The organism is Clostridium boliviensis (assembly GCF_033342255.1).
GTDB classification, from domain to species: Bacteria; Bacillota; Clostridia; order Lachnospirales; family Lachnospiraceae; genus Lacrimispora; species Lacrimispora boliviensis.
The window spans coordinates 1-57,671 of sequence record NZ_JAWONS010000221.1 but is presented as its reverse complement, the minus strand read 5'-3'; the positions used below and the strand labels follow the sequence as shown (position 1 = coordinate 57,671).

The 57,671-nt window shown below is 42.3% G+C and carries 55 protein-coding genes and 2 tRNA genes (1 of these 57 running past the window's edge); 49 read left to right on the top strand and 8 right to left on the bottom strand.

Annotation, left to right across the window (positions count from 1 at the left end; genetic code table 11):
- The 7 genes from RZO55_RS14420 to RZO55_RS14390 all read left to right on the top strand — a co-directional run.
- Window positions 1-2,101: the 3' portion of an EAL domain-containing protein gene (locus tag RZO55_RS14420; protein ID WP_318064966.1), read on the top strand. Its footprint begins 50 nt before the window's first position; the window shows 2,101 of its 2,151 coding nt (coding positions 51-2,151); its start codon lies off the left edge, out of view; the stop codon is at window positions 2,099-2,101.
- Entirely contained in the window at window positions 2,098-2,373 is a 276-nt protein-coding gene (locus RZO55_RS14415; RefSeq protein ID WP_318064965.1) for an acylphosphatase, read from the top strand. Before RZO55_RS14420 ends, RZO55_RS14415 begins: the two co-directional genes overlap by 4 nt.
- 203 nt (window positions 2,374-2,576) lie before the next feature.
- Window positions 2,577-2,828: a hypothetical protein gene (locus tag RZO55_RS14410; RefSeq protein WP_318064964.1), complete on the top strand. Its 252-nt coding sequence runs from the start codon at window positions 2,577-2,579 to the stop codon at window positions 2,826-2,828.
- Entirely contained in the window at window positions 2,825-3,310 is a 486-nt protein-coding gene (locus RZO55_RS14405; RefSeq protein WP_318064963.1) for an FAD-dependent oxidoreductase, read from the top strand. The genes RZO55_RS14410 and RZO55_RS14405 overlap by 4 nt, the downstream gene beginning before the upstream one ends.
- The gene (locus RZO55_RS14400) at window positions 3,220-3,561 is read left to right on the top strand and encodes an FAD-dependent oxidoreductase (RefSeq protein ID WP_318064962.1); all 342 of its coding nucleotides are present in this window, start codon (window positions 3,220-3,222) and stop codon (window positions 3,559-3,561) included. Before RZO55_RS14405 ends, RZO55_RS14400 begins: the two co-directional genes overlap by 91 nt.
- 271 nt (window positions 3,562-3,832) lie before the next feature.
- Window positions 3,833-4,591, top strand: a complete 759-nt coding sequence (locus RZO55_RS14395) for an RNA polymerase sigma factor (RefSeq protein WP_318064961.1) — start codon at window positions 3,833-3,835, stop codon at window positions 4,589-4,591.
- A 24-nt stretch (window positions 4,592-4,615) separates the two neighbouring features.
- The gene (locus RZO55_RS14390) at window positions 4,616-5,089 is read left to right on the top strand and encodes a hypothetical protein (RefSeq protein ID WP_318064960.1); all 474 of its coding nucleotides are present in this window, start codon (window positions 4,616-4,618) and stop codon (window positions 5,087-5,089) included.
- 172 nt (window positions 5,090-5,261) lie between these two features.
- Here RZO55_RS14390 and RZO55_RS14385 read toward each other — a convergent pair.
- Window positions 5,262-5,332, bottom strand: a tRNA-Gly gene (locus RZO55_RS14385).
- 159 nt (window positions 5,333-5,491) lie between these two features.
- Between RZO55_RS14385 and RZO55_RS14380 the strand changes: the two genes are divergently transcribed.
- The 5 genes from RZO55_RS14380 to RZO55_RS14360 all read left to right on the top strand — a co-directional run bounded on the left by RZO55_RS14380 (window position 5,492) and on the right by RZO55_RS14360 (window position 12,999).
- Window positions 5,492-7,411: a DNA gyrase/topoisomerase IV subunit B gene (locus tag RZO55_RS14380; protein WP_318064959.1), complete on the top strand. Its 1,920-nt coding sequence runs from the start codon at window positions 5,492-5,494 to the stop codon at window positions 7,409-7,411.
- A gap of 11 nt (window positions 7,412-7,422) precedes the next feature.
- Window positions 7,423-9,657, top strand: a complete 2,235-nt coding sequence (locus RZO55_RS14375; protein ID WP_318064958.1) for a DNA gyrase/topoisomerase IV subunit A — start codon at window positions 7,423-7,425, stop codon at window positions 9,655-9,657.
- 160 nt (window positions 9,658-9,817) lie between these two features.
- Window positions 9,818-10,906 (top strand): aspartate-semialdehyde dehydrogenase, encoded by a 1,089-nt coding sequence (gene asd, locus RZO55_RS14370; RefSeq protein ID WP_318064957.1) that lies wholly within the window; start codon window positions 9,818-9,820, stop codon window positions 10,904-10,906.
- A 66-nt stretch (window positions 10,907-10,972) separates the two neighbouring features.
- Window positions 10,973-12,034 (top strand): aldose epimerase family protein, encoded by a 1,062-nt coding sequence (locus RZO55_RS14365; RefSeq protein ID WP_318064956.1) that lies wholly within the window; start codon window positions 10,973-10,975, stop codon window positions 12,032-12,034.
- A gap of 74 nt (window positions 12,035-12,108) precedes the next feature.
- The gene (locus RZO55_RS14360; RefSeq protein ID WP_318064955.1) at window positions 12,109-12,999 is read left to right on the top strand and encodes a DMT family transporter; all 891 of its coding nucleotides are present in this window, start codon (window positions 12,109-12,111) and stop codon (window positions 12,997-12,999) included.
- A 2-nt stretch (window positions 13,000-13,001) separates the two neighbouring features.
- On the opposite strand, the gene RZO55_RS14355 is transcribed toward RZO55_RS14360, so the two are convergent.
- On the bottom strand, window positions 13,002-13,481 hold the full coding sequence (locus tag RZO55_RS14355) for a YbaK/EbsC family protein (protein WP_318064954.1): 480 nt from the start codon (window positions 13,479-13,481) through the stop codon (window positions 13,002-13,004).
- Window positions 13,482-13,677: 196 nt separating this feature from the next.
- On the opposite strand from RZO55_RS14355, the gene RZO55_RS14350 reads away from it, so the two are divergent.
- From RZO55_RS14350 to RZO55_RS14340, 3 genes are read left to right on the top strand one after another with little or no spacing between them, the layout of a single operon-like run.
- Window positions 13,678-15,732: a DNA topoisomerase gene (locus RZO55_RS14350; protein ID WP_318064953.1), complete on the top strand. Its 2,055-nt coding sequence runs from the start codon at window positions 13,678-13,680 to the stop codon at window positions 15,730-15,732.
- Window positions 15,733-15,743: 11 nt separating this feature from the next.
- Window positions 15,744-16,427: an acyltransferase gene (locus tag RZO55_RS14345; RefSeq protein WP_318064952.1), complete on the top strand. Its 684-nt coding sequence runs from the start codon at window positions 15,744-15,746 to the stop codon at window positions 16,425-16,427.
- Window positions 16,428-16,434: 7 nt separating this feature from the next.
- The gene (locus RZO55_RS14340) at window positions 16,435-17,766 is read left to right on the top strand and encodes a sodium-dependent transporter (RefSeq protein WP_318064951.1); all 1,332 of its coding nucleotides are present in this window, start codon (window positions 16,435-16,437) and stop codon (window positions 17,764-17,766) included.
- A gap of 74 nt (window positions 17,767-17,840) precedes the next feature.
- On the opposite strand, the gene upp is transcribed toward RZO55_RS14340, so the two are convergent.
- The 4 genes from upp to RZO55_RS14320 all read right to left on the bottom strand — a co-directional run bounded on the left by upp (window position 17,841) and on the right by RZO55_RS14320 (window position 20,976).
- On the bottom strand, window positions 17,841-18,470 hold the full coding sequence (gene upp / locus RZO55_RS14335; RefSeq protein WP_318064999.1) for a uracil phosphoribosyltransferase: 630 nt from the start codon (window positions 18,468-18,470) through the stop codon (window positions 17,841-17,843).
- 31 nt (window positions 18,471-18,501) lie between these two features.
- Window positions 18,502-19,827: a uracil-xanthine permease family protein gene (locus RZO55_RS14330; protein WP_318064950.1), complete on the bottom strand. Its 1,326-nt coding sequence runs from the start codon at window positions 19,825-19,827 to the stop codon at window positions 18,502-18,504.
- 72 nt (window positions 19,828-19,899) lie between these two features.
- Window positions 19,900-20,715 carry a polysaccharide deacetylase family protein gene (locus RZO55_RS14325; protein WP_318064949.1) on the bottom strand — a complete coding sequence of 272 codons (816 nt, stop codon included), beginning with the start codon at window positions 20,713-20,715 and terminating at the stop codon, window positions 19,900-19,902.
- A 178-nt stretch (window positions 20,716-20,893) separates the two neighbouring features.
- Window positions 20,894-20,976: transfer RNA gene (locus tag RZO55_RS14320), tRNA-Leu, on the bottom strand.
- A gap of 121 nt (window positions 20,977-21,097) precedes the next feature.
- Here RZO55_RS14320 and RZO55_RS14315 point away from each other — a divergent pair.
- The 9 genes from RZO55_RS14315 to RZO55_RS14275 are packed head-to-tail and all read left to right on the top strand — an operon-like array spanning window position 21,098 to window position 29,214.
- Window positions 21,098-21,448, top strand: coding sequence for an anti-sigma factor family protein (locus RZO55_RS14315; protein WP_318064948.1), 351 nt, complete (start codon window positions 21,098-21,100; stop codon window positions 21,446-21,448).
- Between the two features lie 8 nt (window positions 21,449-21,456).
- Window positions 21,457-23,988 (top strand): DNA polymerase I, encoded by a 2,532-nt coding sequence (gene polA / locus RZO55_RS14310; protein ID WP_318064947.1) that lies wholly within the window; start codon window positions 21,457-21,459, stop codon window positions 23,986-23,988.
- 16 nt (window positions 23,989-24,004) lie between these two features.
- Window positions 24,005-24,598, top strand: coding sequence for a dephospho-CoA kinase (coaE, locus tag RZO55_RS14305; protein WP_318064946.1), 594 nt, complete (start codon window positions 24,005-24,007; stop codon window positions 24,596-24,598).
- A complete protein-coding gene (locus tag RZO55_RS14300) occupies window positions 24,595-25,392 on the top strand; it encodes an MBL fold metallo-hydrolase (protein WP_318064945.1) in 798 nt (265 codons plus the stop codon). Before coaE ends, RZO55_RS14300 begins: the two co-directional genes overlap by 4 nt.
- A gap of 14 nt (window positions 25,393-25,406) precedes the next feature.
- Window positions 25,407-25,679 carry an ACT domain-containing protein gene (locus RZO55_RS14295; protein ID WP_318064998.1) on the top strand — a complete coding sequence of 91 codons (273 nt, stop codon included), beginning with the start codon at window positions 25,407-25,409 and terminating at the stop codon, window positions 25,677-25,679.
- A 38-nt stretch (window positions 25,680-25,717) separates the two neighbouring features.
- Window positions 25,718-27,082: a PFL family protein gene (locus tag RZO55_RS14290; RefSeq protein ID WP_318064944.1), complete on the top strand. Its 1,365-nt coding sequence runs from the start codon at window positions 25,718-25,720 to the stop codon at window positions 27,080-27,082.
- A gap of 2 nt (window positions 27,083-27,084) precedes the next feature.
- Complete coding sequence (locus tag RZO55_RS14285) at window positions 27,085-28,266, top strand: class I SAM-dependent methyltransferase (RefSeq protein ID WP_318064943.1); 1,182 nt, start codon at window positions 27,085-27,087, stop codon at window positions 28,264-28,266.
- A 60-nt stretch (window positions 28,267-28,326) separates the two neighbouring features.
- Window positions 28,327-28,671: a phenylpyruvate tautomerase MIF-related protein gene (locus tag RZO55_RS14280; protein WP_318064942.1), complete on the top strand. Its 345-nt coding sequence runs from the start codon at window positions 28,327-28,329 to the stop codon at window positions 28,669-28,671.
- Window positions 28,672-28,707: 36 nt separating this feature from the next.
- Complete coding sequence (locus RZO55_RS14275; protein WP_318064941.1) at window positions 28,708-29,214, top strand: NUDIX hydrolase; 507 nt, start codon at window positions 28,708-28,710, stop codon at window positions 29,212-29,214.
- Here the strand turns inward: RZO55_RS14275 and RZO55_RS14270 are convergent.
- Window positions 29,209-30,471, bottom strand: a complete 1,263-nt coding sequence (locus tag RZO55_RS14270; protein ID WP_318064940.1) for a nucleotidyltransferase — start codon at window positions 30,469-30,471, stop codon at window positions 29,209-29,211. The two genes, RZO55_RS14275 and RZO55_RS14270, sit on opposite strands and share 6 nt — an antisense overlap.
- A 162-nt stretch (window positions 30,472-30,633) precedes the next feature.
- Between RZO55_RS14270 and pduL the strand changes: the two genes are divergently transcribed.
- From pduL to RZO55_RS14240, 6 genes are all read left to right on the top strand, one after another.
- Window positions 30,634-31,203, top strand: a complete 570-nt coding sequence (gene pduL / locus RZO55_RS14265) for a phosphate propanoyltransferase (protein WP_318064939.1) — start codon at window positions 30,634-30,636, stop codon at window positions 31,201-31,203.
- A gap of 20 nt (window positions 31,204-31,223) precedes the next feature.
- Window positions 31,224-32,417 (top strand): acetate/propionate family kinase, encoded by a 1,194-nt coding sequence (locus RZO55_RS14260; RefSeq protein WP_318064938.1) that lies wholly within the window; start codon window positions 31,224-31,226, stop codon window positions 32,415-32,417.
- Window positions 32,418-32,531: 114 nt separating this feature from the next.
- Window positions 32,532-33,059, top strand: coding sequence for a YceD family protein (locus RZO55_RS14255; protein ID WP_318064937.1), 528 nt, complete (start codon window positions 32,532-32,534; stop codon window positions 33,057-33,059).
- A gap of 2 nt (window positions 33,060-33,061) precedes the next feature.
- A complete protein-coding gene (gene rpmF / locus RZO55_RS14250; RefSeq protein ID WP_097006282.1) occupies window positions 33,062-33,244 on the top strand; it encodes a 50S ribosomal protein L32 in 183 nt (60 codons plus the stop codon).
- Window positions 33,245-33,421: 177 nt separating this feature from the next.
- Window positions 33,422-34,945 (top strand): sialate O-acetylesterase, encoded by a 1,524-nt coding sequence (locus tag RZO55_RS14245; RefSeq protein ID WP_318064936.1) that lies wholly within the window; start codon window positions 33,422-33,424, stop codon window positions 34,943-34,945.
- On the top strand, window positions 34,942-36,465 hold the full coding sequence (locus RZO55_RS14240; RefSeq protein ID WP_318064935.1) for a glycoside hydrolase family 43 protein: 1,524 nt from the start codon (window positions 34,942-34,944) through the stop codon (window positions 36,463-36,465). Before RZO55_RS14245 ends, RZO55_RS14240 begins: the two co-directional genes overlap by 4 nt.
- Here RZO55_RS14240 and RZO55_RS14235 read toward each other — a convergent pair.
- On the bottom strand, window positions 36,462-37,322 hold the full coding sequence (locus tag RZO55_RS14235; protein ID WP_318064934.1) for an AraC family transcriptional regulator: 861 nt from the start codon (window positions 37,320-37,322) through the stop codon (window positions 36,462-36,464). The genes RZO55_RS14240 and RZO55_RS14235 overlap by 4 nt on opposite strands.
- 326 nt (window positions 37,323-37,648) lie before the next feature.
- Between RZO55_RS14235 and RZO55_RS14230 the strand changes: the two genes are divergently transcribed.
- The 19 genes from RZO55_RS14230 to acpP all read left to right on the top strand — a co-directional run bounded on the left by RZO55_RS14230 (window position 37,649) and on the right by acpP (window position 57,614).
- Complete coding sequence (locus RZO55_RS14230) at window positions 37,649-39,010, top strand: ABC transporter substrate-binding protein (RefSeq protein ID WP_318064933.1); 1,362 nt, start codon at window positions 37,649-37,651, stop codon at window positions 39,008-39,010.
- 73 nt (window positions 39,011-39,083) lie between these two features.
- Window positions 39,084-39,971, top strand: a complete 888-nt coding sequence (locus RZO55_RS14225) for a carbohydrate ABC transporter permease (RefSeq protein WP_318064932.1) — start codon at window positions 39,084-39,086, stop codon at window positions 39,969-39,971.
- Between the two features lie 13 nt (window positions 39,972-39,984).
- Window positions 39,985-40,839 carry a carbohydrate ABC transporter permease gene (locus tag RZO55_RS14220; protein ID WP_318064931.1) on the top strand — a complete coding sequence of 285 codons (855 nt, stop codon included), beginning with the start codon at window positions 39,985-39,987 and terminating at the stop codon, window positions 40,837-40,839.
- 74 nt (window positions 40,840-40,913) lie between these two features.
- On the top strand, window positions 40,914-42,956 hold the full coding sequence (locus RZO55_RS14215) for a glycoside hydrolase family 3 C-terminal domain-containing protein (RefSeq protein WP_336624306.1): 2,043 nt from the start codon (window positions 40,914-40,916) through the stop codon (window positions 42,954-42,956).
- Window positions 42,957-43,121: 165 nt separating this feature from the next.
- A complete protein-coding gene (locus RZO55_RS14210) occupies window positions 43,122-43,433 on the top strand; it encodes a PTS fructose transporter subunit IIB (protein WP_336624304.1) in 312 nt (103 codons plus the stop codon).
- Window positions 43,434-43,469: 36 nt separating this feature from the next.
- Window positions 43,470-44,576 (top strand): PTS fructose transporter subunit IIC, encoded by a 1,107-nt coding sequence (locus RZO55_RS14205; protein WP_318064929.1) that lies wholly within the window; start codon window positions 43,470-43,472, stop codon window positions 44,574-44,576.
- Window positions 44,577-44,618: 42 nt separating this feature from the next.
- Window positions 44,619-45,491, top strand: coding sequence for a class II fructose-bisphosphate aldolase (locus RZO55_RS14200; RefSeq protein WP_336624303.1), 873 nt, complete (start codon window positions 44,619-44,621; stop codon window positions 45,489-45,491).
- Between the two features lie 70 nt (window positions 45,492-45,561).
- Complete coding sequence (locus tag RZO55_RS14195) at window positions 45,562-47,529, top strand: BglG family transcription antiterminator (protein ID WP_318064927.1); 1,968 nt, start codon at window positions 45,562-45,564, stop codon at window positions 47,527-47,529.
- A gap of 11 nt (window positions 47,530-47,540) precedes the next feature.
- Window positions 47,541-47,990: a PTS sugar transporter subunit IIA gene (locus tag RZO55_RS14190; RefSeq protein ID WP_318064926.1), complete on the top strand. Its 450-nt coding sequence runs from the start codon at window positions 47,541-47,543 to the stop codon at window positions 47,988-47,990.
- Between the two features lie 83 nt (window positions 47,991-48,073).
- Window positions 48,074-49,087 (top strand): LacI family DNA-binding transcriptional regulator, encoded by a 1,014-nt coding sequence (locus tag RZO55_RS14185; RefSeq protein WP_318064925.1) that lies wholly within the window; start codon window positions 48,074-48,076, stop codon window positions 49,085-49,087.
- A 76-nt stretch (window positions 49,088-49,163) separates the two neighbouring features.
- On the top strand, window positions 49,164-49,799 hold the full coding sequence (gene deoC, locus RZO55_RS14180) for a deoxyribose-phosphate aldolase (protein ID WP_318064924.1): 636 nt from the start codon (window positions 49,164-49,166) through the stop codon (window positions 49,797-49,799).
- Window positions 49,800-49,817: 18 nt separating this feature from the next.
- Complete coding sequence (rbsK, locus tag RZO55_RS14175) at window positions 49,818-50,762, top strand: ribokinase (protein ID WP_318064923.1); 945 nt, start codon at window positions 49,818-49,820, stop codon at window positions 50,760-50,762.
- Complete coding sequence (gene rbsD / locus RZO55_RS14170; protein WP_318064922.1) at window positions 50,756-51,154, top strand: D-ribose pyranase; 399 nt, start codon at window positions 50,756-50,758, stop codon at window positions 51,152-51,154. Before rbsK ends, rbsD begins: the two co-directional genes overlap by 7 nt.
- 27 nt (window positions 51,155-51,181) lie before the next feature.
- Window positions 51,182-52,693, top strand: a complete 1,512-nt coding sequence (locus RZO55_RS14165; RefSeq protein WP_318064921.1) for a sugar ABC transporter ATP-binding protein — start codon at window positions 51,182-51,184, stop codon at window positions 52,691-52,693.
- The gene (locus RZO55_RS14160; RefSeq protein WP_318064920.1) at window positions 52,677-53,639 is read left to right on the top strand and encodes an ABC transporter permease; all 963 of its coding nucleotides are present in this window, start codon (window positions 52,677-52,679) and stop codon (window positions 53,637-53,639) included. Before RZO55_RS14165 ends, RZO55_RS14160 begins: the two co-directional genes overlap by 17 nt.
- A gap of 42 nt (window positions 53,640-53,681) precedes the next feature.
- Complete coding sequence (locus RZO55_RS14155) at window positions 53,682-54,701, top strand: substrate-binding domain-containing protein (protein WP_336624302.1); 1,020 nt, start codon at window positions 53,682-53,684, stop codon at window positions 54,699-54,701.
- A 193-nt stretch (window positions 54,702-54,894) separates the two neighbouring features.
- Window positions 54,895-56,241: an MATE family efflux transporter gene (locus RZO55_RS14150; RefSeq protein WP_318064919.1), complete on the top strand. Its 1,347-nt coding sequence runs from the start codon at window positions 54,895-54,897 to the stop codon at window positions 56,239-56,241.
- A gap of 109 nt (window positions 56,242-56,350) precedes the next feature.
- On the top strand, window positions 56,351-57,364 hold the full coding sequence (plsX, locus tag RZO55_RS14145) for a phosphate acyltransferase PlsX (RefSeq protein ID WP_318064995.1): 1,014 nt from the start codon (window positions 56,351-56,353) through the stop codon (window positions 57,362-57,364).
- A 19-nt stretch (window positions 57,365-57,383) separates the two neighbouring features.
- Window positions 57,384-57,614 carry an acyl carrier protein gene (gene acpP, locus RZO55_RS14140; protein WP_318064918.1) on the top strand — a complete coding sequence of 77 codons (231 nt, stop codon included), beginning with the start codon at window positions 57,384-57,386 and terminating at the stop codon, window positions 57,612-57,614.
- Window positions 57,615-57,671: the final 57 nt, after the last annotated feature.

Genomic DNA, 57,671 nt, shown 5'->3' with positions numbered 1-57,671 from the left:
TGTACTCCTATGGCTGTTTCTGATTATCTGCTGTTTGAGTTTTCTATTCTATATGATACGGAAAAATGAAATAGAAAATAATTATGATTATTATAGTGCAGCAAAGCAAAATCAGTTTACGGTAAAAAGCCAAATTGAAGGAGACATACACCTTCTGAATACCATAGCAGCAGGTTTTAGAGGCATGGATTCTGAACATGCCAGACAGCTTCCGGAAATCATTGACCGTATGAATCTTTCGAAGGAAGGCATGAAAATTGAGTATACTAGAAAGCTTGACTGGTCAAGATTAGACAGAGAAGATACCTATTTGACAGTAATGATAAGGGGGGAAAAGAATCAGCCCCTGGGATATCTTTACGCAGGGAATGCCCGTGATATGCTGAACCAGATGTTAAATACCCAGACCCTGGCAGGAGTTGGGATCTGCGCTGTTTTAGATAACAAAGGGTATTTCATAGCAGCCAATGGTAATCGTGATGCAATATACTGGAATAGTATAAGAAATAAGACTTATGATATGATAACCAATCACCAGCAGACATCATCGGAGTTGGATTTTACAAAGAATAAGCATGATTATACTGTTTTAATTCCGTTGGAATACAATGACTGGTATTTGCTGAATGTTTTCCCGAAATCAGGTTTGCAAGGCATACATATGGAGATGGCTGTTGGAATAGGAATTATGATTTTGATATCCTCAGGTTTGTTTTTTGTCTTTTTCTACAAACAATACAGGACAATTACAGCAAATCAGAAGACATTGGTGAACATCGCCTATACGGATTCCCTGACCCGCAGCCGGAATTTTCATTCATTTAAAAAAGAAGCGGTGCGAATCCTGCGGACCGCTGACTTGAAGCGTTATGCGGTATGGTATTGTGATATCAAAAAATTTAAATTTATTAATGATGTTCTTGGATATGAGGAAGGAGACAGGATTCTTATAGAGATTGCTGGTCTGCTGCAAAAATGTTCGGGGCAGAATTCCCTGTTCTGCAGAGTGTCTGCAGATAATTTTGCAGGACTTTACCAATATGAATCCAGGACAGAGCTGCAAAACTGCTTTCAAAAATTGATTGAAGATTTTCGTCAAAAGGAGCTGTCTTATAATAAAAGAATCGCTACGGAGCTTTGTATGGGAGTTTATTTCCTGGAAGAAGAGGACAGGAATGTATCCATAGACAACATTGTAAACCGTGCCAACATAGCACAAAAATATACAAAAAACCTGCCTGGAAACCAGTTCGGTATTTACAATAAGGAAATGCGGGACAAGGTTGTGGATGAATCTGAGCTGGAATCCGAAATGGAAGGTGCTATTAAAAGACAGGAATTTCGGATTTTTATACAGCCTAAGGTCTCTATACAGAAGAATAATGAGATCGTAGGAGGAGAAGTACTGGTAAGATGGGAGAACCCCAGGAGAGGAACCATACTGCCTGGACAGTTTATTTCAATTATGGAACGGGACGAAAAAATCATTCTGCTGGATCGCTATATGTTTGAAAAGTCCTGCCAATGGCTGCACCAGTATTTAAAATCAGGAAGAAAACCTATTAACCTGGCTGTGAACGTTTCAAAAGTAGGGATCCTGAGAGATGATTTTGTGGATTATTATGGAAGTATTAAGGAGAAATACGAGATTCCGGACGGTGTGATGGAATTGGAATTTACAGAAACGGTTATGCTTACGGATGATACTGTTTTTAATGGTCTGGTGGCAAGACTTCATGAAAAGGGATTCATCTGCTCCCTGGATGATTTCGGAGCAGGATACTCTTCTTTGAACCTTTTAAAGAATCTAACCATAGATATTGTCAAACTGGATATCATGTTCTTCAGAAAAAGCAATGATATCAGAAGGGAACGCATTGTTATATCCAACATCATTCGTATGGCGAAGGAACTTCAGATTAAAACGATTGCAGAAGGGGTGGAATATACGGAAACTGTTGATTTCTTAAGAACTGCAGGATGCGATATTGTGCAGGGATATGTATTTGCAAGACCGATGCCAGTGGAATCCTTTGAAAAACTTCTTAAAGAAACAGTAACTTTGGTTCCGCAAGATGAATATAAGGCGGTGAATACATGAACAGAGAAATAATCAGACAGCATATCTATGTCAGTGGAAGAGTGCAAGGTGTTGGCTTTCGCTTCCGAGCCATGCAGTTTGCCAATCAGCTAAAACTGGCAGGCTGGGTGAGGAATCTGGATGATGGACGTGTGGAGATGGAAGTTGAGGGGGAACGAGAGAAAATTGATCACTTATTTGAGATACTAAAAGGGGATCGCTTTATCAGGGTCGATAGTTATGAGGCAGATTTAATACCTGTCAGATATGAATCTGTATTTCAGATAAGATAAAATTAAAATTTAGAAAATCCCAGCATTTACGAGGAAACTTGTATTTGCTGGGATTTTTTATAAATGTGTACAGACTATGAACTGGATCTTCGGATTTTGAACATTAGATAGTCGGCATCTTCGCTCCATCAAAAAGATCACAGCAGACAGCTCAGTCGTTACTGCTTATCAGGATGGGGAAGTGACGACTCATATATATGGCTATGGATTTGGTCAGACTGTATTTGACGGAAAAGGGCCAGACAACCCTTCCGTATCAGATATTAACTATAAACCAGGCGGCATCAGCAGTGGGAGATCAGAGATTTCATCTGATTAAAGGAGAAGAGGTATTAAAGGATTTCACCTATTTGAGTACGGATCTGCTACATCCTTCTGATAACGGTCATATTCGTATGGGCGCGAATCTGGCAGTCCGATTGATTGAAGAGAGAAAAAGGAGTTTTGGAGTATGAAAGAAAAATATGATGTAATCGTGGCAGGCGGAGGTCCAGCCGGAGTAGCAGCGGCTGTAGCAGCCTCAAGAAGTGGCTGTAATACGCTGTTAATTGAGCAGGAGGCCTATTTCGGTGGAATGGCAACGTTAGCCAGTGTACCTGCATTTGGTCCTTTTACAAACGGGGAACAGGATTTAATTGGAGGAATTGGACGGGAGATTTTAGAGGAGCTGAAAAAAGACGGATATAAAAGCCCTTTTTATGACCGGAAGCCGGACCGAATAGAAGGGATTGACTGGTATCCTATCGATCCGGAGCATTTAAAACGTGTTATGGATGATCTGGTAACGGACAGCGGTTGTGATGTACTGTTTCACACTATTCCTATCCCATCGATATTCATGCGTCAATGCCTGATGAGGGCGCAGAAAATGAGAAACTATATCAAAATTCCAAGTACAGGAACGGTGAATGCTATGGGATTCCATATCGCTGTCTGATTCCGAAAGGGTTTAAGAATTTAGCAGTTGCAGGCCGGACCATCAGTGCAGACCGGGCCATGATGTCCTCTGTAAGGATTATGAGTCCCTGTTTTGCTACCGGGCAGGCAGCAGGTACTGCGGTGGCACTTGGTTTAAAAGCTGGAGGAATTGTCCTTGATAAGATAGATACTGATATATTAAGGAAGTGGTTGAGGGGGCTGCTGAATAAGGGGATAGGATTGACTTCAATGGTGAAGGTGATAAATTAGAAATAAGGAGATTCAAGGGGGAATCTAAACATGGTATTTATTTTTTCATATTTAGACGTTCAGCTATGAGCGTCTTTTTCCTTGCTGAAAATTCAGAATAGAAGTAAAATTATGTCACCGTTAAAACAGAGGGAGGGTTACCGCCCTAAATATTATTTCGAAATCAGCCAGAAAATGCTGCCCATATATATTTAAGCGAGTTAAATATAAAAAAACCAACAAAATAACAATGCTTACGCATCTAAATAACATAATTATAAAGGAGGCAGTAATGAATAGAGTTAAAATTGATACCATATTTGATTTGATAAAAAACAAAGAACCGCGTGGGTTTGAACTTTTGTACCAACAGTATTTTCGTATTATGTACGGCGTGGCATATTCGATTACCGGCAACGATGAGCTGAGCAAGGACGCTGTCCAAAATACGCTAATCAAGTTATTTGGCCTGGAACCTTACAAATTTCCCAAAGCGCATGCGCTGACATGGCTCTATTCTGTGGTTAAAAACGAAACGCTTATGCTGCTCCGCAAGGAAAAGCATACTATTGACATTAGCACTATCGCCGAAGTACTGCCAGTTGTTGACAAAAGTATCGAGGATTTTGCCGATATGGAAAACTACTACAGTATGATTTCATCTCTGAACGAAAAACAACAGCAGATTGTTACGTTGAAGGTGTTAGGTGGTATGAGCCATAAAGAAATATCCCACATGCTGCAGAAGCCGATCGGTACAATTCAATGGACCTATAATATGTCCATTAAAAAACTGCGTGCCGTGCTTTCTACGATGGCTGCGCTTGTCATCATGCTGGGCACAGGCTTTGTTTATAAGCTGATTCGTGCATTTGATATAGAAAACATTGAAATCCCAGAAATGGAGAATCCTGTCAATATTCCAACACCACCAGTAATTGATGCGTGGGTTATTGTGCTCGGTATATGTTTTTTGTTGTCGGTAACAGCTTTAATTGTATTTTTTAGAAATTCAGATAAATTGCCAACAAAACGCAAAACAAAATGCTAAAATAAAATGAAGAGGAGAATAACAATGAAAAAAAATAAAACAATCATGTTGATGACACTTGGGTGCGTTATGTGTCTCAGTATAACTGCTTACGCCTATATTAACACCGACTCGAAAGAATCCATTCTAAACAAAACGCCTATAACAGCGCCAACACAGGAAAGTGAAATCCCCGATGGTACTGAAGCGCCTGGTGTTGTGAAGTTCAAAGGCAAAATTGCCAGCATTGATGGGGACGAAGCAATCGTGATGCCCGATGAAGGTGAAGATATCCGCAGCTCGGGAGATGCTATTTGTATTAATATCGCTGATTACAGCAAACCACTCAATGCAGGCGATACCGTGACCATTTATTATGACGGCATAATTATGGAAAGCTATCCGTTGCAGATCAATCTCCTTGGCATTAACGATGAAATGTTCCATATTAAAGAACCTGGCAACGGTGAGGATCTAGATGAAGGGGTTACATTTGATAATGCAGAAGTATTGGAATAAATAAAAATGGGCTATAGTAAATCCCCCTTGTATACTTGGCTGGCATGGGGGAATTCGTAATCACCGATCTGACGTTTAATAACTTGCAAACCGAGTGGTGTCAAACCAAAAAAAAGAGGACAGTCCAGATCATTCCGGATGTCCTCTTTTTCCTTGTAAATCAAAGGTTTGAAGCAGATAACGGGAATCGGACCCGCCTCCTCAGCTTGGGAAGCTGATGTTCTACCAATGAACTATATCTGCATATTCTTGCTATTTGACACATTCTGTATTATAGCATAACAGTCAGGAATATATCAATAGGTTTTTTTGAAAATTGGTAAAAAATTCCCCATCAACTTGCCAAAAATGGAAAAACCATTGTATAATGGGTTTTGATAATACAAGATGTGGAGGAGTATCATGGCGAAAACGCAGTATAATGCGGATAGTATTACCGTGCTGGAAGGCCTTGAGGCGGTGCGGAAACGTCCGGGAATGTATATAGGTAGTGTTGGGACAAAGGGACTGAATCATCTGATTTACGAAATTGTTGATAATGCAGTGGACGAGCATCTGGCTGGTTTCTGCAGTCATATCTGGGTGACACTGGAGGCAGACGGGTCCTGTACAGTCAAAGACTCCGGACGTGGAATCCCGGTTGAGATGCACAAAAAAGGTGTTTCTGCAGAACGGGTTGTTTTATCCACTCTTCATGCAGGCGGCAAGTTTGACAATGATGCTTACAAAACCAGCGGAGGGCTTCATGGTGTTGGTTCTTCCGTGGTAAATGCTTTATCAGCTTACATGAGTGTCAAAGTATATAAGAATGGTCTGATTCATTATGACAAATATGAGCAGGGCATACCAACGGTGGATCTGGTGGATGGCCTGCTTCCCACGTTAGGGAAAACCAAAGAGACAGGAACGGAAATCAATTTCCTCCCTGATGAGACAATATTTGAAAAGATACGATTTAAAGCAGAATGGTTAAAAAGCCGCCTTCATGAAACGGCGTACTTAAATCCCAATCTTCATATCACCTATTCCAACAAGAGACAGGGAGAAGAGGAGAAAGTAGAATTTTATGAGCCGGAAGGAATTGTCGCTTATGTAAAAGAGTTAAATGATGGTAAAGAGGCTGTTCATGACCCGGTCTATTTTAAGGGAATCGTTGATAAGGTCGAAGTGGAAGCTGCGATACAGTTTGTAGACACCTTTGAAGAGAACATACTTGGATTCTGCAACAATATTTTCACCCAGGAGGGCGGAACCCATCTGGCTGGTTTTAAGACCCGATTTACTCAGCTGATTAACAGCTATGCAAGAGAACTTGGTATTTTAAAAGAAAAGGATTCTAATTTTACAGGAGCAGATACCAGAAATGGTTTAACGGCTGTTATTGCAGTCAAGCATCCTGATCCGATTTTTGAAGGACAGACAAAGACAAAGCTAGCCAGTGCAGACGCCACAAAAGCGGTTTTTACGGTAGCTGGTGAAGAATTGCAGCGATATTTTGACCGGAATTTAGAAGTTCTTAAGTCCGTTATCAGCTGCGCAGAAAAATCAGCTAAAATTCGAAAAGCGGAAGAGAAAGCTAAGACAAACATGCTCAGCAGGTCAAGATTTTCCTTTGACAGCAACGGGAAACTGGCCAATTGTGAGAGCAGGGATGCATCCAGATGTGAGATATTTATCGTTGAGGGAGATTCGGCCGGCGGCTCTGCTAAAACGGCCAGAAACAGACTGTATCAGGCAATTCTGCCCATCCGTGGTAAAATCCTGAATGTAGAAAAAGCCTCCATTGATAAGGTTTTGGCCAATGCGGAAATCAAGACTATGATTAATACCTTTGGCTGTGGCTTTTCTGAAGGCTACGGCAATGACTTTGATATAACAAAACTTCGTTACGACAAGATTATTCTCATGACGGATGCCGATGTGGATGGCAGCCATATTGATACGTTGCTGTTAACCTTTTTGTATCGTTTTATGCCGGAGTTAATTTACGATGGACATGTTTATATCGCTATGCCTCCTCTGTTCAAGGTGATTCCAAAACGGGGTGAAGAACAGTATCTGTATGATGAGAAAGAGCTGGAACGTTACCGGAAAAAACATACTGGTGATTTCACCCTGCAGCGCTACAAAGGTCTTGGTGAGATGGATGCAGAGCAGCTTTGGGAGACAACTCTCGACCCCGAACGGCGTGTTCTCAAACAGGTGGAGATTGAAGACGCACGAATGGCCTCAGAAATAACGGAAATGCTTATGGGAAGTGATGTACTCCCACGACGGCAGTTTATTTATGAACATGCGGACGAAGCGGAGATTGATGCGTAAGGAGAAGGAATATGGCAGAAAAAATTATAAAAACAGAATATTCCGAGGAAATGCAGAAAAGCTACATGAACTACTCCATGAGTGTCATTACAGCAAGAGCAATCCCGGATGCGAGAGATGGATTAAAACCGGTACAGCGCCGCGTGCTTTATGATATGAGTGAGCTGCATTTAAATCATGATAAACCCCACAGGAAATCAGCACGTATTGTGGGTGATACCATGGGTAAATATCACCCCCATGGTGACAGCTCCATCTATGAAACCCTGGTGGTGATGTCTCAGGTATTTAAAAAAGGAGTTCCACTGGTAAACGGTCATGGAAACTTCGGTTCCATAGAAGGAGACGGGGCCGCCGCCATGCGGTATACAGAGGCCAGACTGGAAAAATTTGCTGAAGAGGTCTATTTAAAAGATCTGGATAAAACCGTAGATTTTATACCCAACTATGATGAGACGGAAAAAGAACCGGAGGTTCTGCCCGTAAGAGTTCCCAATCTGCTGATTAACGGTGCAGAAGGGATCGCTGTCGGTATGAGCACAAGCATTCCCCCTCATAATTTAGGGGAAGTGGTTGATGCAGTTCAGGCATATATTGACAATCCGGATATATCCATAGGAGAACTGATGGAATATCTTCCTGGGCCTGATTTTCCCACAGGCGGGATTATTGCAAATAAAAGCGATCTTCCGGCTATCTATGAAACAGGAATGGGAAAGATCAAGCTGCGGGGAAAAATCGAGGTAGAGCTTGGAAAACGAAAGGCAGATAAGGACAAGCTGATTATTACTGAGATTCCATATACTATGGTTGGAGCAGGAATTAACAAATTTTTGATGGATGTAGCAGATCTGGTTGAGAATAAAAAGCTTACCGATGTAGTGGATATCTCCAATCAGTCGAATAAAGATGGAATTCGGATCGTTCTGGAGCTTCGTAAGGACGCTGATGTAGAAAAGATCCGTAATATTCTCTATAAAAAGACAAAACTGGAAGACACCTATGGCGTAAACATGCTTGCAATCGCAGGCGGAAGACCGGAAACTCTTAATCTAAAAGGAATTCTTAAAAATTATCTGGAATTTCAATATACAAATGCGACCAGAAAATATCAGGTTCTCCTGGACAAAGAACTGGAAAAGAAAGAGATCAAAGAAGGACTGATAAAGGCCTGCGATATCATTGATTTGATTATTGCTGTATTAAGAGGATCAAAAAATCTAAAGGACGCCAAAAACTGTCTGATGACTGGTGATACTTCCAATATCTCATTCCGGGTAAAGGGGTTTGAAGCAGACGCGAAAAAGTTATCCTTTACGGAGAAGCAGGCAAGTGCAATCCTTGAGATGCGTTTATATAAGCTGATCGGACTGGAGATTCTCCAGCTGGAAAAGGAATTCAAGGAGACTCTTGCTAAGATAAAGGAATATGAAAAAATCCTCTCCAGCAGAAAGAACATGGCTGAGGTCATTAAGAAGGATTTAAATTATATCAAATCCGAATATGGTACTCCAAGAAAAACATTAATTGAGGATGGCAAGGAAGCTGTCTATGACGAGGCAGCAGTCACTGTATCAGAAATCACCTTTGTAATGGACCGGTTTGGATACTGCAAGGTACTGGATAAAAATACTTACGACAGAAATAAAGAAACCATTGAAACAGAGAATCCTTTTGTGGTAAACTGTTTGAATACGGATAAGATCTGTATATTTACCAATACTGGAAATTTACACCAGATAAAAGTACTGGACATACCAGGCGGTAAACTAAGGGATAAAGGTACTCCCATTGATAATCTAAGTAAATTTGACGGAACCAGGGAAGAAATTATCTATTTATCCCATGCAGCCGGATTAAAAGGGAAGAAATTCCTGTTTGCTACCAGACAGGCGCTGGTTAAGATGGTTCCTGGAGAAGAATTTGAGACCAATAACCGGACCGTCGCTGCTACCAGGCTGTTAGATGATGATACGCTGATCATGGTGCTCCCATATGAGGGACAGACGGATACCGTGCTTCAGACCTCTTCAGGTATATTTCTGCGTTTTACAACAGAAGAAATTCCTGAGATGAAAAAGAATGCCAGAGGAGTAAGAGGTATTAAACTTTCACCAGGTGAAACTCTGGAAACAGTTTACTTGCTGGGAGACGAACCAGTGATACAATATAAAGAAAAAGAAGTTCATTTAAACCGCTTAAAGATTAGCAAGAGAGATGGAAAAGGCAGCAAAGTGCGCCTTTAATGCTTTACTGCAACACACATTTGAAGAAAATGTCCTTGCGCCACGCACAAATGTATTTTTCTCACGAATAAATATTGATTTTTTTTTCACTTTGTTATAGGATAGTTAAGAATTTAGCGTATTATAGTATTACAAAATGAAAAGAAATGAGGAGAAAGCGATGGAAAAGAAGTTGCGAGTTGGTATATTGGGAGCTACCGGTATGGTTGGACAGAGATTCATATCTCTGCTTGAGAACCATCCATGGTATGAGGTGGTGACTGTGGCAGCCAGCCCCCGTTCAGCCGGTAAGTCATACGAAGATGCAGTTGGAGACCGTTGGAAAATGACTTCTCCTATGCCGGAAGCAGTGAAACATCTGACAGTTATGAATGTGAATGAGGTCGAAAAAGTTGCAGCAGAAGTGGATTTCGTATTCAGCGCAGTTGATATGACAAAAGAAGAGATCAAAGCGATTGAAGAAGCTTATGCAAAAACTGAGACGCCGGTTGTGTCCAACAACAGCGCCCATCGCTGGACTCCGGATGTACCGATGGTAGTTCCTGAGATTAATCCGGAGCATTTTGAAATAATAAAAGACCAGAGAAAACGCCTGGGCACACAGCGGGGATTTATTGCAGTAAAACCCAATTGTTCCATTCAAAGCTATGCGCCGGTTCTGACTGCATGGAAAGAGTTCGAACCATACGAAGTAGTAGCTACCACTTATCAGGCAATTTCAGGAGCTGGAAAGACTTTCGCAGACTGGCCGGAGATGGAAGGCAATATTATTCCATATATTGGCGGTGAGGAAGAAAAAAGCGAGCAGGAGCCGCTTAGGCTCTGGGGAACCATAGAGAATGGCCAGATTGTCAAGGCAGTCGAGCCTGTGATTACGTGCCAGTGTATCAGAGTACCTGTTCTCAATGGCCATACAGCAGCAGTTTTCGTAAAATTCCGCAAGCAGCCTGAAAAACAGGAATTAATAGACCGTTTGATGAACTTTAAAGGACTTCCGCAGGAACTGAACCTTCCAAGTGCTCCAAAGCAGTTTATTCAGTATTTAGAAGAAGATAATCGTCCTCAGGTAACATTTGACGTTGATTTTGAAAACGGAATGGGTATTTCTGTGGGCCGGTTAAGAACAGATTCTGTTTATGATTACAAATTTATTGGTCTGTCCCACAATACCGTTCGCGGGGCAGCCGGAGGTGCAGTACTCTGTGCAGAGCTTTTAACAGCTCAGGGATATATTAACGCCAGAGATTAACTGGATTATGAGGCTCTCTCTGTCCAGGAGAGAGCTTTTATAAAATAGGTATATGGAGGAAGTAATATGGCATATAAAAAAGAGCTTTGGGGAAACATGCCGGATGGCAGAGAAGTGTATCTGTATACACTGGTGAATGAAAACAGAGTTTCTGCTTCATTTACAAATCTGGGTGCAGTTTGGGTAACTATGATTGTGCCTGACAAGAGCGGAAAGGAGACAGATGTGGTATTAGGGTTTGATTCCGTATCTGATTATCTGCTCAACCCGCCTCATTTTGGAGCTCCCATTGGAAGAAATGCCAACCGTATTGCCGGTGCAAAGTTTACGATTAATGGGAAGGAATACAAACTTACGGCTAATAACAGCACTAATAACTTACATAGTGGTCCGGATCTTTACCGAACGCGTCTGTGGGACAGCGAAGTAGAAGTAAATGAGATTGGAACCAGTGTGAGCTTTTCTCTGTTTTCGCCAGATGGAGATCAGGGATATCCCGGCAATGCCAATATTACCATAACGTATACCCTGACAAACGATAACAGCCTGGAGATCTCTTATCATATGATCTGCGATGAGGATACGGTAGCAAACTTTACCAACCACAGCTATTTTAATCTGGATGGACATGATGCCGGAAATGCATTAAAGCAGCGTGTCTGGATAGATGCCGATACATATACAAGAGCCGATGAGATTTCAATTCCCACCGGAGAACTTACTCCGGTAAAGGGAACGCCCATGGATTTCACCACCATGAAACCAATTGAACAGGATTTTCGTTCAGATTATGAAGCTCTTGTTTTTGGGAATGGATATGACCATAACTGGGTGCTCAATCATCCGTTAAAGGAGCTGGCGTTAAGTGCAGCCGCAGAGTCGGATCAGACGGGTATCCGGATGGAAGTATACACAGATCTTCCAGGTATGCAGTTTTATACCGCTAATTTCTTAAATGACCAGATGACTGGAAAAGGCGGTGCTGTTTATAACAAACGCTGCTGTTACTGCTTTGAAACCCAGTATTATCCGAATGCAGTGAATACACCTGAATTTCCGTCCCCAATCTTAAAAGCAGGGCAGGAATATCAGACAACGACTATATACAAATTTTCCACAATTCAGTAAAGAACTGATAAAAACTCAGGGACGCAGATGACTGCGCCCCTGTACCTTTGTGAAAGGATGCTTTTCGTATACATATGAATAAAGTGAATGAAAATGGAATAAAGGCACTATCAGTCATGGGACTGATTATCACGACGATTATCTGGGGAAGTGCGTTTGCCGTGATGAAAAATTCGGTAGATGTTATATCCCCGACCTATTTACTGGCATTGCGGTTTACCATCGCGTTTGCGGCACTTGCTGCAGTATTTTGGAAGCGGTTAAGGAGAGTGGGGAAAAAAGAACTTCTCTGCGGAGTGATTCTTGGCTTTTTTTTATTTACCAGTTATTTTTTTCAGACCTATGGGCTTAAGTACACCACTGCCAGTAAAAATGCATTTATAACCACTCTATACGTGATTCTGGTTCCATTTTTACATTGGTTTTTTAATAAGAAAAAACCACTAAAGAACAATGTGGGAGCCGCTGTTATTGCTGTCATCGGACTGGCTTTTATATCGCTTGAGGGAGATTTAAGCGTGAATGTGGGAGATTTACTGACTCTTATTTGCGGGCTGTTTTTCGCTTTCCACATCGTTTTTGTCGGGCGGTATGCAGAAACTTATGATCCTATTCTAATGACCGTGCTGCAGATGGGCGTGGCGGCCGGGTTAAGCTGGGTTATTGCTCCTTGTCTGGAGGGAAGTCTGAAACTGACTGTAATCGACCAATCGATGGCCATCAGTCTTTTATATCTTGGTATTTTCAGTACCATGATCTGTTTCCTTCTTCAGAATATGGGACAGAAGCATTTAAGCCCTAATACATCTTCAATTATTCTGTCCTTTGAGTCGGTTTTTGGATTGCTGTTCTCCGTATTTCTTCTGGGAGAGCCGGTAACTTTAAAGCTGCTTACAGGCTGCAGCCTGTTGTTCCTGGCTGTTATCCTGTCTGAATACAGAAAACCAGCAAAGCCATCTGCCTGATTTTAGATCTCCATACTCTTGCAGACATCTACCCATTCTTTTGCATGAGAAAACAGAAACAGTTCTTCATTTGTAAGTTCTATGGCAGAATTAGAACTGCCGGCAGCTGGAAAAACAGAAGAAAATCTCTGAAGTGACACATCTAAGTAGGTGGCTGCACAGTCCGGATTAGCAAAGGGACATACGCCCCCGATCTCATGACCGGTCAAGGCCGCCACTTCGTTTGCTGCCAGCATTTTTGATTTAATTCCAAATGTTTTTTTGAATTTTGCATTATCAATTTTCATGTCTCCAGCTGTTACCACCAGAATGCAGCGGTTTTCTTCGTGGGCGTGAAAGGACATGGTTTTGGCAATTCTTGCAGGAATTACGTCAAGTGCCTTTGCCGCTAATTCTACAGTTGCACTGGAAACTGGAAACTCCATAACATCACTGTCTCTTCCGGATTCTTTAAAATATTCTTTTACCTTCTGTATTGACATAAGACGAACACTCCTTTGCTTTAATGTAATAGAATTTTAAGTAAATTGTTAATCATTGTACCATTGATATTCAATTTTATCAATGTTATAATAAATTTTGATGTGCCTTTTGGTGAGAGTTGTCAGAAATATTTGCTATTCATGAAGTTTAATGGTATAATAGAACGGTTACTATCACAAAGCAGTAGGGAGTTTTATGTCAAAATCGTTATATATCGCAGAAAAACCAAGTGTGGCCCAGGAGTTCGCAAATGCGCTTAAGATCAACGGAAGACGCAGCAACGGATACTTGGAAGCTGACCAGGTAATTATCACCTGGTGCGTGGGACATCTGGTCACGATGAGCTATCCGGAACGTTATGATCCTAAATATAAGCGATGGAGCCTGTCCACCCTGCCGTTTCTTCCAAAAGAATTTAAATATGAAGTGATTCCAAACGCAGCCAGGCAATTTGAAATTGTGAGCGGTCTGCTGAACCGGACTGATGTGGATACAATCTATGTCTGTACTGACTCCGGAAGAGAAGGAGAATACATATACAGACTGGTTGCCCAGATGGCAGGTGTGAATCAGAAAAAGCAGAAGAGAGTCTGGATTGATTCTCAGACAGAAGAAGAAATTTTAAGAGGTATACGTGAGGCAAAGGACGAGGCGGAATATGATAATCTTTCGGCTTCCGCATATCTGCGTGCAAAAGAAGATTATCTTATGGGAATTAATTTTTCACGATTGCTTACACTAAGATATGGGCAGCATATATCAAATTATTTAAAGAGCGGGAAGAATACCGTTATTTCTGTCGGGCGGGTTATGACCTGCGTAATGGGAATGGTGGTACGGAGAGAACGGGAGGTCCGGGATTTTGTAAAGACACCGTTTTACCGTGTGATCGGTACGTTTACCAGAGAAGATCTGGATTTTGACGGGGAATGGAAGAGTGCGCCAGGTTCTAAGTTTTATGAATCACCTTATCTTTACAAAGAGAATGGCTTTAAAGAACGAAAGCATGCGGAAGAGTTAATTGAGAGACTTTCTCAGGCAGATCCCATGGAGGCATCTGTCGTTTCAGTGGAAAAGAAAAAGGAGACTAAGAATCCGCCGCTCCTTTATAATCTGGCTGAGCTTCAGAATGACTGTTCTAAGATGTTTAAGATCAGTCCTGATGAGACACTGAAAGTAGTTCAGGAACTTTATGAGAAGAAGATGGTCACTTACCCCAGAACGGATGCCAGGGTTCTTTCTACCGCAGTGGCCAAAGAGATTCACAAGAATATCAGCGGCTTAAATGGATTCGAGCCTTTAGCGGAGGCTGCAAAAGAGGCATTAAACCGGGGAGCTTATAAGACGATCGATAAAACCCGATACGTCAACGACAAGCAGATTACAGACCATTATGCTATTATTCCCACTGGTCAGGGTCTTTCGGCCCTAAGAGGCTTAACCCCTCTGGGAGCAAAAGTTTATGAAGTTATTGCCAGAAGGTTTTTGAGTATTTTCTACCCGCCCGCCATTTATCAGAAGTATGCGCTGGAACTGGAATCAGACAAAGAACACTTTTATACAAATTTCCGGGTAATGCTGGAAGCAGGATTTTTAAAAGTGGCGGATGTGTCCGGCAGCAGAAAAAAAGTAGATGAGAAGGCTTCAGATGCCTCTACTGAAAGTGAAAATCAGGATGAGAATAATTCAGAGACATCACAAAAACAAATGGACAATCCTGCATTTATTGCCATGCTTGGCTCGTTGAAAAAGGGAATGAAGCTTCCAATTAAAAATCTGGTTATCAAAGAAGGAGAAACCTCTCCGCCAAAACGCTACACATCAGGATCTATGATTCTCGCTATGGAGAATGCGGGACAATTGATTGAAGACGAAGAACTGCGTGCCCAGATTAAGGGCAGCGGGATCGGTACCAGTGCGACCAGAGCAGAGATTTTAAAAAAGCTGTTTCATATTGGCTATCTGTCACTGAATACCAAAACCCAGGTAATTCTTCCTACTTTGTTAGGAGAGATGATTTTTGATGTGGTGAACGCCTCCATCAGACAGCTTCTTAATCCCGAGCTGACCGCCAGTTGGGAAAAGGGATTAACCTATGTATCAGAGGGCAGCATAACCTCAGAAGAATATATGCAGAAACTGGAGAATTTTGTTGCCGGACGTACCGCTTGGGTATTAAAGCTTAATAATCATTACGATCTGCGTAATGTATTTGATGCTGCGGCAGCTAATTATAAAAAACAGAAATAGGAGATTATAATATGAAAAAAGAAGATATGACAAACCAGGACCTATTTGATACCGACCATACATTGGCCAAATTATTATTTGAACAGACCACTTATCCATGGGAAATCATCCCTAAGATCAGCGAATTTATCGTTTCTCTGGGACAGCGTCTTCCAAAAGATGAATATGTGCATGTAGGAAAAGCAGTCTGGATTCATAAGTCTGTTAATCTTCCGCCAACAGCTTGTATGGGTGAGAACGTGATTATCGGAAAGAATGCTCAGATCCGTCATTGTGCATTTATCAGAGGTAATGCAATCATCGGTGACCGCGTAGTCGTTGGAAACTCATCTGAAATAAAGAATTCCATTCTTTTTGATGAAGTGCAGGTTCCTCATTTCAACTATGTTGGAGATTCTATTTTAGGATATAAGTCTCATATGGGCGCATCCTCCATTGCTTCTAATGTAAAAACAGATAAATCTCTTGTGACTGTACATGCAGAAGATGGAGACATCGAAACTGGTCTTAAGAAGTTTGGCGCAATTCTTGGTGATTATGCAGAAATCGGCTGTGGTGCTGTTTTAAATCCTGGTACAGTGATCGGACCAAAGGCAGCTGTTTATCCGCTTTCTTGTGTCAGAACCTGTGTAGATGGCAATAAGATCTACAAAAACCAGGGAGAAATTGTAGAAAAAAATATAACTGAGGAATAAATTTGAGATGAACGAAAGAAAACACACCCAGGAGGGGAAAGAAAAATTCGGTTCCAGAATTGGATTTATTCTTGCTTCTGTCGGGTCGGCGGTTGGCATGGGAAACATCTGGATGTTTCCCTACCGCCTGGGACAGTATGGAGGTGCTGCCTTTTTACTGGTATATTTTGGCTTTATATTTTTGTTCGGTCTTGTTGGCTTATCCGGTGAGTTTGCATTTGGCAGACTCACCGGCACTGGTCCCATCGGTTCTTATGACTACGCGTTAAAGACAAGGGGTAAACGGGGTGGATCTTTTCTGGGAGCGGTTCCTTTGATCGGTTCATTCGGTATTGCCATTGGCTATGCGATTATCGTGGGCTGGATTTTAAGATATTTATGGGGTTCCTTATCCGGTGTTATATTAAAAGAAGAAACAGCAGATTATTTTTCCAGGGCAACAGGGCATTTTGGAAGTGTACCCTGGCATCTTATCGTTGTGATCATAACCGTAACCGTACTGGCAGGCGGGGTATTAAAAGGGATTGAGAAAGTGAACGCAATTATGATGCCTGCTTTTTTTGTCCTTTTTTTACTGATTGCAGTCCGTGTTTTCTTCCTTCCGGGTGCATTGGAAGGATATAAATATCTTCTGATACCAAGGTGGGAGCTTTTAAAAAAGCCGGAAACCTGGGTTATGGCTATGGGGCAGGCATTTTTTTCTCTGTCGATTACAGGATCAGGAATGGTGATTTACGGAAGCTATCTGGACAAAAAAGAGAATATACCCAAAGCGGCTGTTACCACTGCTTTTTTAGATACCATTGCCGCTCTATTGGCAGGTTTTGCTATTATTCCGGCAGTGTTTGCATTTCAGATGGATCCGGCCAGCGGACCGCCGTTAATGTTTATTACCTTACCGAAGGTGTTTGCAAAGATACCAGCGGGCAGAGTGATAGCAGTATTATTTTTCCTTTCCGTACTATTTGCAGGAGTCACATCTCTGGTGAATATGTTTGAAGTCTGCTCCGAAGCGATTCAGACACACTTACATGTTCCGAGGAAAGCAGCCATTGCATTTGTAGGCTCCATCGTATTCATCATCGGTCTTTTTATTGAATATGAACCGTATATGGGTGCCTGGATGGATTACATCACCGTTTATGTGGTACCATTTGGTGCGGTGTTGTGTGCTGTAATGATTTACTGGGTGTTAAAGAAGGAGACAATCCTGGAAGAGTTAAATAAGGGACGGGATAAACCTCTTGGGTCTTATTTTATTTTTACAGCGAAGTACATTTACGTATTACTGGCACTGCTTGTATTCATATTAAGTATTGTATATAAGGGAATCGGCTGATTTCTTTTTCACATAATAACAGCCCGGTATGTTCTGCCTGAGAAGGCAATCATACCGGGCTGTTTATTTTAATCCTATTTTGTTCCGAATATACGGTCGCCAGCGTCTCCGAGACCTGGGCAGATATAAGCGTTTTCATTTAACTGACGGTCCAGATGTCCTACATAGATCTGGATATCCGGATGTGCCTCATGAAGCCGTTTTAAGCCTTCCGGAGCAGCGATAATGGCCATGAATTTGATGTGTTTTCCGCCGTACTGCTTGATAAAGTCAACAGCCGCAATAGCAGATCCGCCGGTTGCAAGCATAGGATCAGTAACAACAATGGTTCTCTGTTCGATGGGGCTTGGGAGCTTGCAGTAATACTCATGGGGCTCATGAGTTTTTTCATCCCTGTATAATCCGATATGTCCTACCTTGGCAGACGGTACAAGTGCCAGAATTCCGTTAACCATCCCAAGACCAGCTCTGAGGATTGGAACAATAGCCATCTTTTTACCGGCAATCATGGGAGTCATACAGGTCTCAATGGGAGTTTCCACCTCCACATCCTGTAAGGGAAGGTCCCTTAATGCTTCAAATCCCATCAGCATGGCGATTTCCTCAATCAAAGCACGGAATTCGTTGGTACCTGTTTTCTTGTCTCGTAAAATTGAAATTTTATGCTGAATAAGCGGGTGGGTAAAAACTGTTACGTTGTCCATAATTGAATCCATAATAAGTTAATTCCTTTCTTTAATCTCTTGCTGTATCAGGAGTTTCAGGCAATATCAGGTTCATAAAGACACCTATGATAACAGCGATGAAAAGACCTGAGATGTTTAATGTTACAGAGCCTATTACAATGTTAAGCCCTCCAAGCTGGGCAAGTCCCAATCCAAATACCAGGATAAGTCCAACGATGGTTAAATTTCTGCTGTGTGTAAAATCTAAATCGGATTCTGCCAGAGAACGGATTCCCACAGCAGCAATCATTCCAAACAGCATGATCTCCACACCGCCTTTTACCGGACCCGGAATTGTCTGAAGGATAGCGCCAACTTTTCCGAAAAGTCCCAGAATAATGGCAAATACGGCAGTGACACGAAGAAGTCTGGGGTTGTAGTTTTTGGTAGTTGCCAGAACGCCGGTATTCTCAGAATAAGTCGTGTTGGCAGGTCCGCCTAAAAATCCTGCAAACAGGGTAGCAACACCGTCACCCATTAATGTGCGGTGAAGTCCTGGATCCTTTAGGAAATCTTTGCCTACAACCGTGCCGTTGGTGGTGATGTCTCCAATATGTTCCATAAATGTAACGCAGGCAATGGGTGCGATGGAAAGTATGGCACCTAAACTGAATTTTGGAACTGACATAAATGGTACACCGTTTAAATCCTTTGTTACAAATGGGATATTAATCCATGATGCAGCTGTAATAGCAGAATAATCCATGTGGTAAATACCCAATGCTCCTAAAATGATGCAAAGGATATAACCTGCCGCTATTCCGATGAGAATCGGAACCAGCTTGAAAAAACCATGAGCGAAGATGGAACAGAGAATTACTACGAATAATGTAAATATCGCAATTCCCAGATTCAGCGCAATAGCAGGTGTTACTCCGTCAGCCAGGCTTAAATTACCAGTTGCATCACTGACTGCCGTACCTGCCAGATTGATTCCTATGACTACAATTACAGGACCAGTTACAACAGGAGGAAAAATCTTCTTGATTTTTTCTGCACCAATAATGTATGCGATCAGGGAGAAGAGAAGATAAACCAGACCGGCAAAAATAATTCCACCCTGTACTAAAGGTACGTTCTCAGGGATCACGGTTCCTTCTGGTCGGATAATTGCAGAAACTGCGGCCAGAAATGCGAATGAAGAACCAAGAAACACAGGAACCTTAAATTTAGTACAGCAGTGGAATATTAAGGTGCCAACGCCTGCAGAGAATAATGCCAGCGATGGATTGAGACCTGTCAGTAAGGGTACCAGCACGGTTGCGCCGAACATGGCGAAAAGATGCTGAATGCTGAGCAGATAGTCTCGGGTTGTCAATTTTGCGTTGTTACTCATGATAATACCCCGTTTCTTTTTATTTTTCCGTCCTATTTTATCAGAGAAAGGGATAATTAGCAACTATTTTTGTTATTTTGTCTCAGGAGTATATTCAATAAGCGCAAAATCCCCCAAAGCATGAGGTACTGGTATAGAAACAATAATGGTTCCCTTATCCTCATAACTAAAGGATTCTGGAAAAACAGAGCTTTCTGTCTGCGGCTGTCCGGAAGAGAAATCAGCTTTCTGGAAAATACTGGTATACGTTTTTTCGTCCATACTGGTCCGCGCTTCCATCAGGGCATTGGTAAGTTCGCCAGACGTTTGATAAAACTTACACTGGTCAGAGAGCACATATTGTGCAAGGAGCTTTGGATCTACATAATCAGACAGTCTGATGTTTTGGAGTGTTTTTAAATCCACTACGCTGGTATAATACACATTCGTGGGATGAGCGGCCCCGTCGGCAGACAGCATTCCGGTATAGACAATACTGATCCTGTTTCTGTCGGCAGAAATAATATCTGCGCTGACGTTGAGACTGTCTTTTGTGGGATCAATGGAATATGCTTTGATGATTTCCAGCGCATTGTTTTTTAAAAGAGCGTTGACTGCCTCTAATTTGGATTCATCTGCTGATTGGGTAAGGACTGGATACTCAATCGTCACCTTGTCATTCTTAAAAATGTAAACAGCGGTATCAATTACTGATTTTGCGTCTGTGCTTAAGCTGGTGCTTTCTGACTCATTCTGGACCTCTATGGCAGTGGTGGTAAGATTCTCTGCAGAAGAACTTACGGTTGTCTGAATGCCTGACAAATCTGGTGTTACATAGTTTCGGTGGCTGCACCCGGAAAGTGTCAGCGCGGACAGAAGGGAAGTTATTAAAAGAATATGATGTTTCATAATTATCACCTCAGATCAATTTGTTTTTTCTTATAGCAGTATATCATAATACTGGAATCTTTTCTGGAATATAAGATAAAATTAAGGAAAATGCAGGATAAATATGAAAAAAAGAGAAAAGACCCCGCAAACCTACTGAATTCAGTTTGCGAAGTCCTGATCCCTGCCAAGGGTGTAGTGCCGGCAGTGGGACTTGAACCCACACGATGTTGCCATCAACGGATTTTGAGTCCGCCTCGTCTGCCATTCCGACATGCCGGCCTGCTCTTACAACGTTCATTATTCTATCACAGGATTTTCCATTTGGCAAGTATTTAAATTGAAAATCGGCAAAATATATTGTATGATAGATAAAAGCTATTGGTAAGGAGGTGTCTGGGCGATGACATGTAAAGAAGCAGAACGTTTGGTTATACCATATATAAACGGGCAATTGACAGATGAAGAACTAGAGGAGTTCCTGGAACATACGAAAACCTGTGCAGATTGTATGGAAGAACTGGAAATATATTTTACCATAGAGGCAGGAATCATGCAGTTGGATTCAGAAACCGGGAACTATAATATCAAGGGAGCTCTTGAGGCTGCATTAGAACAGTCCAGACAAAGGCTTCAATTAATACGGTTGATTAAAATAGCAAAATATGCAGTATCTACCGTGAGTGTCATGGCACTTATCATTACAGTCCTTCTTCAGTGCAGAATCTGGCTGCAGTCGGGCTTGCTTGGATAGGAGAACAGATGAACAGAAAAAAAACAGTACTGATTGATGCAACCAGTATGCTGGAGAATGCTTATTATGCACTTCCAGCCGATTGCGTAAAAGGAATACGCAATGTTGTGGTTCGTATAATAGAAGAAAAACAAACTGAGTATATGGCAGCGGCATTTGGCAGTGCTCGCAGCAAAAAGACGACATCACAGGATTTTAAGGAAAAAGAAGAACTGTTAAAAGAAACATTTCATTCTCTGAACATTCCTGTATATACCGTTGAGGGAGCGCGGGGGAAAGACCTTATTTCTTCCCTGGCGAAGAATTGTGAGGCGGATGGAAAAGAGGTTGTTGTGCTGACTGGCAGCGAGGAACTTCTGATAACTGTAAAAGAGCATGTAACTGTCTGGATTCCGGACCTGGGAGAACAGGGGCTGGAATTAAAAGCCTGGTCTGCCGATGAAGTTAAGGAACGATTCGGTCTGGACCCTGAACAGTTAAACGATGTATTTGCTCTGGAACGAGGGGCAGATTTTGGACGTAAAACGGCTTGCAGGTTAATTTCGCAATATGGTTCTCTGCAACCCCTTTATCAGCAAAAAGAGAATGTACAGTCAAAACAAATACAGGATGCCCTGGTTCAATACGAGAAGCAGATAATAAAAGAGGCGGAAGAACTTGTTATCAGTAGTGATTACGACCTCCACTTAGATGAGACGAAATCCATTGCTGAGACAGAGATTTCTGAAATTATGGAGATGGATTTTGAACCGGCCCAATTTCCGGAAGAAGGACAGGAACCCACTTCCTCTGGATGGCTGATAAAAGAAGCTGCATCTCTTTCTGAAGCAGAAGCTGTTTTTGCAGGATGCAGCGCAGGCAGCAGTGTGGGTATGCAGCTGGCAGGAAAGGATAAAGAAATTACTGCTCTGGCTCTATGTCTGTCAAGTGAGGAATGCTGGTGTATTACTGCCCAGGAGGAGATCACGTCCCATTATCTGAAGGAAAAGGCACAGGAGGTGTGTAAACGGGCAGAAAAAGTTACATTTCTTGATTTAAAAAGCCAGCTTCCGTTTTTGAATCTGAATGAGGAAAAAACAGTGTTTGATGCATCAGTTGCAGCATATTTGATGGACCCTCAGAAAAGTTCCTACGAATATCATGAACTTGCAGAGAGCTACCTTCAGTTATCCCTCCCTTCTCAAACAGAACTGTTGGGGAAACGTTCAATAAGCCAGTCGATGATTGAAAATCACCAGCAGGCAGTTACCTGTATCTGTTCGATGGCAGCCGTTTCTTTTCTGTGCGGAACGATTTTGAGTGAAGAACTGAAAAAGACGGAAATGGAACAGCTGTTTTATGAGATTGAGATGCCGCTGATATTCAGCCTGTTTTCTATGGAAGAAACAGGTATCCGTGTAGAGCGGGACAGATTGAAAGAATACGGAGACAGGCTGAAGATCAAAATCAAAGAAACAGAACTGAAAATATATGAGCAGACAGGTGAGACCTTTAATATCAACTCACCCAAACAGCTGGGAGAAGTCCTTTTTGAAAAGATGAAGCTTCCAGGTGGGAAAAAAACAAAAACAGGTTATTCCACTGCTGCGGATGTGCTTGAAAAACTGGCTCCTGACTATCCGGTCATAAGCCTGATTCTGGATTACAGGCAGCTGACAAAGTTAAATTCTACCTATGCCGATGGCCTGGCTGCCTATATCGGTTCGGATGAACGGATCCACGGCACCTTTAATCAGACGATTACTGCTACCGGCAGAATCAGCAGTACAGAACCTAATTTGCAGAATATTCCTATCCGCATGGAACTGGGAAGAGAGATCAGAAAGGTTTTTGTTCCCGAAGAAGGCTGTGTTTTTGTTGATGCCGATTATTCTCAGATCGAACTGAGAGTGCTGGCTCATATGTCGGGGGATAAAAGACTGATCGGTGCCTATCAGCAGGCAGAGGATATTCACGCCATCACTGCCTCAGAAGTCTTTCATGTACCGCTTAACGAAGTGACCTCTCTTCAGCGGCGGAATGCAAAGGCTGTAAACTTTGGAATAGTATATGGAATCAGTTCATTTGGATTAAGCGAAGGCTTAAGTATAAGCAGAAAAGAAGCGTCGGAATATATTGAAAAATATTTTGAAACGTATCCCGGAGTAAAGGTTTTTCTTGATAAACTGGTGGCGGATGCCAAAGAAACCGGGTATGCAGTCAGTATGTTTGGAAGACGCCGTCCGGTGCCGGAACTGAAATCCTCTAACTTTATGCAGCGGTCATTTGGAGAACGTGCAGCCATGAATTCCCCTATTCAGGGAACCGCAGCGGATATTATCAAAATTGCCATGATCCGCGTGGATGGCGCATTAAAAAAACAGGGACTAAAATCCAGAATCGTTTTGCAGGTCCACGATGAACTTCTGATAGAAACCCACATGGAAGAACTGGACCAGGTAAAGAATCTGCTGGTGGAAGAGATGAAGCAGGCTGCAAAACTGGCAGTGCCTCTAGAGGTTGATGCCAATGTTGGAGAATCCTGGTTTGATGCAAAATAAAGGAAAGGTGGACTGTATGAAAGTAATTGGACTGACAGGCGGAGTGGGAGCCGGAAAAAGTCTGGTCCTGTCGATATTAAAAACAAAATTTAATGCGATAGTAATTGAATCGGACAAGGTAGCACATGAACTGATGATGCAGGGAGAAGAGGGATATTTTCGGTTAATCGAAGTGATGGGCGAAGTAATTCTTGATTCCGACGACATGATTGACCGTGCTGCATTGGGGAAAATGATTTTTAAAGAGAAATCTGCAAGAGAGCTGGTTAATTCCCTGATCCATCCTCTTGTATGGAAACGGATCGGAGAAAAAATTTCTGCTTCCCAAGCCGGGCTTATTGTGGTAGAATTTGCAATTATGGGTGAAGAAGCAAAAGACCTCTTCGATGAGATATGGTATGTACGTGCAAAAGAGGAGGTCCGAATCAGGCGCCTTTCACAGTACCGTGGTTATACGAAAGAGCGTTCGGAAGAAATCATCAAAAGTCAGGCCTCGGAGCAGGAGTATGCAGGGCTTTGTGACCAGATCATTGAAAACAATGGTTCTGTTATGGATTTAGAGAACCAATTAGGGGAAATATTAAAAAGCAGGGGATTGAAAACAATATGAGACTGGTAAGCATTGCTAGCGGAAGCAGTGGAAACTGCATTTATGTAGGTTCTGATACAACTCATATTCTGGTGGATGCCGGAATAAGCAACAAGAGAATTGAACAGGGCTTAAATGAAATCGGATTAAAAGGAAGCGAGCTCACTGGAATTGTGATCACTCATGAACACTCTGATCATACAAAAGGGCTGGGAGTTCTGGCCAGAAAATATGGTGTTCCTATCTACGGCACGAAGGAGACTCTGGAAGAGATTTCCAAACAGAAATATCTGGGAGAATACCCCCGGGAATTATTTTATGCGATTTGTCCGGATGTGGATTTTTTTGTGGGTGATTTAGAGGTCAAACCGTTTTCCATTGACCATGATGCGGCCAATCCGGTTGCTTACCGGATTCAGCATGAACATAAGTCCGTTGCAGTGGCAACGGATATGGGGCATTACAATCAGTACATTATCGAGCATCTGCAGGGACTGGATGCGGTTTTATTAGAATCCAATCATGATGTGAATATGCTTCAGGCAGGACCTTATCCATATTATTTAAAACGAAGAATATTAGGAGACCATGGTCATTTATCCAATGAAAATGCAGGACGGCTGCTGTGCTGCATTCTTCACGAGAACTTACAGAAGATTCTGCTGGGTCATTTAAGCAAGGAGAATAATTATGAAGAGCTTGCTTATGAAACCGTTAAGCTTGAAATCTCAGAAGGAGATAATCCATTTAAGGCATCTGATTTTTCCATAGCCGTTGCAAAACGGGATCAGATGTCGGAAATTATCACTATATAAAGAGGAGATGCATGATGAATAAGACGATTATTACAGTAGTTGGCAAAGACACAGTGGGGATTATTGCTAAGATTTGTACGTATCTTGCAAACAACCAGGTGAACATATTGGATATTTCCCAGACCATTGTACAGGGATATTTTAATATGATGATGATTGTTGACATGGATGAAGCAGCGAAGCCTTTTGGAGAGCTTGCAGATGAACTGGAGCAGATAGGCGATGTGATCGGTGTAAAGGTAAAATGTCAGAGGGAAGATATTTTTACAAAAATGCATCGGATCTGATTACGCAGTAAGGCTTAAGAAAAGGATGGGTTTTCAATATGTTGAATATGTTTGAAGTTAATGAGACCAATAAGATGATCGAACAGGAACTGCTGGATGTGCGTACCATCACCATGGGCATCAGCCTCCTTGACTGCTGCGACAGCGATTTACAGGCAGTAAATGAGAAAATTTACAAAAAGATTACCACTGTTGCTAAAAATCTGGTATCGGTTGGAAAAGAGATCGAGAAAGATTTTGCAATACCTATTGTAAATAAACGGATTTCAGTAACCCCCATTGCCATGGTTGGGGCCTCTGCATGTAAAACTCCGGAGGATTTTGTTACCATTGCACAGACGCTTGACCGCGCTGCAAAAGAAGTAGGCGTTAATTTTATCGGCGGATATTCTGCATTGGTCAGCAAGGGAATGACAACAGCAGACAAAAATCTGATCTGTTCCATTCCAAAAGCACTCGCTTGTACAGACCGCGTCTGCAGTTCTGTAAATGTAGGCTCTACAAAAACAGGAATCAATATGGATGCCGTTGCACTTATGGGCAGGATCGTCCTGGAAACAGCAGAAGAGACGAAAGAGAATGACTCTCTTGGCTGTGCAAAACTGGTTATATTCTGCAATGCGCCGGATGATAACCCATTTATGGCGGGTGCTTTCCATGGAGTAACAGAAGCAGATGCCATCATTAATGTAGGCGTCAGCGGACCGGGCGTGGTAAAGCGGGCGATTGAAACTGCCAGAGGAAAGGACTTTGAAGTTCTTTGCGAAACCATTAAACGGACTGCATTTAAGATTACCCGTGTAGGACAGCTGGTTGCACAGGAGGCTTCCAAAAGGCTGAATGTCCCATTTGGTATTATTGATCTTTCTCTGGCTCCCACGCCTGCGGTTGGTGACAGTGTGGCTGAGATTCTGGAAGAAATTGGTCTGGAACGTGTTGGTGCACCAGGAACCACAGCAGCTCTTGCTCTTCTCAATGACCAGGTAAAAAAAGGCGGTGTTATGGCTTCATCCTATGTAGGCGGTTTGAGCGGAGCCTTTATTCCAGTCAGTGAAGATCAGGGAATGATCGATGCGGTTGCCATGGGTGCTTTAAACCTGGAAAAGCTGGAAGCCATGACTTGTGTCTGTTCCGTAGGATTGGACATGATTGCCATTCCAGGAGATACTCCTGCTTCCACCTTATCAGGAATTATTGCAGATGAATCCGCAATCGGCATGGTGAATCAGAAGACAACGGCAGTTCGAATCATTCCGGTAATCGGCAAGACAGTTGGTGATACGGTTGAATTTGGCGGACTTTTAGGATATGCCCCTGTTATGCCTGTAAATCAGTACTCCTGTGAGGCATTTGTCAGCCGTGGAGGAAGAATTCCTGCGCCGATTCACAGTTTTAAGAATTAATTATGGAACAGATAGATAAGAGAAAACTGGCGAAAGCAATCGGAGAATTTCTTGATGAATTTCTGGTTCGCATCATTATCAGCAACCCGACTGAGAAACAGGGGATGTCGAAAGTGAAGATTCGTCCTCTGAAACAGAAGGAGCTGGTGCTGTTTCAAGCAGAAGAGTTGATAGGGAACCAGGCATTTCATAAGAATCTGCGGGAAGCGGAATGTGCAGACTATGTAACAGATTTACTGGATGGAACATTTCGGCAGATGGAACTGGAATCAGCCAAAGGACAGGTCAGAGTTTTGGTAAGTAAAAAAGGGGTGCCAGGAATTAAGGTAAAACGCACTCCGCAAAAAATAGTTGCAGCTCCCATTGTAACTGATCATAACAGGCAAAAAAACTATATATTAAAAGAAGGAACCCCTGTTCCGTTTTTGGTTGATCTGGGAGTAATGACAGAAGAAGGCAGGATCGTTAAGTCCAGATACGATAAATTCCGCCAGATTAACAGGTTTCTGGAATTTATTGAAGATATACTCCCAAGGCTCCATAAAGACAGAGAGAATGTGATTATTGACTTTGGCTGCGGAAAATCCTATCTGACCTTTGCCATGTATTATTATCTCCATGAGCAAAAAGGGTATTCGATCCGCATTATTGGTCTGGATTTAAAGCAGACGGTAATAGACAACTGCAACGGGTTAAGTGAAAGCTATGGTTATGAAAAACTGAGATTCTATCACGGTGACATCGCTTCTTATGAGGGTGTGAATCAGGTTGATATGGTTGTCACACTTCATGCCTGCGATACTGCCACTGACTTTGCACTTGCAAAAGCAGTACGGTGGGGAGCGTCTGTTATTTTATCCGTTCCCTGCTGTCAGCATGAACTCAATAAACAGATAGAAAACAGTCTGATGGCCCCTGTGCTGCAATATGGACTGATTAAGGAACGCCTGTCTGCCCTGTATACGGATGCACTTAGAGCAGAAATTCTGGAAAATCAGGGATACAGAACCCAGATACTGGAATTCATTGATATGGAACACACGCCAAAGAATATTTTGATTCGTGCTGTTAAGCAGGAAGAAAAGAAAGATAATCGGAAGCAGATTGATGAAATTATGGAATTTCTTCATGGTAATCTGACCCTTTATGATCTGTTTTTTAAAGAACAGACCAATGTAAAATAATGGGTGAAATTTACTGTTATATATGATATGATGGGTTTAATAATTGAAGGAGGAATGTTCATGCCTTTTATTAATTCAAAAGTAAATGTTACATTATCGGAGGAAGAAAAGGAACTGTTAAAAGAGAAGCTCGGGCAGGCGATCAGTCTGATTCCCGGCAAGTCAGAAAGCTGGCTGATGGTTGGCTTTGAAGATAATTATTCTCTTTATTTCAAGGGAAAGAACAATACGAAAATTGCTTTTATAGAAGTTAAAATTTTCGGGCATGCTGCTGATCGGGACCTTGACCACCTGACTGCTGAAATTTCCAGGATATATAAAGATGTATTGGGAATTGCACAGGATAAGATCTATATAAAATACGAGGAAGCAAATCACTGGGGCTGGAACGGATCAAACTTTTAAATTTAACTGTTGACACGTCAGACAGGGGAATGGCTTATGGAACTTTGGGATATCTACGATGAGAACAGAGCGGCAACCGGAAGGACACATGTTCGCGGGATTGCGCTAGGTAAAGGAGATTATCATCTGGTGGCTGATATCTGGACTGTAAATCAGAAGAATCAGATTCTACTGACCAAACGGCATCCGGATAAGCCATATGGTTTAATGTGGGAGTGTTCCGGAGGTTCTGTGCTTGCAGGAGAATCAAGCGCAGAAGGAGCATTAAGAGAACTTTTTGAAGAAGCTGGTATTCATGCTGATAAAGAAGATTTAAAACTGATTCATAGCATTCGCCAGAAGGAGAGGTTTGTAGATACCTATATTACCAGACAGAACATTACCATAGAAGATGTTAAGCTGCAGAAGGAAGAAGTTGTTGATGCCAGGCTGGTAACCTTTAATGAACTGCTTGATTTATGGAAGCAGGGGGTTGTGGTACCGAAATCCCGCTTTCTTCTATATAAAGACAGTATCAAAGAATTCATCAATCCGCCGTCATAGTATGACGACGGATTGTGTGAATTCATTTTTGATTTTTATATCATATTTTGCCTGATATACAGTTTGATAGATATGTGAAGAATAAAAATCATGCCGGAGCATCGAGGAGGCTGCTCCCGTCAGGCTGGTTTTGGCGCCTGCAGTCTTGGCTATGAGAGGGATGCTCCCTCTTTTTTTTATTTCCCCCATCAGAGATGCGGAGTCTTTTCTAAATCCCAGTATTCTCGCATAAGGTGCATAACCGGCCTGTCTGCCGTCTGCAGTCAGCTGATTTGTTGTGCCTGTAAGAATATGGAGCAATGCACGGCTGATTCTGGTATATGTGTATTGTCTTGTCTTTAGCTGATTAATCTTCTCTTCGAAGGAATGATAATCTGGAAGCTGTTTTATTATCCGGGCTGCCAGTTCCTCCGACACATCGGCAAAAATCTGAAACGGAATTCCTTCCATTGAAAGCCGGATCAGGGTTGTATTTAAAAGAAGGCTGAAATCGTCATAGAAAAGAGGCCTGCTCTCCATGATTTTACTTTTCACTGCATCAGGTACATACTGAAAGACTTCGGGATTTTCACTGGAAGAATTGCCTGATTCCTTCAACGCTTTTCTCAGTCCGGTAGCGGAGCAGAATCGGTCAGGTGTGAGCTGATGATCATGGTATCCGCTGCCGTTTCTTGCAATGGTTACCGGAGTGAGAAAAGCGTGCTGTCTGCAGATTGCTTTTAAATATTCAATTCCTAAAATATTATTGGGTGATGCAAGGACTTTAGCATCTTCGTTACTGACTGCACCACTTGTGATCAGAGCGGTATTTCTTGCTTCGGGGAATGTGGCACCTTTTTTCAGCTGTCTGCGCAGTTCCTCTGAATAAACGGGCGGCTCCTTGGCGAGAATAGAAGCAATGGAGGAAAGTTTTTCCATATCCCCGCACTCACTGCCAAAGCATATGCTGTCAACGGCTCCAAGACCGTTTAACAGCGCAACAGCGCAGGAGGCAAAATCCTCCGCACTGCTGGTCGCAAATATGGAGGGAAGTTCCAGCACTAAGTCGGCCCCGCAGGAAAGCGCCATGGCAGTTCTGGTATATTTGTCGTAAATTGCCGGAGAACCGCGTTGTACAAAGTCACCGCTCATGACTACAACCACATACTCTGCATTGGTCAGTTCTCTGGCTTTTTTAATGTGATAGGCGTGTCCATTATGAAATGGATTATACTCGGCAATTATTCCGACAGCGTACGATTTTTTCTCTTTTATCATAAAAAACGTCCTTTTTCTTATTTTCAACCTATATTATGCTATTGTTTCGCAAAAAATGCAAATTATTTCGATACAACACTTGAAAATTTTCGGGAATGCTCATAGAATAGAGTGAGAATCAAGAAGAAACATTGATTAATGAGAACAGGAGAATAGATAAGTATGAATTTTATCGTTGAAACATCAGCTCGTCATGTACATTTATCTCAGGAACATCTTGAGATTTTATTTGGACAGGGATATGAATTAACCAAAAAGAAAGAATTATCCCAGCCAGGTCAGTTCGCTTGTGAGGAGAGAGTTGCTGTTGTTGGATCAAAAGGTGAATTCAAGGGAGTTTCCATTTTAGGACCAGTCAGAAAGTCCACCCAGGTGGAACTTTCTCTGACAGACGCCCGTTCAGCAGGAATTGCAGCACCAGTAAGAGAATCCGGAGATATTGCCGGCAGCGGACCTTGCAAGATAATCGGACCGGCAGGTGAAATTGATATTACAGAGGGCGTAATCGCTGCAAAGCGTCATATACATGCGACGCCTGCAGATGCAGAAAAGCTGGGTGTTAAAAACGGCGAAATTGTTTCTGTAAAAATTGACACAAATGGCAGAAGCCTTGTTTTTGGGGAGGTAGTAGTACGTGTAAGCGATTCTTATGCACTGGCTATGCACATCGATACAGATGAATCCAACGCAGCAGGCTGCGGCAGAGAACAGTACGGCGAAATTGTAAAATAATCAAAGGAGAATTTGGTTTTATGAAAATTTTAGTTATCAACTGCGGAAGCTCTTCCTTAAAATATCAGCTGATTGATATGACAAATGAGGGAGTATTAGCAAAAGGATTATGCGAAAGAATTGGTATTAACGGATCTAAACTGACTCACAAAGCAGAGGGAAAAGACGAATTTGAATTAGAGAAAGAGATGCCAAACCACACTGTAGCTATTCAGCTGGTTATGGATGCCCTGGTTGATCCTCAGCATGGAGTTATCAAAGATACCAGTGAAATTTCTGCAGTAGGACATCGTGTTCTCCATGCCGGTACCATTTACAGTGATTCCATCGTTGTGAATGAAGATGTTAAGAAAGTAATTCATGACTGCTTTGATTTAGGACCTCTGCACAACCCTGCAAACTTAATGGGTATCGAGGCATGTGAAGCAGCTATGCCTGGAACACCTAATGTAGCAGTGTTTGATACTGCGTTTGGTATGGGTATGCCGGAGAAAGCTTCTCTTTATGCTATTCCTCAGGAATATTATGAAAAATACAGCATCCGCCGTTACGGCTTTCATGGTACAAGCCACAGCTTTGTATCCAAAGAAACACTGGATTTCTGCGGACTGGATCATGAAAAAGGAAAAGTTATCGTTTGCCATTTAGGTAATGGAGCAAGTATCTCTGCTTCAATCGGAGGCAAATGTGTGGATACAAGTATGGGTCTGACTCCGTTAGAAGGTCTCATTATGGGAACCAGAAGCGGTGACATTGATCCTGCTGTTGTTCAGTTCATCTGCAATAAGGAAGGCAAAACCGTTAATGAAGTACTGGATATCTTAAATAAAAAATCTGGTATTCTTGGTATGTCCGGCGGAATCTCCAGCGACTTCCGTGATGTTCAGAAAGCACAGGCAGAGGGAAATCACCTGGCAGATACTGCAATAAATGCATATATCTACCGTGTAGCAAAATACATCGGCGCTTATACTGCAGCAATGAATGGTGTGGATGCCATCGCATTTACAGCAGGCGTAGGCGAGAATGATAAGCCGATCCGTGCAGGAATCTGTTCCTATTTAAGCTATCTTGGAGTAGAAATTGATGCAGAAGCAAACAGCCACAGAGGCAAACGCATGATGATTTCCGCACCGGATTCCAAGGTGAAAGTATGTGTGATCCCAACAAATGAAGAGCTTGCAATTGCAAGAGAGACAAAAGCTTTGGTATAATTCCTTAAATATTGGCACATTATAGTTTTTATAGTGTGAAATATGGAAATATTTTGTTGACAAATAGTGCGCCCCTATGTATAATAACATAGGTGCGTATTAGGAGATTATCATATGCAAATTAATTTAACCGAGTTGTTTACCCTGGAAGGGAAAGAGAAAACCTATACACCTGATATAGAGATGAAGACATATCATGGACCGAACGGAGATTATGAGATCGCAGATGCCAGACCGGTTGAGCTGCGGATTTACAATCTGGGCGGAAAGAAACTGGAACTGGAAGGGAAAGCAGAACTAACTTTGCTTATTCCTTGTGACCGTTGTCTGGAGCCTGTCCCTAATAAGCTGAGTTTCGATATCATTCGTACGGTTGATTTAAGCGAAACCGACAAAAAGGATGAAGAGGATCTCGATGAACAACCTTTTGTCAGTGGTTATTGTCTGGATGTAGACCAGTTGGTTTGTGATGAACTCATACTGAATCTGCCTATGAAGGTTCTCTGCAGCGAAGACTGCAAGGGAATTTGTAATAGATGTGGAACAAATCTCAATCATGAGACTTGTGACTGCGATGTTAGGTCTGTTGACCCGAGGATGGCAGTCATCCAGGATATTTTTAAACAGTTTAAGGAGGTGTAACCATGTCTATCTGTCCAAAGAATAAATCTTCTAAAGCTAGAAGAGACAAACGTAGAGCAAACTGGAAGATGAGCGCTCCAAACTTAGTGAAGTGCAGCAAGTGCGGTGAGCTTATGATGCCACACAGAGTATGCAAAGCTTGCGGTTCTTATAACAAGAAAGAAATCATTTCTGTTGCTGAATAATTTCAGTATAGGAATAGCTCAAAACATAAAAGGACAAGGATTCTGATTTTTCAGAGCCTTGTCTTTTCTTGTTTTATAAAGCTAATTTTGACAATAAGGCCGCAAGTATTTTGTTTTTTCTCATGATGTTCTGTGCTATACTGAAGGAAATATTTAATCAGCTTATGGGGGTGTAATATGGCACGAATTAAACTGCCGGAGATTTTTCAAAATGGAATGATTGTTCAACGCAATAAAAAGATAAAAATATGGGGAGAAGCTCTGGAAACAGAGAGGGTGACCATCAGTTTTTGCGGTGACAGCATTTCTGCAGAAGTCTGTGATGGGAAGTTTTATTGTGAGATTCCGGCAAAAGAAGCGGCATGCGGACAAAAGATTGAGATTTTTACAGATGGAAAAAAGGAGCCGGAGCTTACCCTGGAAGATGTCTTAATCGGTGATATTTACATAGCTGCCGGTCAGTCCAATATGGAATATTTTCTAAGATACGATGCCCATTGGAATGAGATAAAGGATTGGAAGCGAAATGACATGATTCGGATGTTTAACTGCAGAAGAATTGCTTATCCAGGACAGGTCAGGGAACTTCCGGATTGCGGGAGCTGGTTTAAGGAGCATGATTATCAGTGGGAGAGCTTTTCTGCTCCTGGTTACTGTTTTGCAAGAGCCATTCAGCCCGAGATTGATGTTCCGGTGGGAATAATAGGCTGTAACTGGGGCGGAACACCTGCCTGTGCATGGATGGATTCCTCTAATCTGACAGAGGAACCTCTTTCTGTATTTATGAAAGAATATGAGGATGCTTTACAGTGCGCTGATATAGATGAGATAAAGCAGAAAAGTCTTGAGGCATGGGCATATGAGGACTCTTACATGCACCAGATAGCGTGGAGAGCAATGATGTATGGCATGAATCAGCAGGATCAGGAACAGTGGATGAAGGAGAATGCGGGTGCTCCTGTACTGCCTATGGGACCTTATCATCATTACAGGCCTTCCGGATTATATGAACTGATGTTAAAAGAACTGGCTCCATTTCCTGTCAGGGGAGTGCTGTGGTATCAGGGAGAATCCGATGCCGGACATGGGGAGATCTATGATCAGACGTTTTCTTCGCTTATCCGATGCTGGAGAGATTTGTGGCAGGATGAACTGCCGTTTCTTTTTGTTCAGCTGGCTCCTTTTGGTAAATGGCTTGATATTGATGGACGGGATTATCCGGTGGTGAGAGAAAGTCAGGAACGGGTGGCTGACAATGTACCGGGTACAGGCATGATTTCCATAATGGATCTGGGAATGTATGAGGATATCCATCCAAAACAGAAAAAAGAAGTGGGAGAGCGGCTGGCTCTTTTAGCCAGGGGGCTGATTTATGGGGAGGATATTTTGTGCGAGTCTCCGGCATTTATGGAAGGAGAACGGGAGGGAAACTGGATCCGCCTGCGCTTTTCCCATACTGGAAATAGACTGTATATAAAAGGAGACACCATAAAAAGCTTATGCATCCGGCAAAATGGTATTCCAAGAGAAATAAAGGAATTGAGACTGGATCAGGATCTGCGTATACTCCTTGATCCGCTGACAGAAGAACCGGTTGAGATCGAATTTGCAAAAGAAGGATACTGTGAAGTTAATCTGTTTAATGAAGCAGATCTTCCGGCAAAACCATTTACTGCAGTCATTGAACAGGGGGGAATATGATAAAGATAATCAATCCAATTCAAAAGGGCTTCTATCCTGATCCATCCATATGCAGGGTTGGAAACGATTACTATATGGTTCATTCCACGTTTGCATACGCACCGGGAATTCCGGTATTTAAAAGTTCGGATTTAAAGAACTGGTGTTTAATCGGTCATGTGCTGGAGCGAAAAGAGCAGCTGCGCCTGTTTGGAGCTAATATTTCCAAGGGTATTTATGCGCCTGTTATCCGATATAATAAGGGATTGTTTTATGTAATAGCCACCAATGTATCCGGAGGCGGAAACTTTTATGTTACGGCAGTAAATCCCAAAGGACCGTGGTCGGATCCGGTATTTCTAAGGGATGCGCCGGGCATTGACCCAAGTCTTTATTTTGAGGGTGACTCCTGTTACTATATCGGACAGCGGACAAAGGAACAGCCGGCTTATTACGGAGATTGTGAGATCTGGATTCAGGAACTTGATTTAAAAGAAAAAAAGCTTGTTAAAAAACCGGTTGTTTTATTTGATGGAAGTATGAAGCGGACGATATGGGCGGAGGGACCTCATTTGTACCGAATCGGTCAGATGTATTATCTCTTTCTTGCAGAGGGAGGGACAGGATTTAACCACAGTATTTCAGTTGCGCGAAGCCAAAACCTGTTTGGTCCCTATGAGGCCTGCCCTAATAACCCTGTGCTGACACACCGCCATCTGGGCCATGATTATCCTGTGCAGAATATCGGGCATGGGGATCTGTTTGAGACGGCAGATGGCGAATGGTTTATGGTAATGCTGGGCACAAGACCTTTTCAAGGCTGCGCAGAGCTGGGGCGGGAGACATTTCTTGCCAGGGTTGTATGGGAAGATGGCTGGCCTGTAGTGAATCCAGGTGAAGGAAAGATTTTAGAATACATGGAATTGTCTGCGTCAGATGAGGAACAGACGGTAATGCCGTCTGCCGGAGACATTGAGTGGACACATCCCCTTGATATGCGCTGTATCGGGCTGAGGGATCATCCGGACCGCCTGCCTGTAATAATAACCGATGGCAGACTTAAGCTTCCTTTTCTCTCGGAAACAATCGAGGATCTGTCTGTTCCTGCATACATAGGAACCAGGCTTTTGTCCAGAAATTTCCTGACACAGGTTACGATTGAATCTGAACCTGCGGGATCAGAGGAGGCCGGGCTTCTTTATTTTTACAATGAAACTCATTATGTAAAAGTGATCATCCGGGAACGGAAAGAGCGTTTGGAGGCGGTCACTGTGATCAGAACAGGTGACGAACGGAAGGAATGGAGCAGAGCAGAGGTAAATGGGAAGATTCATGAGATATGTCTGAAGGGGCATAATCAGATACTTACTGTAGAAATTGACAGGCAGATAATCGGACAGCCCCTGGATGTGAGAGATCTCTGCTCAGAAAAAGCCGGTGGGTTTACCGGCTGTACAGTAGGCGTTTATGCATCTGCAGAGCATAAGGTCTCCGACCATTTTGCGGTATTTGGACCACTTCACCTTGATTTTGATAATTAACTGTGTGTATACATCTGCCGGAACTCTGTAGGAGTACAGGATTTTACGATTTTAAACATACGGATAAAAGCGGAGGGACTGGAAAAGCCGGAACGCAGTGCAACCTCAGTTACAGACAGCTGGGGATTGATCAGCAGTGTTTCGGCAACAGCAATCCGCTTTTTATTTACATACTTATAAAAAGAAATATTTGCAAATTGCTTAAACAGGCGGGAAAAGTGATATTTACTAAACCCAAGGAGAGCAGCAACTTCTTCCAGGGTCAATTCTTCCGTGCAATGGCTGCTGATGTAATTGCAGATATAAATGAATTTCTCCGCATATTTCTTCTGCTGGATATTTCCGATGTCCAGAGAACTGATCTGCTGGGTATGGTTACGTCCGATGAGAGCGAACATCTCCAAAAGCCTTGAATAGATCTTTGTCTCAGTCAAAGGCATGTCTTTTCTGTATTCTTCCATAATTTCCAGTGTATACCGGTAGAGCTGGTCGTGTATGGAGGGGAATAGTTCCGGGGTGACAAGATAAGTGGGGTTTAACAGTGTGAGTATGGACTCCAGCTCCTTGATCTCATGGAACATGGGAAGTTCAGCCTGAAAGATGATCCTGCGTCCTGATTTAGGTGCTTTTAAAGCGTGTATGACACCTGGGCAGATTAAAATAATATCGCCTGGTTTTAAATCAATGCTGTGTGTACTTAATACAATTGTATATTTGCCGGTAAGAGGCATAATGATTTCCAGGGGAGTATGCCAGTGTGAGGGATAGTCCTCTGCCTGGGTATTGTCATACAGGCGTATGTTGGTATATTCCTTGTAATTTACAGTCTCATGAGTTCCTTTCAGATTTTCAATCAATGTGATTCCTCCCCATAATCATTTGTGGTATTAAATAATTGCTTTCATATATAAAAAAATTATAAGATATACTACTGCAAATTACAATATAAAATAGTGAAATAGTAGTATTTTGTTATTTGTGTAGTTAAAAGATACAAAAAATAGGTATAGAAAAAGCTGGTTATGCATATTACGTTTAAAATAAAAATATGAGCTAAAATATACAATAGCAACAATTAGCAATAGAGAGGCAACAATTATAAAGAAAACCGTACAAATTTCTGATAGAGTTATAGCATATCATAAAGCTTCATAAAATGTGAAAGTTGTTAAGGAGGAAAGGTATGGTAAAGAAATTAGTTTCGGGGTTTTTGGCAACTGCACTTGTATTGGGTTCACTTTCCGGATGTGGGGTTTCGACGGATACTAATGGAGGGGCTGGATCATCGGGTGCTGCAGCAGAGACCACTTCCGGTGCTGTTACAGCAACAGGAAATGAAGAGCAGATCACCTGGATGTTCTGGGATGACTTAAATGCTACGGAAGATTTGGTCAGCAAAGGTTATAAGCAGGTAATAGACCGGTTTAACGAGGAGTATAAGGGGAAATATTACTGCAATGTAGTAACAACAAACCTGGAGGAATACACAGCAAAGCTGAATGCACTGGTTGCATCAGGCAATACTCCAGATGTATTTATCTGCAACCCGGGACCGAACTTAACTCAGTATGTGGAATCCGGTGCTGCAGCAGATTTAACAGATATTTTAAAGAACCAGGAATCCGAATGGTATGGTAATTTCACGGATGGTATTTTTGAACGTATTACATATGACGGTAAAATCATGGCGGTTCCCACAAACTTTGCAGCTGCCTGTGTATTCTACAATACAGACATTTTTAAGAAGGCAGGCGTTGAAGTTCCAAAAACCTATGACGAACTGCTGACAGCCTGTAAAAAGATCAAAGAAGCTGGTTATACACCAATATCCTGTTCTGCAGGTACAGCATGGTGCCTGTCCATGATAGCCGGATATTTATGTGACCGTGAAGGCGGTCCGGACAATCTGGTTGGTGTTAATGCAGGTACTCTTGACTGGACCAGCCCCACCTTCATTGATGCAGCAAATAAATTAAAAGAACTTTCCCAGTATTTCCAGGATACAGCAGCCGGAGATTCTAATGATCAGGCAACTGCAAACTTCTATAATGGAGATGCAGCCATGCTGGTACAGGGATCATGGGCGATTGCTCAGATTAATGGAAATAATCCGGAGTTTGAAGACAATTGCGGTGTATTTCAGTTCCCGGCAGTTGAGGGTGGTTCAGATCCAAACCGTATGATTGTTAAAACAGATAACCTGGTTATGAGTTCAACCACAAAACATAAAGAAGCTGCACTGGCTCTTATGAAGATGTTTACCGATGATACTGCTCAGAAATATACGGCAGAAGTAGCAGGAAAGATTCCGGTTACAAAGGTATCCATTGATTACGACAAGGCACCAAAGCAGTTTGCTTACATTAATGACATCTTAAAGAATGTAACCGGAACACTGGGATTTTATAATGAATCACTGGCAAGTGTAGAAGCGGGAGATACATTTGATGCTGCTATGGTGGATGTATTCCTTGGGAATGCCACACCGGAAGAAGCACTTCAGAAGGTACAGGAATTCTATACGAAAAATGTCTGGAAAAAATAATTGACAGGATGATGAGGGTATGCGGAGCATAAACGCCTTTGCATACCCTCATTATAGAAAGAGAGGCAGCCATATGAACAGGCTATTGGAGGATAAAAAAGCAGCTTTTATTTTTATTGGGCCGGCATTCCTTTTATTCACTCTGATTTTATTCGTTCCGATTATCCAGGTTATCTATTATTCCCTGTGTAACTATACGGGACTGACAAAACCGGATTTTGTCGGATTAAAAAACTACATAGATTTATTCACCAGTGATGAGACCATGAAGATCGCTTTAAAAAACTCCATATTTTTTATGCTTTTCTCTGGTGTGACCCAGCAGATTGTCGGTTTATTACTGGCGGTTTTATTGACCAATATTAAGGCAGGCAGAAACTTATTTAAAAATATATATTACCTTCCCTGTGTACTTTCATCAGCTGCACTTGGTCTATTATGGGCTTTTCTTTTCAATCCCAAAATAGGGATTAATAATCTTCTGGGTATAATTGGTATCCATGGACCGAACTGGCTGTTTGATACCAAGGGATTTATTCCGCTTCCCATGTGGGTCATTGGTTTTGTGGCATTGTGGCAGTATGTAGGGCAGAATATGATGCTTTATATGGCACAGATCAGCGGAATTTCAAGAGATATCTATGAAGCTTCCTATATTGACGGTGCTTCAAAAGGCCAGTCTTTCCGTTTCATAACGCTTCCATTAATTAAGCCTATGCTGATTACAACTCTTTCTTTGAACTGCATTGGTTCACTTAAGTTTTTTGATCTGATCTATAATATGACACAGGGCGGTCCGAATCACCGGACTGATGTGCTTGCGACCCACCTGTATACACAGGGATTTAAATATTATAAATATGGTTATGCCAGTTCGATTTCCATGGTACTTCTCTTTTTATGCCTGTTTACTACAATTCTCATCAGTAAATGCATAAAAGTAGAAACCTACGAGTCATAGAGGGAGGAAAACAATGAGATTAGAAAATAACCAGAAAAATAAAAAGCCTGTCACTGTGGCCAGTGTGGTTTTATACGTATTGCTGATTGCATTAGCTCTCATTTATTTACTTCCCCTGGTCTGGATGCTTAGTGTATCTTTGAAATCAAACAGGGAAGTATTGACTTCGCCCTTTACACCTCCAAGTGTTCTCCAGCTGGGAAACTATATTTTCGCATGGACGAACGGACAGCTGGGGGTTGCTACTTTAAATTCCGTGATTATCTGCTTCACCGCATTGGTTGTCAGTCTGCTGATTGGAGCTATGGCAGCGTTTGCTATTGCCAGAATGAGATTGAGATTTTTGAAATATATGATGCAGTATTTTTTGATTGGAATGATGATTCCGGTCCATTGCGTGTTGATCCCGCTTTTTGTACGCTTTTCCGGCTGGCATATGACAAATCAGAGAATTGGACTGATTATTCCGTATATTACATTTTCCCTTCCCATGACAATCTTTTTGATGGTGGGATTCTTTAAAAGCATGCCTAATGAGATATTTGAAGCGGCATGTATTGATGGGTGCTCGATCTATGGCTGTTTTGTCAGGATAGCACTGCCTCTCTCCAGAGTGGGGATGTTTGTTGCAGGTATTATGACATTTGTCGGTAACTGGAATGAGCTGTTGCTGGCTATGGTATTTATATCTGACACGGCGAAAAAGACCCTTCCTGTCACTCTGACTTACTTTGTAGGTCCCTATTCCACAAACTATGTACAGATGTTTGCGGCAATTATTATAGCAATAGCACCAACAATAGTCGTTTACAGTATATTCAGTAACCAGATAGTAGACGGACTGACGACGGGCGCAGTAAAGGGATAAGACATCATTTTCAGGAGGAAAGACAAGTGAATCGAAAAGAAGCGCGAAAAAGAGCGGAACAGTTAGTATCAAATATGACATTAGAGGAAAAGGCCAGCCAGCTGCGATATGACGCACCGCCGATACGCAGACTTAATATACCAGCTTATAACTGGTGGAATGAAGCGCTTCATGGTGTGGCAAGAGCCGGTACCGCTACCAGCTTTCCTCAGGCCATTGGTATGGCCGCGGCTTTTGATGAGGATCTGGTGCATGAGATTGCAGAGACTATCGCGGAAGAAGGCAGAGCCAAATACAATGCTTTTGCGAAACAAGATGACAGAGATATTTATAAAGGACTGACATTCTGGTCTCCCAACGTGAATATTTTCCGGGATCCCAGATGGGGAAGAGGTCAGGAGACTTACGGGGAAGATCCTTACTTAAGCAGCAGGCTTGGCGTTGCATTTATCAAAGGGCTGCAGGGAGATAAGGAGACTATGAAGGCGGCTGCCTGTGTGAAACATTTTGCGGTTCATTCCGGTCCGGAAGCGCTGCGCCATGAATTTAATGCGGAGGTTTCCAGGAAGGATTTAAGAGAGACCTACCTGCCTGCATTTGAGGCAGCAGTGAAGGAAGGAAAATCTGAAGCTGTTATGGGTGCCTATAACCGTACCAACGGAGAAGCCTGCTGTGCAAGCAAAACCTTAATGCAGGATATTTTAAGGGGTGAATGGGGCTTTGAAGGGCATTATGTTTCAGACTGCTGGGCAATCCGTGATTTTCATGAGCATCATTTAATCAGTCCTGATGCCAAAACTTCTGCAGCTATGGCAATCAATGCTGGCTGTGATTTGAATTGCGGAAATACCTATCTGCATATATTAAACGCATATGAACATGGAATGGTCAGTGAAGAGACGATTACAGAAGCCTGTACACGTCTGTTTACCACCAGATATTTGCTGGGACTGTTTGATGAAAACGAATTTGATTCCATTTCTTACGAGAAAGTGGAATGCAGAAAGCACCTGGAACTTTCCGAACGCGCTGCCAGAGAAAGTATGGTTTTGCTAAAAAATAGCGGCATACTTCCTTTGAATAAAGAAACAGTGAAGACAATAGGAGTCATTGGACCGAATGCAGACAGCAGAGCGGCTCTGATCGGCAACTACCACGGTACGTCTTCGGAATATATAACGATTCTCCAGGGGATTCAGGCATTTGCAAAAGATGACATCAGAGTTCTTTATTCAGATGGGTGTAATATAAGCAGCCCCAAAACTGAAAATCTGGCATTTGATCACGACCGTATTTCTGAAGCATTAATCGTAGCAAAACACAGTGATGTAGTTGTTTTGTGTATGGGTCTGAATGAATTCTTAGAGGGAGAAGAAGGAGATCAGGGAAACCAGTACGCTTCTGGTGATAAGGATTCCCTGCTGCTTCCTGAACCGCAGAGAAAGTTAATGGAGGCACTTGCGAAAACAGGTACGCCTGTTGTACTGTGCATGATGGCAGGCAGTGATATTGATTTAAGCTTTGCCAGTGAGCATTACGATGCCATTATTCAGGCATGGTATCCGGGTGCAAGAGGCGGAAAAGCATTTGCAGAGATCCTGTTTGGTCTTTATTCACCATCGGGGAAATTATGCGTAACCTTTTACGATCCAGAAAGTCCTCTGCCAGAGTTTACAGATTATTCCATGAAGAACAGAACCTACCGATACCTGGAGACTAAGCCCCAGTATCCTTTTGGATATGGTCTGACCTATGGGCAGGCAGCAGTGACTGAGGTTCAGTTTAATATGGAAGAAATGGAAATAGAGGCAGTGGCTGAAAACACTACCAGCATAGACATTGAGGAGGTTCTCCAGGTCTATGTCAAGGTTGTGGATTCAGAGTTTGCCCCTCTTCATCCCAGACTCTGCGGATTTAAGAGAGTATCGCTTGACAGTAACGGGAAAAAGCGTGTGAAAATCAAGCTGGATCAACGGACTCTTATGGTGGTGAATGACAACGGAGAATATATAAAAGACGGAAAGAACGTTGAGTTATACGTGGGCTTTAGCCAGCCGGATGAAACGAGTATACAGCTTATGGATCAAAAACCGGTAAAGTTAACGGCAGAAATATAATATATGCTATATAAAAAGACGGAATCGCATAATCATGCAGCTCCGTCTTTTTTTGATGGGAATCTGACTGTTTAAAAATTACCTTATCATTATGCCTTTTTATATTTCCCGCATGGGTTTCTGATATGTTAATCTATAGATAACCTAAGAAGAGGAGGGATTGATATGATTAAAATTCTTGCGATAACAGCATGTACTGCGGGGATCGCCCATACGTACATAGCCAGGGAAAAGCTGGAAAATGCTGCAAGGGAGACGGGGGATTTTATCAAAGTAGAAACACAAGGGTCCATTGGGGTGGAAAATGAGTTGAGACCGGATGAGATCCAGGAGGCCGATATCATTCTGATTGCAGCGGATATTCGGGTTAATAAGGACCGTTTTGTGGGGAAAGCGGTTGTTGAAATACCCATCAGCATGATTATGAAAAGCCCAAAAGGTGTGATCTCAAAAATTCACCAGAAATTGGGGAAATAACAGGCGGAGAAGGTATCGTATCAGAAGGGAGAAGAAATGGCAGGACAGAAATTTGATGTAAAAAAACACGTTATGACTGGAATCTCTTATATGATTCCGATTGTAGTATGCGGGGGCATATTGTGTGCTCTGGCAAAAGGATTCGGAGGTTATAACATTGGAAGTGCAGTGGAAGCAGGTGCAACACCGTTTTCCAATCTAAATCCCTTTACATGGTCAGGATTCTGGTGGGGAGTAAATAAGCTTGGCTCCGTAGCAATGGATTTTGCTGTTGCTGTAATGACGGCTGGAGTCGCCTATTCCATTGCAGGACGCCCGGGGATTGTACCTGGAATTGTAATTGGTTATTGTTCGGCGCAGTCAAAAGCCGGCTTTCTGGGTGGTCTGCTGATGGCTTTTATTATCGGGGGCTTTGTAAACTGGATGAAAACCTGGAAGATGCCCAAATGGTGTGAAGGTCTGATGCCTGTTATGATCATACCTGTGATATCTACATTTATATGCGGAATGATATTCTTATGCCTGTTCGCAATTCCATTATCAATTATCATGAACGTTTTTCAGAAATGGATTGTTTCTCTGAATGGAGGCGCTAAGGCTGTGATAGGAGGAGTAATCGGGGCCTGTATGGGATTTGATATGGGAGGTCCTGTTAATAAGACAGCATCAATGGCTGCCAATGCATTGGGCGCAGATGGTATTTATGGTCCAATGGCTGCCAAGATTATAGGAGGCATGACACCTCCCATCGGTATTTTTATTGCAACTCTCATAAAGAGAAACAAATTTTCAAAAGTAGAGCTGGAAACAGCAAAAACTGCTTTTCCCATGGGGCTGTGCTTTATTACGGAAGGGGTGCTTCCATTTGCTGCTGCAGACCCGGTAAGAGTAATTCCAAGCTGTATGATAGGTTCTGCGCTGGCTGGTGCGATTGCGGTGGGCATGGGCTGCGAATCAGTGGCTGGTCATGGCGGTATATTTGTTGTTCCAATGATGAAAAATCCTGTCTGGTTTTTAGTTGCACTGCTGGCTGGCTCTGTTGTGACAGGTATTATATATGGATTAATAAAGAAGCCTGGAACGGAAGATGGGGAAGAAAAAGAGACAGATATTGACATTGATCTGGATATTCAGATCCAGTAACGAATATTTATAAAGAAAGGACAGGTTGCGATGCTGGTATCAATGAAAGCAATTCTTGAAGATGCTAATAAACATTATTATGGCGTAATGGCCATGAACAGCATTAATATTGAAATGGCAAGAGCAGGCATTCTGGCTGCTGAGGAAGAACACTCTCCAATAATCATTCAATTTGGTCCGGGTCAGATGAAAAAACACGCCCATGCGGAAGAGATGATGCCTGTAATAAAGGAACTGGCTGAAAGGGTCTTCGTACCAGTGGCTTTAAATCTGGATCACGGCACGGATTTTTATGTAATAGCGGACTGCATTAACCGGGGCTTCACAAACGTTATGTTTGACGGATCGGCTCTTTCATTCCGGGAGAATATAAAAAGAACTTCCGTCGTTACTGCTCTGGCACATCAAAAAGGCTGCTCAGTAGAAGGGGAACTGGGGCATGTCGGTCAGGCTGTAAATTCTGATGATACTGATCGTGATTTATATACAAATCCGGACCTGGCGGTTGAGTTTGTTAAAAAAACCGGTATTGATGCTCTGGCTGTGGCTATAGGAACCGCACATGGAGCGTATCCCAAAGGGAAAATACCAAAACTGGACTTTGAAAGACTAGTTCAATTAAAGTCAGCGTTAAATATGCCTCTGGTACTTCATGGAGGCTCCGGGTCCGGAGAAGAGAATTTAAGAAAAGCAATAGCGGGGGGAATTAATAAGATTAATGTGTGTACAGATGCATTTGAGGCCGGAAAACAGGCAATGCTGGCAGTTCTCAAAGAGGACTCGTCACTGGACTATATGAACCTGTGTATGGCTGCAGAAGCTGGAATCAAGAGTTTTGTAAAGGACTATATGAAAATCATCGGATCTGCAGGCCGGTATTGCTATGGGGAAACGCTGGCGGCTGGTTATGAATAAAGATATATTAATCTGGAGCGGCAAACGCTGGAATATCGTCTGCCGCCTATGAAAAAACTGAGGTGATTATTTGAAAAAAGATAAGAACACATTATATTATAACCGGATATTAAAATGTCTTCTTTCAGGAAAGAAATTTACTCTGCTTCAGCTTGCAGAGAGTGCGGGATTATCTGAAAAGTCAATAAGAACCAAAATAAATCAGCTGAACGATTGGATGTCTGTCAATCAATTAGGCTGTATTAGAAAAAAGCAGGGAACCGGAATCTGGCTGGAATCCAGTACCGCTCAGAAAGAAATTTTAAAAGAACGAATGAGTACTTCCAGAGACGATGATTTCTGCGAAGAACTGGAAAACAGAAACAGACAGCTGGCTGGCAAACTGTTAAAGCTGAAGCCTGGTGAAATTATCACGATTTGTCAGTTGGCTGAAAGTCTTTATTTAAGTCCTCCAACGGTTGCCGGTATGTTAAAAAAGGTATCTCCATGGTTTGAAAAGAGAAATTTAAAAATTATCTCTGTGCGAAATAAAGGGATCTGCGTGGCGGGATATGAATACAATTACCGGGTTGCCATAAAGGATTATATTCTCTACATGATGCCGGATATCATGGAAGCACTCCTTGGCACATATGCGCCAGGTCTGGACATTTACAGGATCAGAAGGATGATTGTTGAGGCTGAAAATGCCTGGAGGGTGGAACTGGCGGATGTATCGTTTCATATGGTCTGGATTATGACCTGCCTTTCTCTTTCCAGAACCCATATGGGTGACCATGATATATTCGGAAGAGACAATGATGAAGAGGTGGAGCATTATAACGAATATTCTTTTGCAGAATCTATTTATCAAAGAATTGAGTCAGAATACAAAATTAAAATATCGCCTGCAGATGTTAAGCTTTTATCAATACTCCTTCTGTCTGCACGGAAGATTGAAGGATTTTCCTGTCTTGGAGAGGAGGATTATGCAGGCCAGTATGATAAGAATCTGAAAAGCTTTGTGAGGCTTGTGATAGAAACAATCGATTCTGTACTGGATGTAGACCTCACTTCTGACGGGATATTACATGAGAGCCTTCTGATTCATATGCGGTCAGTTATCTTTCGGCTTAAATATTCGACTATGACATCGGACAGCATTACCAAATATGTTAAAAATGGGTATAAACAGACATTTCTTGCGGCCTGGTCTACAAGCAATCTGTTTGAAGAATATTATGGAGTGCAGGTGACGGAAGAGGAACTGGCTGGAATCGCTCTCTATATTCAGGCTGCTTTGATTAGAAAGAAAAAGAACAGGCCTCTCCTGGCATTAATGGTCAGTAAACGGGGCCTCGCTTCCAGCCAGTTCATGATCGAACTGATGAAGTACAGTATTCCGGAAATATCGGAAATAAAAGCAGTCAGCTTTCATGATTTTTGCATTGAGTTCTATCCTGATATGGATTTGATTATCACATCTGTCGACTTAAAAGAAGAGGATCCCCGAATTGTCATGATTGAAGACAGGTTGTCAGAAGAAGCGGTTGAAGGGGTTAGACGAAAGGTAAGAGAAATCAGAAAAAATGTTACTCCATTCACATTCCGGTTTGATAATCTTTGCCATCAGCTGTTTGATGTGGATCTTATTTTCTTTCATCCGGACGCAGCAGATAAGGATGAACTTTTAAAACTGATGGTCAGCCGGCTGGAAGAAAAGGGTGATGTTACAGGAAATTATATGGATAGTGTATTCTTTCGGGAGAAAGCAACCACCACAAGTATTGGTCATGGAATTGCAATCCCTCATGGAAATATGATGGAAGTAAATGAATCCAGAATAGCAGTGGCTATTTTGGAACAGCCGGTTGACTGGTCCGGAGATTTGGTTGATGTCGTTTTTTTGCTGGCAGTGAAAATGACATCAAATTACGAGATACGAAGAACAAAGCAGTTCTATAAGGATTTTCTCTTGCTGACTGAGAGCAGTGAGAATATGGATACAATCAAATGCTTTGATTCTGCATTTTCAGTATATCAATATTTTATACGATAAAGGAGTAGTCTATGGCAGTGGAAAAAATTCTGGATCAGAGAATCATTGATCTGAATATGAAAGCGAAAAACAAAGAGGAAGTTTTAAGTTATCTGGCTGAGCTGCTTAAAAGAGCAGGGTATATTGATGATTTAAATGGTTACTTAGAGGATGTTTATCTGAGGGAACAGGAGGGGATAACAGGAATCGGCAATCATGTGGCAATTCCACATGGAAAATCAGATTTTGTAAAACAAGTGGGTATTGCCGTAGGAAAAACGGAGCAGATGATTGAATGGGAATCTTATGATGGAGAACCATCGAATTTATTTTTTTTGTTTGCAGTACCTAGTAACAGTGAAGGGGCGAAAGAACATCTGCGCCTGATATCAGAATTGGCTGGCAAGCTGGGGAACAGCGTTACTCTTGAAAAATTAAGAATGGCTAAAAATTATTCCGAATTGACAAAAGCGTTTTTATAAACAAATTTACCAAAAACTATTTACAATCGAATGTAAATATGGTAATGTTATACATGTAACCGGTTACACAAGGAGAGCTTGAAATGAACATACGAGATATAGCAAGAAAAGCGGGTGTTTCTTCCGCAACTGTTTCCAGAGTAATTAATGAATCTGGATATGTAAAAGAGGAAACAAAGCAAAAAGTATTATCGGCAATTGAGGAAGCAGATTATGTACCCAATGCGATAGCCAGAAGTCTCAGTATACGTGATTCCTCCAGCATTGGAGTGATTGTTCCGGATATTGCCAATGAGTTTTTTTCAGGCATTATAAGTGGAATTGGCGAAAGAGCCGCCAATAATCAGTACAATATCGTGTTATTTGACACAGGAGAACTGCCAGAAAGAGAACATCAATGCCTTATGGTGGCGGAAAGGCAGCGATTGTCCGGGCTTTTGATTACGCCGATCTCTGAGCTTGATGAAGTGACCAGGGATAAGCTGATACAATTTGAAAATAAAGGAATTCCCGTTGTATTGGTCGATCGTAATATAAGAAACTCCAGTCTGGACGGCGTTTTCGCAGAAAACCATGATGCTGCATATAAGGGCGTGGAAGCCTTGATCCAGAACGGGCATAAAAAGATTGCAGTGATAACAGGTCCTAACACTTCTATGCCAGGAAAGGACCGCCTGAATGGATACAAGTCAGCTCTCAGGGATCATGGGATTAGGCTGAGAGAGGATTATATTTTATCTGGTGATTTTAAGATCATGAAAGCTTATGAACGGACGAAAGAATTACTGGAGCTTGATGATCCGCCGACTGCTATTTTTGCTTCCAACAATCAGACCAGTCTGGGTGTGTTAAAATATTTAACGGAGCATAAGCTGAAAATAGGCAGAGACATTTCTATGGTAGGATTTGATCAGATTGAATCTCTTAAAATCATAGATTATAGTCTTTCGACCATCGACAGAGATGCAAGAAACCAGGGATATCAGGCGATGGAAATGCTGATTGGCAAGCTGACCCGCAAGGAAAGCAAAAGCTCAGGACGCAAGGTTTTTGTTCCCTATCAGATCGTGCTTCGCGGTTCAGAAAAGATAAAATAGACTGCAGAATGGCAGTTTATTTTTACCCCAATATGTAACCGGTTACATATTATAAAATTAATAATGGAGGATGGATATGAACATAGCAAACATGATTGACCATACAATGCTGAAGGCAGATGCCGGAGCTGAAACAATCAGAAAATATTGTCAGGAGGCTAAAAAATATGGCTTTGCATCTGTTTGTGTAAACACTGCTCAGGTACCACTGGCAGCTGAGGAGCTTAAAGGTACCGGTGTATTAGTCTGTTGTGTGGTGGGCTTCCCTCTGGGAGCAATGCTGACATCTGCAAAGGCTTTTGAAGCGGCGGAGGCAGTAAGAGCAGGAGCGGATGAAGTGGATATGGTAATAAACATCGGAGCCCTGAAAGATAAAAATTATGATCTGGTACGCGAAGATATTAAAGCTGTTGTTGATGCCTGTCACGGCAGAACCGTAAAAGTGATTCTTGAAAACTGCCTTTTAACAAAAGATGAAATAGTAAAGGGCTGTGAACTTTCCATGGAAGCAGGAGCACATTTTGTCAAAACATCCACAGGTTTTAGTACAGGGGGTGCAACGACTGAGGATGTGGCACTAATGAAAAAAACGGTAGGAGACGGAATGAAAGTGAAGGCAAGCGGTGGAATTCGGACACCGGAGGATGCCATGGCCTTGATTGAAGCAGGAGCGGACCGGATTGGTGCCGGTAATGGAGCTATTCTGCTGTAGAGAGAAGAGGAGAAACTTATGGGTAGGAAAATAACGGTATTTGGAAGTTTTGTCGTAGATTTAATGGGAAGATGTCCACATCTGCCTGTGCCGGGGGAAACGGTGAAGGGAAGCTTATTTAAGATGGGACCTGGGGGAAAGGGATTTAATCAGGCGGTTGCTGCCCATAAGGCGGGGGCAGACGTAACCATGGTAACGAAAGTTGGCAATGACACCTTTGCAGATGTTGCCATTGAAACGATGACAAAGCTGGGGATGGATACAAATCGGGTCTTTAGAAGTGAACAGGCAGAGACAGGTACTGCACTTATTATGGTTGATGAGAATACCAGTCAGAATGAAATTGCTGTGATCCCGGGAGCATGTAATACAATTACTGAGGAGGAGGTGGAATCAATTTCTGATCTGCTGGACCAGTCGGACTATCTGCTGATCCAGCTGGAAACAAATCTTTCTTCCGTTGAGAAAGCGGTAGAGATGGCATTTGAAAAGGGGGTTAAAATTATATTAAATACGGCACCTGTACAGCCTGTTGGTGACAGTATTTTAAAATGTGTGGAACTGATTACGCCCAATGAGGTGGAAGCTGGAATCCTGACTGGCATAACGGTAGACGGAGAAGAAGGTGCAGGAAAAGCGGCGGATTATTTCTTGAAAAAAGGAGTCAGGAATGTAATCATAACATTGGGAAGCAAAGGAGTTTATATAGCATCGGATAAAAAAAAGGGAATCCTTCCTGCCTATCAGGTTGAGGCTGTGGATACGACTGGAGCAGGTGATGCATTTAACGGCGGTCTTATCACAGCTCTGGCAGAAGGAAAAGATTTATGGGAAGCAGCAGAATTTGCCAATGCCCTTGCAGCTATTTCTGTACAGAGAATAGGAACAACACCGGCAATGCCACAACGGTCCGAAATTGATGCATTTATGAAATCACATGGGAAGGAGGAAGTGCCATGCTAAAAACTGGTATTTTTCACCCGCAGTTATCAAAAGTTATGGCAGAAATCCGGCATATGGATATGCTTGTAATTGCAGACGCCGGACTTCCGGTTCCAAAAGGAGTAGAACGTGTGGATCTGGGCTGGAAACAGGGAAGTCCGTCCTACTTAGAGGTACTTGAAGAGATTGAAAAGTATATGGTAACGGAGAGGGCTGTTTTTGCACAGGAAGCACTGGAGGTAAGCAGAGATTTGCATAATAAAGCTCTGGCTCTTTTGCCAGAGGGGATTCCTGTGGAATATATTCCTCACAGTGAACTGAAAAAAATGACAGAAGGAGCAAAAGCAATTATTCTCACAGGTGAGTTTACAGGTTATACCAATGTGATTCTGATCTCAGGATGTGCCTATTGAGATCAGGCAAGGGGAAGGGGAAATAAAATGGGAGGAAGGTTAGTTTTAAAACTGGAATCGATCGTTAAGACTTTTCCTGGCGTAAAAGCTCTTGATGGAGTGCATCTGGACGTATATGAGGGTGAGGTTCATGCTTTGTGCGGGGAAAACGGAGCAGGAAAATCCACTTTAATGAAAATTATTGCAGGCGCTCAGCCTTATACATCCGGAGCTATGTATTTAAATGGGGAAAAGGTGGTATTTCATTCAGCCAGGGATGCACAAAAGTCAGGAATCGCTATGATCTATCAGGAATTTAATATGGTTCCCGAATTATCAGTTGCTGAAAATATGTATCTTGGACGGCTTCCTGTAAATAGCTTGAGGAAGGTGGATTGGGACAAGCTATATAAAGAGGCGCAGGATAATTTAAATCATTTAGGCTTGAAATTCAGTTCAAAGACCAGGGTAAAAGATCTTTCTGTTGCTGAAGCACAGATGACAGAAATTGCCAAATGTCTCACCATAGGTGCCAGGATTATTATTATGGATGAACCAACTGCAGCACTGGCAGAGGAAGAGATTAAGATACTGTTTCAGATTATTGAAGAACTCAAAAAGAAGGGGTTTGCAATTATTTATATCTCACACCGTATGGATGAGATCTTTAGGATTTCAGATCGTCTGACTGTGTTCCGGGATGGAAAATTTGTGGCAGCGAAAGAGATTGGTGAAACAGACTATGATGATGTAGTATCCATGATGGTGGGCAGAAGTGTTTCTAATTTATATCCTGCCCGGGATTATAAGCAACAGGAAATAGTCCTTGAAGCTAAAAATATTAAAGACCGGAAGGTACATAATGTAAGTCTGCAGCTTCATAGAGGAGAGATTCTTGGCATAACCGGTCTTTTGGGCGCAGGAACCACAGAATTATCTAAAATTTTATACGGTGCAATACCAATGGAAAGCGGAGAACTCTGGATACACGGGGAGAGAAAAGACTGTTCTGCACCTATAAAAGCGCTAAAAAACGGAATTGGATTTGTGTCTGATGACCGGAAACAGGAGGGACTGGTATTAATAAGAAGTATTCGGGAAAACATTTCCATGTCGTCCCTGAAAAAACTGACAAAAGGAATTCATTTAAATACCAGATTAGAGACGGAGCGTGTAAATCATCAGGTACAGGCATTGAATATCCGAATCAGTTCTACGAAACAGCTGGCTGGAAAACTAAGCGGCGGCAATCAGCAGAAGATTGTTTTTGCAAAGGTACTGGAAGCAGATTCTGACATTCTTATTCTCAATGAACCTACAAGAGGAGTGGATGTGGGAGCCAAAGCAGAAATATATTCCATTATGGACCAGTTGACGAAAAATGGAAAAAGTATTCTTATGGTATCCACAGATTTACCGGAGCTTATTGGAATCAGTGACCGTGTTATAGTGATGCGGGAAGGGCGTATGGTATTGGAGATTTCAGGAGACGACATGAATCAGGAATTAATTTTAGCACATGCATCGGGAGGGGTGAAGGAAAATGAATCAGAAAGCTAAAAAACAATTGATTAACCAGATCAATATTTACCGGTCAGTTTTAATATTACTTATCATCTGCCTGTTTGCAGCATTTTTATCAAAAAGTTTCTTAAATATTTCAAATCTGTTTAATGTGTTTAAGCAGGTTACTGTCGCAGGTATCATCGGCTGTGGAATGACATTCGTAATTCTTACCGGAGGAATAGACTTATCCGTTGGTTCTATTCTGGGACTCTCCGGTGTGGTGGCGTCAGGCGTTCTGGCTTCTACCGGAAATATGTTACTGGCGGTATTAACAGCTGCTACGATAGGTACTGTCTGCGGCGCATTCAACGGTTTTTTTATATCTCAATGTGGAATCCCTCCGTTTATAGCGACTTTGGGATCAATGACTTTGCTGCGGGGGTGTGTTTTGATCTACACGAAGGGGTCTCCGATTCCGGTAAAATCTGATGCTTATAAATTTATTGGAAAGGGCTCTGTTTTAGGAGTACCGGTTCCTGTAATTATTCTTATACTCCTTTTTCTGGCAGCACATTACATATTGACTCAGACCCGGTTTGGAAGGAGCATTTATGCCCTTGGGGGAAATCGTGAGGCAGCCCGGCTGTCAGGGATATCAGTAAAAAGGACAGAATGGACCGCTTATATTATGAATGGATTTTTAAGCGGGATTGCGGCTGTTGTATTGACTGCAAGGCTGGGATCTGCTCAGTCCACCAGCGGACAGGGAATTGAGATGGATGCGATTGCAGCGGTTATCCTTGGAGGAACCAGCTTAAGCGGAGGGACGGGGTTTGTTCTTCCAACCGTAGTGGGTGCCATGATTATGGGAATTATTGATAATATTCTCACACTGATGAATGTCAATCCTCACGCGACCAGTATCGTGAAAGGCGCTGTTGTACTGATTGCCGTGCTGGTGGACAAGAAGGTCAAGGATTTATCCGCGAAAGCGGAATAAATAGATACTATTTAATGTATTTGAGAAGGGAAGGAAACAATTATGATGAAAAAAAGAATTGCAGCAACAATGGTGGCAGGTTTGATGGTGTTTTCTCTTGCGGGATGCAGCACAAAAGCAGCGTCAGAGACCCCAGGGGAGACCACTCAGACAGAATCCGCTGTTAAGAAAGCAGAGGAAACCACAGCAAAAACAGATGCAGGAACAAAGAAAAAATATGTAATTGGTCTGGCAATGAATACCCAGACAAATCCGTTTTTTGTTGATGTTAAGGACGGGGTGCAAAAGGCAGCCGATGAGCTGGGAGTGGAATTATATATTACAGATGCCCAGGATGATCCGGCTGTTCAGATGAAGGACGTAGAAAACCTGATAACGAAAAAACCTGACTGTATTATTATTGATACCTGTGATTCAGATGCCATTGTTTCCTCTATTGAGGACTGTAATAAGGCCGGAATTCCGGTTCTTACCATGGACCGGGAAGCCAGCGGAGGAGATGTGGTCTCACATATAGGATATGATGCAATCAAATCCGGAAAACTGGCCGGGCAGTATCTGGCGGATACTCTGGGAGGAAAAGGAAATATAGTAGAACTACAGGGAATTATGGGAACCAATGTAGCCCAGAACCGTTCCAAGGGATTTAATGAAATTATAAGCCAGCACCCGGATATGAAAATAGTAGCATGCCAGGTGGCGGATTTTGACCGTGCAAAGGGTATGAGTGTAATGGAGAATATTTTACAGGCTAATGATCATATTGATGGCTTATATGCTGCCAATGATGAAATGCTTCTGGGGGCATTAGAAGCCATCGAAGCTGCAGGACGACTTGATGAAATCACAATGATTGGCTGTGACGCCATTGATGACACCATTGAAGCAATTAAAGCAGGAAAGGTAGAAGCAACCATAGCAGAGCCTCCGTTTTTCCTTGGAAAGGCAATATTGAAAACCGCTTATGATTATCTGGATGGTAAGAATGTTGAAAAATATGTTATTCTGGACAATGAACTTGTTACCTCTGAAAATGTAAATGGATTAGTTACAAAAGAATAAACGGTACATATGCAGGCGGCTGCCAGATTCCTTATAAAACGGTTTCTGGCAGCCGTTTTCATGTGGCAAAACAGGACAGAAGATAAAAACAGTTTGAAAAGAACCGTGACAAGTTCCTGATATCATGGTAAAATACGTCTGTGCCTCATGGTAAAGTATGGCAGAATAATAAACAGGCAAAGGGTGAAAGATTATGGAGACCGATATGACGAGAGGCAATCCGCTTCCCATCATTTTAAAATTTACAATTCCGCTTTTAATCGGAAATATTTTTCAGCAGTTTTACAATATGGTGGATACAATTATAGTAGGCCGTTTTGTGGGACCGAATGCATTGGCTGCAGTTGGATCGACCGGAACCATTATGTTCCTGGTTATTGGATTCTCTCAGGGTATGTCAACCGGATTTACAGTTCTGACCAGTCAGAGGTTCGGGGCAGGTGACGAAAACGGAACAAAGAGATCTGTGGCAAATGGCATTCTATTGTCCTTGTTTGTAATAGGGATTATGACAGTATCCAGTCTGTCTTTTATGAGAATTCTATTAAGGCTTATGAATACTCCTTCTGATATTATGGGAGATGCATACACTTATATCTCTATTATCTGTATGGGAATTATAGCAAACGTATTCTATAACATGTTTTCATCGTTTCTCCGCGCCGTTGGTAACAGCCGCATACCACTTATGTTTCTGGTATTTTCCGCATGTTTAAATATTATACTGGATTTGATCTTTGTAATTATTTTTAAAATGGGAGTGGCAGGTGCAGCCTGGGCGACCAACGTGTCTCAGGGAGTTTCAGCGCTATTGTGTATCATTTATATCACCAGAAAAATGCCTGTTTTAACTCCCGAAAGGCATCACTGGAAGCTGCATCAGTACGATACAAGAATCCAGCTTTCTGTTGGAATACCCATGGCTCTGCAGTTTGGTATCACTGCGTCAGGTACTATGATTATGCAGTCTGCAGTAAATCTTTTTGGCTCTGTAGCAGTCGCATCAAACACGGCAGCCAATAAGTTTCAGAGTATGGTTATTCAGGGTATGATTGCTATGGGCCAAACCATGGCTACTTATGCAGGTCAAAACTATGGAAAGGGAGATATCGGAAGGATCAAACGAGGTGTCCGTCTTGCTTTGACAACTGAATTAGTCTATGCGGTTGTTTCCACGATCGTCGTAGTCCTGGGACTCCCGTTTGCTCTGAGGCTGTTTTTCTCCGGCAATGTCGATCTGGCAGAAATTCTTCCATGGGCGAAAACCTACAGCTATCTGTGTGCTGCTTTTTACATTCCTCTTGGGACCATTTTTATATTCCGCAATACCATGCAGGGGTGCGGATATGGATTTCTTCCTATGATGGGAGGGGTCGTGGAACTGGCAGCCAGATTAATTACGGCAACGCTGGCCATAAAGCTGTTAAGCTTTCCTCTTGCATGCGCCTGTGATCCTGCAGCCTGGTTAAGTGCAGCTATATTCACGGGAGTGTCTTATATTTATGTCATAAAAAAGGTGGAAAATCAGCAGGTTGCCTAGGACGATTTTTTCTGTTTTAAATTTCTTAATTTATTATTGATTTATAGATTAATATTTAGTATATTATGTAATAGATTATCTTTAGGAAACACTTGAAAGGGGAATCATGATGATAAAAGTAGCTGTGGATGCCATGGGCGGTGACTATGCACCAGTACAGACGGTAGCAGGTGCCGTGGAGGCGGTAAACGCGAATAAAGAGATCCGGGTTCTCTTAGTAGGGCAGGAACAGATGATATCTGAAGAACTTGCAAAATACACATTTAATAAGGATCAGATACAGATTGTGAATGCGACAGAGGTAATCGAGACGGAAGAACCTCCGGTTAACGCAATACGTAAGAAGAAAGATTCTTCCATCGTTGTGGGAATGAATCTGGTAAAACAAAAAGAGGCGGATGCATTTGTATCGGCCGGTAGCTCAGGCGCCATACTGGTTGGCGGACAGGTGATAGTCGGACGGATCAAGGGTGTTGAAAGACCACCGCTTGCACCGCTTATTCCTACAGAAAAAGGTGTTTCCCTGCTGATTGACTGCGGTGCGAATGTAGATGCCAGACCCTCTCATCTGGTACAGTTTGCCAGAATGGGCTCTCTTTACATGGAGCATGTTGTTGGCATTAAAAATCCTACAGTAGCCATTGTCAATATCGGCGCAGAGGAAGAAAAGGGAAATGCGTTAGTAAAAGAAACATTTCCGCTGTTAAAGGATTGTAAGGATATTCATTTTACCGGAAGTATTGAGGCCAGAGAGATTCCGCATGGCGGTGCAGATGTCATAGTGTGTGAGGCATTTGTAGGCAATGTAATCCTGAAGCTGTATGAAGGAGTGGGCGCGACCTTGATTAACAAGGTAAAGAGTGGTATGATGGGTAATTTAAGGAGCAAAATCGGTGCACTGCTAGTGAAGCCTGCTTTAAAAGAAACTTTAAAATCATTTGATTCATCCCTGTATGGCGGAGCTCCGCTTCTGGGACTGAATGGTCTGGTAGTAAAGACTCATGGGAATTCAAAAGCGGCAGAAATTAAAAATTCCATACTTCAATGCGTAACCTTCAAAGAACAGGGAATTAATGATAAGATAAGAGAAAGTCTTAAAATGAAAGAGGAAAATCAAGAATAGGAGAGAGGAAGGAAAACAAATGGAATTTGAGAAATTACAGGTAATTATTGCAGAGGTATTAAATATTGAGCCGGAGGAAGTTATCATGAACGCCACATTTGTGGATGATCTTGGTGCTGACTCCCTTGATGTGTTCCAGATTGTTATGGGTATTGAGGAGGAATTTGATATTGAGATTCCAACTGAAGTGGCAGAAAATATCGTGAGTGTCAGTGACGCAGTAGAACAGATCAAGAATGCATTAAATTAATAGATGTGGGTGCTGCTAAGGCCATATGGTCTGACCGCAGCACCTTCTTTCATAGTA

What these genes read in the sequence shown, in the direction of transcription:
- RZO55_RS14410 (WP_318064964.1), top strand. Translation starts at nt 2,577, where the DNA reads ATGGATTTGGTCAGACTGTATTTGACGGAAAAGGGCCAGACAACCCTT.
- RZO55_RS14340 (WP_318064951.1), top strand. Translation starts at nt 16,435, where the DNA reads ATGAACGAAAGAAAACACACCCAGGAGGGGAAAGAAAAATTCGGTTCC.
- RZO55_RS14260 (WP_318064938.1), top strand. Translation starts at nt 31,224, where the DNA reads ATGAAAATTTTAGTTATCAACTGCGGAAGCTCTTCCTTAAAATATCAG.
- RZO55_RS14245 (WP_318064936.1), top strand. Translation starts at nt 33,422, where the DNA reads ATGGCACGAATTAAACTGCCGGAGATTTTTCAAAATGGAATGATTGTT.
- polA (WP_318064947.1), top strand. Translation starts at nt 21,457, where the DNA reads ATGAACAGAAAAAAAACAGTACTGATTGATGCAACCAGTATGCTGGAG.
- RZO55_RS14380 (WP_318064959.1), top strand. Translation starts at nt 5,492, where the DNA reads ATGGCGAAAACGCAGTATAATGCGGATAGTATTACCGTGCTGGAAGGC.
- RZO55_RS14360 (WP_318064955.1), top strand. Translation starts at nt 12,109, where the DNA reads ATGAATAAAGTGAATGAAAATGGAATAAAGGCACTATCAGTCATGGGA.
- deoC (WP_318064924.1), top strand. Translation starts at nt 49,164, where the DNA reads ATGAACATAGCAAACATGATTGACCATACAATGCTGAAGGCAGATGCC.
- RZO55_RS14225 (WP_318064932.1), top strand. Translation starts at nt 39,084, where the DNA reads ATGAACAGGCTATTGGAGGATAAAAAAGCAGCTTTTATTTTTATTGGG.
- RZO55_RS14160 (WP_318064920.1), top strand. Translation starts at nt 52,677, where the DNA reads ATGAATCAGAAAGCTAAAAAACAATTGATTAACCAGATCAATATTTAC.
- upp (WP_318064999.1), bottom strand. Translation starts at nt 18,470, where the DNA reads ATGGACAACGTAACAGTTTTTACCCACCCGCTTATTCAGCATAAAATT.
- RZO55_RS14325 (WP_318064949.1), bottom strand. Translation starts at nt 20,715, where the DNA reads ATGAAACATCATATTCTTTTAATAACTTCCCTTCTGTCCGCGCTGACA.
- rpmF (WP_097006282.1), top strand. Translation starts at nt 33,062, where the DNA reads ATGTCTATCTGTCCAAAGAATAAATCTTCTAAAGCTAGAAGAGACAAA.
- RZO55_RS14415 (WP_318064965.1), top strand. Translation starts at nt 2,098, where the DNA reads ATGAACAGAGAAATAATCAGACAGCATATCTATGTCAGTGGAAGAGTG.
- RZO55_RS14275 (WP_318064941.1), top strand. Translation starts at nt 28,708, where the DNA reads ATGGAACTTTGGGATATCTACGATGAGAACAGAGCGGCAACCGGAAGG.
- RZO55_RS14220 (WP_318064931.1), top strand. Translation starts at nt 39,985, where the DNA reads ATGAGATTAGAAAATAACCAGAAAAATAAAAAGCCTGTCACTGTGGCC.
- acpP (WP_318064918.1), top strand. Translation starts at nt 57,384, where the DNA reads ATGGAATTTGAGAAATTACAGGTAATTATTGCAGAGGTATTAAATATT.
- RZO55_RS14190 (WP_318064926.1), top strand. Translation starts at nt 47,541, where the DNA reads ATGGCAGTGGAAAAAATTCTGGATCAGAGAATCATTGATCTGAATATG.
- RZO55_RS14350 (WP_318064953.1), top strand. Translation starts at nt 13,678, where the DNA reads ATGTCAAAATCGTTATATATCGCAGAAAAACCAAGTGTGGCCCAGGAG.
- RZO55_RS14365 (WP_318064956.1), top strand. Translation starts at nt 10,973, where the DNA reads ATGGCATATAAAAAAGAGCTTTGGGGAAACATGCCGGATGGCAGAGAA.
- asd (WP_318064957.1), top strand. Translation starts at nt 9,818, where the DNA reads ATGGAAAAGAAGTTGCGAGTTGGTATATTGGGAGCTACCGGTATGGTT.
- RZO55_RS14185 (WP_318064925.1), top strand. Translation starts at nt 48,074, where the DNA reads ATGAACATACGAGATATAGCAAGAAAAGCGGGTGTTTCTTCCGCAACT.
- RZO55_RS14230 (WP_318064933.1), top strand. Translation starts at nt 37,649, where the DNA reads ATGGTAAAGAAATTAGTTTCGGGGTTTTTGGCAACTGCACTTGTATTG.
- RZO55_RS14150 (WP_318064919.1), top strand. Translation starts at nt 54,895, where the DNA reads ATGGAGACCGATATGACGAGAGGCAATCCGCTTCCCATCATTTTAAAA.
- RZO55_RS14290 (WP_318064944.1), top strand. Translation starts at nt 25,718, where the DNA reads ATGTTGAATATGTTTGAAGTTAATGAGACCAATAAGATGATCGAACAG.
- plsX (WP_318064995.1), top strand. Translation starts at nt 56,351, where the DNA reads ATGATAAAAGTAGCTGTGGATGCCATGGGCGGTGACTATGCACCAGTA.
- coaE (WP_318064946.1), top strand. Translation starts at nt 24,005, where the DNA reads ATGAAAGTAATTGGACTGACAGGCGGAGTGGGAGCCGGAAAAAGTCTG.
- RZO55_RS14395 (WP_318064961.1), top strand. Translation starts at nt 3,833, where the DNA reads ATGAATAGAGTTAAAATTGATACCATATTTGATTTGATAAAAAACAAA.
- RZO55_RS14345 (WP_318064952.1), top strand. Translation starts at nt 15,744, where the DNA reads ATGAAAAAAGAAGATATGACAAACCAGGACCTATTTGATACCGACCAT.
- RZO55_RS14390 (WP_318064960.1), top strand. Translation starts at nt 4,616, where the DNA reads ATGAAAAAAAATAAAACAATCATGTTGATGACACTTGGGTGCGTTATG.
- RZO55_RS14355 (WP_318064954.1), bottom strand. Translation starts at nt 13,481, where the DNA reads ATGTCAATACAGAAGGTAAAAGAATATTTTAAAGAATCCGGAAGAGAC.
- RZO55_RS14210 (WP_336624304.1), top strand. Translation starts at nt 43,122, where the DNA reads ATGATTAAAATTCTTGCGATAACAGCATGTACTGCGGGGATCGCCCAT.
- RZO55_RS14200 (WP_336624303.1), top strand. Translation starts at nt 44,619, where the DNA reads ATGAAAGCAATTCTTGAAGATGCTAATAAACATTATTATGGCGTAATG.
- RZO55_RS14205 (WP_318064929.1), top strand. Translation starts at nt 43,470, where the DNA reads ATGGCAGGACAGAAATTTGATGTAAAAAAACACGTTATGACTGGAATC.
- rbsK (WP_318064923.1), top strand. Translation starts at nt 49,818, where the DNA reads ATGGGTAGGAAAATAACGGTATTTGGAAGTTTTGTCGTAGATTTAATG.
- RZO55_RS14255 (WP_318064937.1), top strand. Translation starts at nt 32,532, where the DNA reads ATGCAAATTAATTTAACCGAGTTGTTTACCCTGGAAGGGAAAGAGAAA.
- RZO55_RS14280 (WP_318064942.1), top strand. Translation starts at nt 28,327, where the DNA reads ATGCCTTTTATTAATTCAAAAGTAAATGTTACATTATCGGAGGAAGAA.
- RZO55_RS14330 (WP_318064950.1), bottom strand. Translation starts at nt 19,827, where the DNA reads ATGAGTAACAACGCAAAATTGACAACCCGAGACTATCTGCTCAGCATT.
- RZO55_RS14405 (WP_318064963.1), top strand. Translation starts at nt 2,825, where the DNA reads ATGAAAGAAAAATATGATGTAATCGTGGCAGGCGGAGGTCCAGCCGGA.
- RZO55_RS14270 (WP_318064940.1), bottom strand. Translation starts at nt 30,471, where the DNA reads ATGATAAAAGAGAAAAAATCGTACGCTGTCGGAATAATTGCCGAGTAT.
- RZO55_RS14295 (WP_318064998.1), top strand. Translation starts at nt 25,407, where the DNA reads ATGAATAAGACGATTATTACAGTAGTTGGCAAAGACACAGTGGGGATT.
- RZO55_RS14155 (WP_336624302.1), top strand. Translation starts at nt 53,682, where the DNA reads ATGATGAAAAAAAGAATTGCAGCAACAATGGTGGCAGGTTTGATGGTG.
- pduL (WP_318064939.1), top strand. Translation starts at nt 30,634, where the DNA reads ATGAATTTTATCGTTGAAACATCAGCTCGTCATGTACATTTATCTCAG.
- RZO55_RS14400 (WP_318064962.1), top strand. Translation starts at nt 3,220, where the DNA reads ATGCCTGATGAGGGCGCAGAAAATGAGAAACTATATCAAAATTCCAAG.
- RZO55_RS14300 (WP_318064945.1), top strand. Translation starts at nt 24,595, where the DNA reads ATGAGACTGGTAAGCATTGCTAGCGGAAGCAGTGGAAACTGCATTTAT.
- RZO55_RS14240 (WP_318064935.1), top strand. Translation starts at nt 34,942, where the DNA reads ATGATAAAGATAATCAATCCAATTCAAAAGGGCTTCTATCCTGATCCA.
- RZO55_RS14215 (WP_336624306.1), top strand. Translation starts at nt 40,914, where the DNA reads ATGACATTAGAGGAAAAGGCCAGCCAGCTGCGATATGACGCACCGCCG.
- RZO55_RS14285 (WP_318064943.1), top strand. Translation starts at nt 27,085, where the DNA reads ATGGAACAGATAGATAAGAGAAAACTGGCGAAAGCAATCGGAGAATTT.
- rbsD (WP_318064922.1), top strand. Translation starts at nt 50,756, where the DNA reads ATGCTAAAAACTGGTATTTTTCACCCGCAGTTATCAAAAGTTATGGCA.
- RZO55_RS14375 (WP_318064958.1), top strand. Translation starts at nt 7,423, where the DNA reads ATGGCAGAAAAAATTATAAAAACAGAATATTCCGAGGAAATGCAGAAA.
- RZO55_RS14165 (WP_318064921.1), top strand. Translation starts at nt 51,182, where the DNA reads ATGGGAGGAAGGTTAGTTTTAAAACTGGAATCGATCGTTAAGACTTTT.
- RZO55_RS14315 (WP_318064948.1), top strand. Translation starts at nt 21,098, where the DNA reads ATGACATGTAAAGAAGCAGAACGTTTGGTTATACCATATATAAACGGG.